This is a genomic window from Microcoleus sp. PH2017_35_SFW_U_B (genome assembly GCF_020737865.1).
GTDB lineage: Bacteria > Cyanobacteriota > Cyanobacteriia > Cyanobacteriales > Microcoleaceae > Microcoleus.
In genome coordinates, this window is the sequence record NZ_JAEQDE010000052.1 from 1 (window position 1) to 57671 (window position 57671).

The window sequence follows — 57671 nt, forward strand, 5'->3', positions numbered from 1 at the left end:
GCCAAAAAGAATGACCACTTTTGAGGTGCCAAGGTTTTCTTTTGTATGCTGAGTCCACGTTTGTCCAATTAATTGGCGATTAGAGGCGTAGCGATCGCAACATCAAAGCGTCAAACCCCAGCCCGATCGTTTTGATAGAAACCTATAGGAGAAAAAAAGAGTGAAACTCGCAGTTTACGGAAAAGGTGGAATTGGCAAATCGACAACAAGCTGCAACATCTCCGTTGCCCTAGCCAAACGCGGCAAGAAAGTTTTGCAAATCGGTTGCGATCCAAAGCACGACAGCACATTTACCCTCACGGGCTTCTTGATCCCCACAATTATTGACACCCTTCAGGAAAAGGACTATCACTACGAAGACGTTTGGCCCGAAGATGTCATCTACAAAGGCTACGGCGGCGTTGACTGCGTAGAAGCAGGCGGCCCGCCCGCAGGAGCTGGTTGCGGCGGCTACGTAGTCGGAGAGACCGTTAAACTGCTCAAAGAACTCAACGCCTTTGAGGAATACGACATCATCCTGTTCGACGTACTCGGCGACGTAGTGTGCGGCGGTTTTGCTGCCCCATTGAACTACGCCGACTACTGCATGATTGTGACCGACAACGGATTCGACGCATTATTTGCAGCCAACCGCATCGCCGCCTCAGTTCGCGAAAAAGCCCGCACTCACCCGTTGCGCCTCGCCGGTCTAATTGGCAACCGCACCTCCAAGCGCGATTTGATCGACAAGTACATCGACACTGTACCCATGCCAGTGCTCGAAGTCCTGCCGCTAATTGAAGACATCCGCGTTTCTCGCGTCAAAGGCAAGACTTTGTTTGAGATGGCCGAGAGCGATCCCTCCCTCAACTACGTCTGCGATTACTACCTCAACATCGCCGACCAAATTTTGGCAATGCCCGAAGGAGTAGTGCCCAACGACACGCCCGATCGCGAATTATTCTCCTTGTTGTCAGATTTTTATCTAAATCCTGTGCAACCAGTGGTCAAGAAGGAGGAAGATGAGCTAGACCTGATGATGGTTTAATAGGTCTAGCGATCAGGATGAGGATAAAGAGGTTATGGCTTTTTTTGATACTTTTTCAGTTGCTCTCAAACAGAAGTGGTTGGACTACTACCAGGCAAATCGGACTTGGCTGCTCCTGCACATGACGGCTGACAACACGGTCGCCACACCCGACGGCGGGAAAAGGCCTGTTTCTTACCTCATCCTGGGAATTGCGGCTGCCCTGGAGCCGGAACTCCAGCAATTAATGCTGCCCTTCTCAAAACTCAAGCCGGATGCAGACAGCCTGATCGAAGTCTTGGGTCTAAATTTTGACCCGGATCTAGCACTGGGTATGCCTTCAAGTACCGTGCCACAGGTAGCCGGTCAACCTCCAACTGCAACTGCTGCACCCGCAGCCGCTCCAACTGCAACTGCTGCACCCGCAGCCACTCCAACTGCAACTGCTGCACCCGCAGCCGCTCCAACTGCAACTGCTGCACCCGCAGCCGCTCCAACTGCAACTGCTGCACCCGCAGCCGCTCCAACTGCTGATGCCAAATCTAATAAATTAGGCGGTGCGGCGTTAACAGCAGCCGGAGTAGTCGCCGGAGTCGCCGGAGTCGCTGGTCTGGCTGCTGCTGTTAACGCACTGAGACCGGATGAGGAAGAAGCAGTCTCTGACTTCGACATGGACGAGGACGAAGCAGAATCTATCTCCGACTTCGACATGGACGAGGACGAGGCAGAATCTATCTCTGACTTCGACATGGACGAGGATGAGGAAGAATCTGTCTCCGACTTCGACATGGACGAGGATGAGGAAGAAGAAGCCTCGGCTTTGGACGGTCTCGCTCTCGGGGACGATGAGGAAGACTCCATATCAGACTTTGATATGAGCGAGGATGAGGAAGACGGCATATCTGGCTTCGATATGGGCGAGGATGAGGAAGACGCCATATCAGACTTCGATATGGGCGATGACGAGGAAGATGAAGCCTCAGCTTTGGGCGGTCTCGACCTCGACGATGAGGAAGATGAAGCCTCAGCTTTGGGCGGTCTCGACCTCGATGATGAGGAAGATGAAGCCTCAGCTTTGGGCGGTCTCGACCTCGACGATGAGGAAGATGAAGGCTCGGCTTTGGGCGGTCTCGACCTCGATGACGAGGAAGATGAAGCCTCAGAATTTGGGACTTTGACCTCTGGGGATCTCGAAGCGGGGATATCCGATCCGTTTGGGGAAGAAGATGCAGAGTTTGTCGCCGAAGCAATACCCGATCCGTTTGGGGCTACGACCTCAGATGACCTAGATATGGATCTGGGCGACTTGGACGAAGATGGTCTTGACGATTTCTCTGTATCTGATGACGATGACCTCGACGAACTCGGACTAGACGATTTGGGGGAAGCAACTACCGGAGATCCTGATGAAGATGATTTAGATGCTCTAGGTCTCGGTGATTTGGATTCTGATGATGAGGATGAAGAGATTTCGGGCTTTTTGTCGGATTTTAAGTAAGGTTGTTGCGATCGCCAAAGTCTATCCTAGTCGGGAGTTTTCCCGCCTATTTGTGAGTTGTGAGTTGCGAGTTGTTAAATTTTAATTGTTAAATTTTAATTGACTCAAACTCACAACCACCAAAATGGTTTTTAGCTTAGCGAGTTGAAAAACACTAAATCCCTGCTGTGAGGGATTACAAGCCCTCGCGCAGAATTTTTGAGCTGGAATTTTAGATGCTGCTGCTGCGAAAATATTCAGTTTGCTGCATCTATTTTTCACAGGAATTACGCCAAAACCAGGTATTTCTATTATTGTTCTGCGATCGCGCGATCGCCAAATACAGCTATTTCCTCGCTAGCCTAGCCTGGGAAAGTTCAAGACGAAAAACAATTTAAATGGAGAACATTTGAAATATGACTGCAATTACGACTACTGAGCCAGAAGCTTTAAACTTTGAATGCGAAACTGGTAATTATCACACATTTTGTCCGATTAGCTGCGTAGCTTGGCTTTATCAAAAAATTGAAGATAGCTTTTTCCTAGTCATCGGTACCAAGACTTGCGGCTATTTCTTGCAAAACGCCATGGGCGTGATGATTTTTGCCGAACCGCGCTATGCGATGGCTGAGTTGGAAGAAGGCGACATTTCCGCTCAATTAAACGATTTTGATGAGTTGAAGCGGCTGTGCTTGCAAATTAAGCGCGATCGTAACCCCAGCGTAATTGTCTGGATCGGCACTTGCACCACCGAAATCATCAAAATGGACTTAGAAGGCTTGGCGCCGAAGCTGGAAGCCGAAATTGGCATTCCCATCGTCACAGCCCGCGCTAACGGCTTGGATTACGCCTTTACTCAAGGTGAAGATACAGTTTTAGCAGCGATGGCTGCTAAATGCCCTGAGAAAGCGCCAGTGATGGAATCTCAGAAAGTAGAACGCAACGCCATCTCTCAACTGCTGAATTTCGGCAAGAAAAAAGAGGAAGTTGCAGCAGATGAATCGGAATATGTCAAGCACACACCGCTGGTACTTTTCGGTTCTTTGCCCGATCCGGTTGTGACTCAGCTAACCTTAGAATTGAAGAAGCAAGGCATCAAAGTTTCTGGTTGGCTTCCTTCCAAACGCTACACTGAATTGCCAGTTCTGGAAGAAGGTTATTATGTATCTGGCATGAATCCGTTCTTGTCCCGTACCGCTTCGACGTTGATGCGCCGTCGTAAGTGTAAGCTAATTGGTGCTCCATTCCCGATCGGGCCAGACGGAACTCGCGCTTGGATTGAAAAAATTTGCTCCGTACTCAACATAGAACCAAAAGGTTTAGACGAACGGGAAGCACAAATCTGGGCGGGCTTAGAAGATTATCTGCAAATCATTCGCGGCAAATCAGTCTTCTTCATGGGCGACAACTTGCTAGAGATTTCTTTAGCACGTTTCTTGATTCGCTGCGGCATGACTTGCCCAGAAATCGGCATTCCTTACATGGACAAGCGCTATCAAGCCGCCGAATTGGCGCTGTTAGAAAAAACCTGTCACGAGATGGGAGTTCCGACTCCTCGGATTGTCGAGAAACCGGACAATTACAATCAGCTACAGCGGATTTACGCGCAGAATATAGACTTGGTGATTACCGGTATGGCTCACGCTAATCCTTTGGAAGCGCGGGGAATCAATACTAAATGGTCAGTTGAGTTTACTTTTGCTCAGATTCACGGCTTTGGTAATGCGCGGGATATTCTGGAGTTGGTGACTCGTCCGCTGCGCCGGAATAATTCGCTGAAGGATTTGGGTTGGGGTGATTTGGTGAAGAATGAAGCTAAGGTTTAGTTTCTAAATAACACCTGATTCAGCGCGAGGGTGGGCAATGCCCGCCCTTATTTATTAGAATAGTGTAAGCATCCATAAAAATTTATGGGCAAGTTAGGAAAACTGGTAGAACAATTTTTAGCAAATCCACCAGAAGTGCGGTTTGACGATGTGTGCTATATCCTAACTGCTTTTGGCTTTGAAGAAAAGCGATCGAAAGGAAGTCATCATACTTTTGTCAATGCTGATGGATTAAATATTACAGTTCCTAAAAAAGGTGGTAAAAAGGTAAAAGGAGTATACGTAAAGCAAATTGTTGCGCTATTGAAACTGGAGGATTGGAGCAATGAATCAGAAGATAGAATTGAAGAATAAATCTTTAGAATATTACTTGAGCCTGAGATATGCTATAAGTCTTTACCCAGATCCAGAAGGAGGTTATACAGTCCTTATCAAAGACCTTCCAGGTTGTATGTCTGTAGGAGAAACTTTGTCAGAAGCAATGGAGAATATTGAGGAAGCTAGAGAATTGTGGATAGAGACTGCTTATGAGTGCGGGCATGAGATTCCTTTACCTACAACGGAGGTTGAGTATAGCGGAAGTCTATCTTTACAAATTCCTAAATCTCTACATTTAAGTTTAGCAGAAAAAGCGGAAAGGGAAGGAGTTAGTCTTGATCGGTACATTCTGGTTGTATTAAGTAAAGCAGGCTAAAAGTTAACTCTTTTTTTATGAACTGCCGAGGAATTATCGATAGTCGCGGGTTAAAATATCTTGTGTATGCTCTCAACGACTTGCTCAAGAAAATTAACCGCTTCATTAACTAATAGTTCATCAATAGGCCAGCGATTCCCTAACGATAAAGTAGGATCTATATCTGCTTCATGTGCTATCTTATTTCGGCGATCGACAATTAGAATTAGTTTTTGTTTTATATCTTTAGCAGGGCTACCCATGTTAATAGAGACTTCTTCCCACAACTTTTTATCGCAAATCAGCCGGACAGCATCAGCTATAGCATTTGGCTGCTGAAAACTTTTGTAGCTGTGGCGTTGGCGAATTTCATCTTCTAACCAGGAATCAATATTTTGTCCTGCGTTTATACCTGTACGAGCGTTACCCAGTGAAATTTGAAACCCCGAAAATGCTGGCGGTTCAAGACGTTGCCCGCGATGAATCTCTAACATACCTATCCTGACAACTTCATGGATATAGTAGTCCAAAGCGCTCACCGCTAGAACAAGTGCAGCTCTCAGCATATCTGAAAGATCCAGAACATTGCTAGTTTGAGCTTTTAGAGAATTATGCACAGCAATCAGATCCCGAACGCGAGCAATACTGATGCGAAATAGATCAATTGCTGACTGCATGGCACGTTAACCCAATAACTCTGTCCGTCAGTGTTGAAAAAACTTTTTTGAACTCTTCTTGCGCTCCTAAAGTCTTTTCCAAAACTATACCAGGCCGCCCTATTTGCTCTGGCGTGAGAGCAAAAACTGGTGTTTGATGCTCTTGAGACTTAGCAATAAGGCTGTTAAAATCAGAAATTTTTGCAAGGCATAAATCACGGCCAATTGCTTGAGAATTGTACATCTGATTACTTAGTAGCATATGATTTTCTTGCAAAGATGGTACTAATCTAGTAGAAACAGCTTCTTCAATTCCATCTATCCACTTCTGAAAAGCAGCAGCGGGTTCTTGACGTATTATTCGATAGTTTTGAACTACAGTCCCAAGCAAGCGCGGTGTAACTTTGGGAAATGGATAGGCGGCATCTTTCAAAATCATCATTTCTGAAGCTTTCTGAGCCCAAGCATACCATTTTGGCAAGATTTTTGCCAAAGAATCGATCGCCATTACTGAAAAGAAGTCTGGACTTGTGGGAAGTATAAAAAAATCACTGGTCATCAGTAAGTTCTGATTGATTGAGCTTAAACTTGGACTCATATCAATCAAAATATAATCAGCCTCAAATTTATCTGCTGTTTTTTGCAAAAGATATGAAATTGAACCCGGTAAGTTTTGCAGTGTTTGAATTGAACCGCTTAGCTCTTGTGCAATGCCTAATGTTACCTCATATTCAGCAAGTCCAACATGACCTGGTAACAAAAACAAACCATCGCACCCTTCTACTGGCAAACAATCTACAGCTTCAATTAGCTTAGGTCTTGATTCAAATGCAGGTGCTAATCCTGATTTAATATTCTGGTTTTTTTCATATAATCCCTCTAGTTCTTCCTTGGTTGAAAATCCCAAAACCATTCCTGTCAGGTTACATTGCGGATCGGCATCCACTATGATTACTTTTTTTCCCTTGGTGGCTAACATCCATCCTAAATTAAATGTAGTGGTTGTTTTGCTAACGCCACCCTTGTGATTAAATAGAGCTATTTTGTGAACCATGTTTTTTTATACTTTTGGGGAAGTCAGTACCTGAGCTATAGCTAAGGCTATGACTATTATACAGTCAGGGCTGAAAGGGTGCACTTTCCCCCCAACCCCTCCAGAATCCGAGCCCACGCGCCCGCAACACGATCGCCCAAAACGCCGCCTATAATCAAAACTAGCCCCAAAATCTCATCAATTGACGAACCGCCATGAGTCGAGACAGCGAAAAAATCAGCTATTCAGAGAAAACAGAACGTCTCAAAGTCATCACCCAGTTTATCAAAACCGTGACGCCGATGATTTGGACAGTTGTAATTATAGTAGTCATCATTCCCCTACTAGGCAACTTTCTCATCTCCCAGTCGCTAACAAATACGGCAACCACAACCGTTGTAGTCTCACCGCCCCACGACTTCAGCAAAGTCAACCAAGACATTAAAAACGCCATCCAAAAAGCCAATACAACAGCCGAGGCTTTCGCATCAAAAGAATTGGACAAATGGGAAACCGAAGTAATAGCACGAGTAGACAACAGCTTCCTCGATTGGTACTTCGATTACTTCAACCAAAAAAAGATGGAGTTTACAGTACCTTTCAACTTCGTCAAATCCGCCGTACTCAACCGATTTGACATGACAGCAGCATCTCGCGCTGTTTCCGAAAAATTAACAGAAGACTTCCAAAGAGAATTTGCTAACCGCGTGCTGGTTCCCAAAAATGCTCAATTGAAATTTCAATTAATCACTCAAGATACTGCTAACTTGTACATAGCCGAAGTCAGCAAAAATGTCAAAGTAGTTCAAAACAACTATAACATCCCACAAGTACAGTGGGACAAATATCTGAACGACATTGCCACCACAATTAGCGACAAAGGAAACGTCTCAAATTTATCATTAAAAGTATTAGTTGGCGGCAGCGGTTACTTAATTGCTAAACCATTAATATTGGGAGTAGCAACCAAAGTCGGCAGCAAAGTTACAGCAAAAGTTGCCAGCAAAGCCGCCGCCAAAATAGCAACAAAAACAGGCGGTACAGTTGCAAGTCAGCTAGGAGTAGGTTTAATCGACCCGATTGTCGGTGTCGGGATTATCATGTGGGATTTGTGGGATTACAATCATACAGTCACAATAGAAAGACCAATTTTGCGCGAACACCTTGTAAGTTACTTGAAAGATGTCAAAAAATCCCTGTTAACCAATCCTGAAACTGGAATTATGGCAGCGATTTATCAATTAGAAAGTGGCATTTTAAAGTCACTTTCCTAGAAGTTACGCATGGGAGACCAAAAACCAGGTTTATGAACCCCGTGCGTAAGTCACGATCCATTCTCTCCCTCTGCGTCCTCTGTGTTCTCTGCGGTTAAATCATTCCGCTACAATAGCTGAAGATAAACTCGCCCTTTAATTAACTCACGTCCTCAAAAATAGTTTCAACCTCGTAAACACCACCACAATTAACGCTAAAATCGCCGTATATCCCAAACCCCTCAAAAACCCCATAAACGGATCAGTGGAAGTCATCTCAATAATCATCGGTTCCCATTCATTTAACACCAGAATCGGCCAGATAATATTGGCAAATCCCGCATACCCAATCATCGGATTCACCCCGTTATCAATAAACAACTGCAAAAAGCATCTCTTCTGAAACACATCGATAATTATCGTCAACCCAATTAACAGAAAAATCGCCATTCCAGTCGTTACAAAAAAGTAACTCATCGTCGCCGAATCTTTCTTAATTCCGCCTTCATAAGGCTCAAATAGCAAACCCAGAACCAGCCAATAACAACCCCATTTGTAAAGGCGGTTTAATACATTTTCCGTGACATTCCGAGGCTTTCTCAACAAAAGCAAACCGCACAAACACAATACCACCGTCACTAATGAAGCCTGCCACACCAATCTAGCTTGCAGTCCAACTAACAAAACTAAATTGAGAGCCAACATCAAAATCATAATGCTAAAATAGCGCCAACTTTTCCAGCTAGCATAACTCGCCTCTTCCGGCGAACGATACTCTATCCACCTTGCAAGTAAATCTCCAACAATCGTACCAGGAATCACTACAAACAAATACTTTAAATAATCAAATTGAAACAGCCAAGGTGCAGGAGAGTACAGCCAAATAGACTGAATCCAACCGTCAGTATGAGAAGACATCCGCGCTGCCAACAGCAAACCCAAAAATCCTACTCGCATCCACACATTTGAACGAGTAAACAGCCAAATTATCGATCCGAAAACCGCCACATTTGCCAGTACCATCAAGATAATATCGTTGCGTTCAAAAGAAATTCCCCTACCATCGGGATATTTGATATGAGAGATGAAGCTAATCCCGGCACTCCAACCAGCAACTGTCATCCCTCGCCACAGCCAAGTTGACCATTTTTGTGGCCAGCGAACGTACATTAAAAATAATAGAAAAAAACCGCACAAAGCCAGCCACCACTTTTGTGGGCTGGGTTCGTCTGGATTAATTGTAGTCGGGCGAATGTGCTGGAGAAATATCGCAAATGATGCTAACAAAAAGCCTCTTTGCAAAATAGAGAATATTACTTTTTTAAAATCCCCTCCCTTGGCGATGCGGCGCGACAAAGCTAGCGGTATCGCGGCGCCCATTGCAAACAAAAAGAAGGGGAAAACTAAGTCAACCCAGGTTAATCCTGGCAGTTTGTTATTGAAAATATGGTCTGGTGGTGGTAATTGGGCGTGATACATCCACGCTGGTAAGGTTTTGCGGGCTATTGTACCTGATAAAACCATTGCTAATACTGCTAGTCCGCGCAGCGCATCCAGTGCGTCGGCGCGTTGGGAAACGGCAGCAATTGCTAAGGGTTTTTGGTTTTCGATGCTATTTTGTGATTCCGATGTTGCGTGTTCCAATGCACTCACCAATTCTTCATTGAATAACTGTAAAAGCTGTATAGCTTATTTTTTGCCAATTAGTTTGTGTAGCCAGCTTCCTGAAGCTAGGCTGCTGAGTCTTTCTGCGGAGTGTTTTTTGTTGACTGTTAATCTCGAAATCCGGTATTTATTGGGTGGAAAAAACCGCAATTTTAATTTGAGACTGTCGTACAAGTATCCTGATGAGAAGTATTTGACGAGATATTTGTCAACTTCTTTGTTGACTGCGCCAAAGGGGTAGGCTATGTGAGACGCAACTATTTGATTTGGATCTAAGTCTTTGGTGCATTTTCTGAGTCTAATTTGGTCTTGAGATAGTTCTCTGTCTAATGCTGTCATAGAAATTTTTGTAAGATTTTCGTGGTTCAGTCCGTGGGATTGAATATCATAAAAACCTTTTTGCATTCCGTCTCTTAAGTCTTGACAAGTTACCTTTTTTATGAGTGAGTCTTGACGGCCTAAAAAGCCGGAGTTGACAAATACAACTACTTTAGTTTTTCTGCTGTATTTATTTTCGAGTCTTTGTAAAATCGGGAGTAAGTGCGTATAAATGCTTTTGTTGCCATCGTCAAAGGTAATCATAACTTTTTTGCGATCGCGATATTCACTCGGTACCGGCTTTTTGGGATTGGCGATGAAATGCTCGTAAAGCTCTTGGGTTGACAAAAACCAATAGTTCTGCCTAACTAAGTCATCTAAAAAAGGTTCCAAGTTTTGCTCGCTGTAGTCGCCGGGAAAGTCTCGCCGCTGCGGCGGTATTTCCTGGGGATTCCGGAGGTCTACTATATCGTGAAAGCCGAAAATCGGAATTTCTACTGTGATGATTTCTAGGATTGCTTGATAGGTGATGAAAGTTAGGAGGAATGCTAGTAAAAATCTAATAATACGTTTTTTTCGGGGCGTCATACCGGGTTGAAAATACTCGGGCCATTTGTTAACTAAATAATTTATCATTGACAATTACAACCTCATAAGGTATATAGTTCAGGCGGTAGTATGACGGTTTTTCGAGTTCAGATGTTGGGAGTGTCTAGATTGTCGATCGCCCGTGTCGCCCCTAAAGATGAGCTAGGTCAAGCCTACCATGATACAATTTATGGCGATCGTACTTTTTCCGCAGCCCCCTTCAAACTTGACAAGATTTATTGTTGGCTAACTTTTTGACACCTGATGTCCTGTACTTGTGATTTCTTGCCCGAGGTGGTAGCATACTTCTGCGAAAGCGCGATCGAACAACAATGATGAAAATCGCAGTAATTCTGCCTGTTTACAACGAAGCAAATTGCATAGAGCAAACCTTTAACAGAATTTTAGAATTTACTCAAAAAAATTATGCTTACAATTTTATCATTGTTAATGACGGCTCGACCGACAATACACTGGAAATTATAGAAAACAAACTCAAAGCTTTTCCCACACATCACATAAAACTAATTTCTTACAGCAACCGTCAAGGCAAAGGGTATGCCGTCAAAAAAGGATGCGAAGATGCAGACGCCGACTGCATTTGCTTCATGGATGGCGACTTAGCATACTCCCTCGAACATCTCGAACCCTTAGTAGAAAAATTAGAAAAATTTGATGTCGTAATTGGTTGCCGAAATCTCGATCGAGACAACTTCCGAAATCTTACCTTACTCAGAAAAATAGCTGGCAAAATATTTAACTTAATTTCCAGAGCCATCCTGAATCTACCATATAGAGATATGCAAGCCGGACTCAAAGGCTTCAAGAAAATACCAGCCCAAGAAATATTTAAAAGACAAACAATTACCGGGTTTTCCTTTGATGCAGAACTGCTGTTTTTAGCTCACAAAAAAGGATATACAACTGGTGAGATACCCGCCCGAGTTTCACAAGAACATCTCTACAAACTTTCTCAAGTCAACATACTTAAAGATTCCCTAAAAATGCTGATCAGCTTGTTTAAAATTAGATACAACGACCGCGCAGGCTACTATGAATAAATCAATATTGTTGAGTTTTGATCTAGAAGAATTTGACATCCCCGAAGAATACGGTCAACGCCTGGAAGACGAGATTAAATTTGAAATATCTAGCCGAGGATTGTCAAATATTATTGCACTTCTCGACAGATTAGATATTACAGCCACATTTTTTGTCACAGCCAACTTTGCACTCAACAACCGAGATACAATCAGAGAACTATCAAAACACCACGAAATCGCCTCCCACGGCTTTTACCACTCTCAATTTAGCCTCGAAGATTTACAAAAATCAAAGCAAACCTTAGAAGAAATAACGAATACTCAAGTCACTGGATTCAGGATGGCAAGACTTCAGCCAGTTGACGACATAGAAATAGAAAAAGCAGGCTACGAATACAACTCCTCAATGAATCCTACTTACATCCCCGGCAGATACAATAATCTATCTAAATCCAGAACTGCATATTATACGAATAAACTGCTCAACCTTCCCATTTCAGTCACTCCTATGATCCGATTTCCGTTATTTTGGTTGAGCTTTAAAAACTTTCCTCTGTCAATGATACAATTGGCAACCAAGCTAACGCTAGAAACAGACTCGTATCTGAACATCTACTTTCACCCCTGGGAATTCACTGATATTTCCCAGTTTAAATTACCCGGTTATGTCAAAAAAGACTCAGGCAGCAAAATGGTTGATAAACTCGAAAAATACCTTACCAAGCTTAAAACCCAAGGCAAATTTATTTCTATTTCCGAATTTAAGCACAACTTCAGTCAACCAGGGCTTGATCGCTCCGACTAAAGAAACCGGGTTTTTCAACTCTTATTAAGGGTTTGAGCCAAGTATTTTGGCGAAAAACCCGGTTTCTGGCAACTTGTCGATAAGTCCTATCAACCTTAGAAAAAATATCGGTGCAGTAAAAAATATGAAATTCAAACCTCTCGACTCGTGGAACAATCAAACAGGATTTCGTCAAGTTACAATCCTAGCAGCGATTTTTTTTATATTAGTTTTAACTTTCAGCATAATTCGCTACGAAAGCTTCTTAGCATCCTACGATCACGGCCTATTTAACCAAGTATTTTGGAACAGCATACACGGCAGATTCTTTCAAAGTTCCCTGTCATCAGGCGCCTCCAGCGCCTCGCTGATAGACAGACAACTGTCATCTCCATCTTACATCCATTTAGGGCAACACTTCGTTATCAATTTTCTAATTTGGATGCCGATTTATGCCTTGTTTCCATCCCCTGTTACCCTGATAGTTTTGCAAGTAGCTTTAATCGCCGTCGCCGGAATAGTTTTGTATCTTTTAGCAAGACATTATCTATCTGTTCCCCTGTCGGTAATGATAGTAGCCAGTTATTACGGAGCAAATGGTGTAATAGGCCCGACGCTGGGAAATTTTTACGAACACTGCCAACTTCCTCTATTTATATTTAGTTTGCTGTTAGCTTTAGAAAAGCAAAAGTGGGTGTGGTTTTGGATTTTTGCAGCGCTGACGTTAGGAATTCGCGAAGAAACTGGAATTAGTTTGTTCGGAATCGGAGCTTATTTAATAGTAAGCCGCCGCTATCTGCGAGCCGGAATAGCGCTGTGCGTGTTGAGTTTTAGTTATGTTTCGCTGATTACCAATGTTGTGATGCCCATGTTTTCTGATGACAATTCCCGGCTTTACTTAGCTAATTTTTTTAGGAAATTCGTCAAAACAGAAAATCCGTCTACGCTGGAACTGCTGTGGGGGATTGTTACCCAACCTCAAATTATAATTGAGGTATTTTTTAACGATTTAGAAAGGCGGATCAGGTTTATTTTAGGTTTGTGGCTGCCGCTGGCATTTATACCTGTTGTTTCGCTGCCAGCTTGGATTATGTCAAGCTTTCCTTTGCTGGTTCTGCTGGTGCAAGTTTACAATAAATCAGCGACTTCTATCAATACTCGCTATACCTTAAGCGTGATTCCTTTACTGGTTTATGCTGTAATTTTATGGTGGTCGGAACATCCAGAAAGATTTAAACCGAGGCTGCACCGTTTTTGGATTGGATGTATTGGATTGTCGCTATTATTTACCTTGACTTCCAATCCCTATGGGGCTTTGTATTTTCTGTCGCCTTATTCTTTTAATCCTTTGGTTTATCAATCCTTGCCGGAGCAATTAGAACACGCCACAGACCTGCAAACCGTGCTAAAATTGATTCCGCAAGCTGCTAGCGTTTCGACAAGCGGTTACATAGTTTCTCACCTTTCGGGTCGCAGAAACCTCATCCGTTTAGAAATGATGCAGTTTCGAGATGAAGAGGGAAAGGTAGTCGATGTCGATTATGCGCTGTTAGATTTGTGGCAGTTGCAGCAGCATAATTTAAAAGTTCCGCTGGATCGGGGTAGAGTTAGGGGGGCAGTGCGTTTTACAGACGAAGCTCTGCGGAACGGTTCTTACGGAATTGCTGAAGTATTGGACGGAGTTGTTTTGGTTCAAAAAGGGATTACTTCTAAGCCGGAAGTTTTGGCGGCTTGGTCGAAATTGCGGCAGGAAATTCAACCGTTGATGAAATAGTCGGAAGAAATCGATCGCCCACAACGACTAAAATCAAATAAAATTGCCAAAAGGTCGATCGACCCCCGCCACGAGGCTATATTTGGATTCAAGGTTTGCTATACTCCAGAAATAGACACATATTAACCTTTGGAAAATCAATAGGCCGGAGCTATGACATCCTATGCAACCTCTACAGCAAGAGCCGAGATGAGTGAGATCCGGCGCTTGAAAAATATACTGCCCCCAGAACTCCAAAGTTGGGTAACAGTAGAAAAAACAATAGAAGTTAATCCCACCCTAATCCGTAGCGAAGAAATAGGCAAAGACCAGGTAGAAATACAGATAGACCTGATCCGCTGGGAACAGCTAGCAATGGATCAGCGCAACCTCCTATTTTGGCATGAAGTCGCCCGCATCCAAAACGACACCATCCCCAGAGACGGTTGGGAAATGGCGGCTCTGGCGATCGGTTTAGGCGGCGCCGTCGGCGAACTTTGGGTGCAAGACGGCTTGCTGCTGGTACTGGCCCTATCTTTGTGCGGCGTCTCCGGCTGGAGACTTTACCAAAAAAACAACGGAGACAAAAGTTTAAAAGAAGCAGTAGACGCTGACGAAAAAGCTCTCACCCTCGCCACTCGCTTCGGCTACACTCTGCCAAACGCTTATAAAAGCCTCGGTAGTGCCTTAAAAACCTTAATCGAGCAAACCTCCAAAAAAACTCAACGGGCTAAATACGAAGCTCGTCTCCAGGCCCTGAAACGCAACGCAGCCAAAGCCAAAGCCAAAGTCCAACCCATCAGCCGCGAAACCTCCCAGTCAGAAAACGTCTACAATTCTTAACCTAATCCTCTGACTTTTGGTGCGGGGTTTTCAAGTTAACGGTTAACTGTTGACTTTCCTGTTACACAGTTAACCGTTAACTTTTAGCTGTTCGCTGCGGTAACTTTCCCCCTGCAATACAGGATCGAAAATTCTTAACGACAAAATTAATCGCTCTGAATCCACAAAAATCTTGATTCAGATTTGATACCATTTTTCTAAAGATCCGATAGAGATCGAACACGACAAGACATTGTAATTTATACACTTTCCCTGTTTGCCAAAGTCTGTCATAACTTTAAAAAATCCAGCCCGGGGGTGCATCTCAATTTGGCATTCTTAGGATCGCGAATTAAATAATTTACACATATTTGTGGGATGGGCGTCCCGCCTGTCCAGAAAGGACGGGCGGGACGCCCATCCCACAACAACAATAAAAATTGTAAGTTATTTAATTCTCATTCCTTTGTGCAGTCGCCGCTCTGGTGCTATACATAGCACGCGAGCGGGGACTGCACTAAAAAAAATCCTTTTTGCAAAAATGAGATACTTCCAGCCCGGACAGTTGGGTAGCTGATGGGTTCAAAATTTTTCCGCCAAAACTTGGACGGGTTGATGACCGGTAGACTTGAGTCTACCCTGACCTGTGATATGGCGAGGCTCGGCGGCCACATTTTTAGGGTTTTTGTAAAGTTTGTATAAAGCTGGGCTTTAGATCGGAACAATATTTGGTAAACGTGGAGCGGCTAGGACACAATAGGCTAAAGACATCAGCTTGAAATTTGAAACTAGGACTTCATGGTCAGCCAAACCCCAGAGACAGATTTTCGGGTTACATACTTGGACGAGATTCCCTCGGTTCACATACCCGTGCGCTTGAGCGTACTTGAAGCCGTAAACTTCAAGACAACCTGCCAGCAACTTTTCTCTGAAAACACCGTTCCCAGCAAAATTGTCCTAGACTTCAGTCAGACGACATTCATTGACAGTAGCGGGATCGGTGCTTTAGTCAGCAATCTGAAATTTTCCAAACAGCGCGGCAGCGACTTGGTGCTCCGAAGCCTCAAGCCACAGGTGATGGCAGTATTTGCTCTCACCAGCCTAGATCAAGTGCTGACAATCGAGCAGCCTTCTGCAACGTCAACTCCCATAGAGACACACCCCTCCGACAATCAGCTACCGATGACGCATCCCTCGGTGCAGTCGTTGGTGAAACGGGTGATAGATGTCGTTGGGGCGATCGTCGGTTTGATAATTACAGGAATTTTGTTTGTACCCATAGCGGCAGCCATCACGATTAACGATCCGGGCCCGATATTGTTTGCACAAACCCGCTGCGGCTGGATGGGCAGAAGATTTCGGATTTGGAAATTTCGATCGATGTGTACTAATGCCGAAGCCATGAAAGCCGAAATTAAAAACCAAGCTTCTGGCGCATTTTTCAAAAATGACAACGACCCGCGGATTACCAAAGTCGGACGCATCTTGCGGAAAACGAGTCTCGACGAACTGCCACAGTTTTGGAACGTGCTCAAAGGCGAAATGAGTCTAGTCGGCACTAGACCGCCTACTCCAGACGAAGTTGAGCGCTACGAAGTCCCTCAGTGGCAGCGTTTTGATGTCAAACCTGGAATGACAGGCGAATGGCAAGTCAACGGTCGCTCTAAAGTCCGCGATTTTGAAGATGTCATCCGTTTAGATTTAAAATACCAACAAGACTGGAGCCTGATGTATGACCTGAAACTAATTGTTAAAACCATAACTGTGCTGTTTAACAAAAATAGTGGCGCTATGTAGAGCGGTCAACAACCGATTGCTGAAATTTTAGTTGCTGTTGATTTCTCGACAGCCGGAACTCGAACTTGATACTTAGTCAAGTAGGCGATCGATCGCGATACTTACGTTAGTATTAAGTGTTAAAATTCACACAGAAAATGTGCATCTATTTACCAGCTCTGCGATCGGAGCATTAATTAGCAATTGGCGAGTTCGAGGTCGTACTCGAATGACTCCAGCAGGGTTTTCGAGGACGACAAGAACTCAGGTGTGTTGAGAAAAGTACCGACTGCTAACACGGTCGAAGCTGAAATAACTCATCGCAAGCTGCTGAGTCGGGAAATTTTCCGATTTAAACGTCCTACCGAAGCGGGTTACAGTATCGGAAGTCTCTCATTTTCGCGATCGAGTAAATGGTGCGAAAGGAATGCTCACCTTGAGGCAAAACGGGCTTCTTCAATTCAAGCTTGACTAAACTAATATGTTGCCAAGACCTTGCCCTCCTTTTCCTCTCCAACCTGCGCTGGCTACAGCGGTGGTGGGGGGCGACCAGGGAGAAGAAAAATGAAAGACGAGCAACCAATTGCCGAGTTTGACCTTCAGGTTACAACAGACCTGAACGCTCTGACACAAGTTTCGGAATGGTTGGAGAATATTGTTCTGCCGCTGATACCACAGGACTTGTGGTGGCAGTGCAGCCTGATTGTTAATGAAGGGTTTACAAATGCTGTCCGCCATGCTCACCAGAACTTGCCCCCCGAGACGCCGATCGACATTGACGTAAAAGTGTTTGCAGACTACTTAGAAATTAGGATTTGGGACAGAGGTCAACCCTTCAACCTGGAATCAAAGCTGCGCTCGATCCTGCAAGAGCAGCGCGATCCGTTGGATAGAGAAGGAGAAAGGGGACTGGTGTTTATGTACAAGCTCACCGACGAGCTGCACTATATCCGTACCGACGATCGCTCCAACTGCCTGGTAATGCGTAAAAACCTTATCTGAGGGCGCCGGCAGGGCCCGAGCCTGGGCGGCTTCTGGCGATCGTCGGCAGGGCCGGGCGCCGCCCCTGCGATGCTCCCTGACACCCAACCACCTCCTCAGCAATTCACCGGGTGGACGATCGAGTAGAGGAGCGGCAGGACTATTTGCTTCAAACTAAATATATTATGCGTATTCTAATTTATTCCTATAACTACTATCCAGAGCCGATCGGCATTGCCCCCTTGATGACAGAACTAGCCCAAGGCCTAGTCAAGCGAGGGCACCAAGTTCGAGTCGTCACCGGAATGCCCAACTATCCCCAGCGGCGAATTTATCCGCAATATCGGGGCAAATTTTACCTCACCGAAGAACACAACGGCGTCACTATTCAGCGGAGTTACCTGCGCGTCAACGGCCCTCACCCCAGCCTGCTAGACCGACTTTTGCTAGACGGTAGTTTTGTCGTATCCAGCGCCGTCCAAGCATTCAGAGGCTGGCGTCCCGACGTGATTTTCTCAACAATGCCACCTTTACCGATTTGCGTTCCAGTGGCCTTTTACGGCTGGACTCGCAATATCCCGATCGTCCTCAACGTACAGGATATCGTCTCAGAAGCAGCAGTGCGCGTCGGCTTGGTGAAAAAAAACGGACTGCTAATTCAGATTGCGGACGCCTTAGAAAAATTTGCCTACAGCACAGCCAGCCAAGTCAGCGTTATCGACAGCGGTTTTGTCAGCAAATTGCACTCTCAGGGAGTACCCCCGGAAAAAATAGTTTGCCTTCCGAATTGGGTTGATGTCAATTTCATCCGCCCTTTACCAAAAGAAAATAACCCCTTTCGCGAAACCCACAAACTAAATGGCAAGTTTGTGGTTCTTTATGCTGGAAATATTGCCCTTACCCAAGGCTTACAAACAGTGGTCAAAGCAGCGACCCGTTTGAAGCACATACCTGAAATTGCTTTTGTAATTGTGGGGGAATCAACAGCACTGACGCGCTTGCAAAAAGATTGCGAAACTTACAAAGCTACTAATGTAATGTTACTGTCGTTTGAACCGCGAGAAAAATTGCCCGAAATGTTAGCTGCTGCGGATGTTAGTTTAGTCGTACAAAAGCGCCGGGTAACTAACTTTAATATGCCTTCAAAAATTCAAGTGCTGCTGGCGAGCGGTCGGGCAATTTTGGCGTCCGTTCCCGAAACTGGTACGGCGCATAAAGCAGTGCAGCAAAGCGGTGGCGGGGTGGTGGTAGCGCCGGAAGATCCGCAGGCTTTGGCTGATGCTGTGGAGGATTTGTTCTTAAATCGCGATCGGGTGGATGCGTTGGGCGAGCAAGGTAGAAAGTATGCTGTGGAGAATTACGGATTTGAGGAAGCTTTGAATCATTATGAGGCTTTATTTGCGGCGGTGGCGGCAAGTCATGCTGAGAAAATATTGCAACCGCTGCCAAAGTAGACGAGCAATTGCATACATCTGCGATCGATCGCAGATTTAAGGCAGACGCAACAGGGAGCATCTCATTTTTGCAAGAAGCATTTTTTATTGCAGTGCGAGCGTCCCCGCTCGCCTGCTATATCAATCAGCACGCGAGCGGGGACAGCACTACAGATGCAAAACTGAGATGCTCCCGACGCAACACAGATGAACACCGATAATTTTAAGAAAAGCGAGATAATGAATGTAAGATATCTCTTAATTTTGGTTAATTTTTATGAGGTGCCTTAGCCAGTTTCAGTTGAATCAAATTAAATAAAGGAATCAGATATAAATAAAACGCATAGGGTATAAAATCCGAATTGACACCCAAGACAGTTGCTGGAACTAATCCTGCAATATTCCAAGGAATTAAGGGGGAAATCACAACAGCGGTATTTTCTAAGTCTACAGCAAGTTGATAATCATCTAATTTTTGTTGGCGGTACTTTGATTCCACTAATTGATGGGTCAAGATAATTGCGATCGTCTGGGTACAACCAAAGGCTGCTGAAAAAATGCTAATTACTGTTGTGGCAAAAAATAAATCTCCTCTGGTTCGAGCTTTATTGAGAGACACTTCCACAAATTCTAAAATTCTGGTGCCGGCAAAAATGCCAGCAAATGCTGTCGAGACAACTACAACTAATGAAACTTTTGCCATAGACAAAATTCCTCCTCCTGCTACAATATCTTTTAAACTAGAAGTTGATTCTAATTTAAATCCTGCGATCGCGAATTGCAGAATCTCGATCGGCGAATAACCTTGAACGAAAAAGGCGATCGCACTTCCGGTAATAATACTAACAGCCATCGCGATTTTGACTTCGACTCGCAGTACACAAAGTATGAGAATTGTCAAGGCTGGCAGCAAAGTTATCGAATTAAGATTGAAGGCTGTGCCTAGTTCCAAAGCCAAATTGTTGCCCGAAAGTTCGACGGGATTAAAAGCCGATAAAATTAAATACAACAAGCTGGAAACGAGCAGCGGTAATAAGCCCGTCACCGCCATATTTTTGAGATTGGTATAAATTTCGGTTTTGGTAAGGATGGCAATCAAAATAGCGCTCGAAGACATCGGAGAACACCGATCGCCCACATAAGCTCCCGCTACAATCGCCCCGGCGATCGGATTCGGATTTACACCGCTGCCGTTGGCGATTATCATCAAAGCAATGCCGATCGTACTCGCAGCACCAAAAGATGTTCCCAGCAGTACAGAAAAAACGCTGGTTAAGATAAACGCCCAAAAAATGAAATACTGAGGGTCGATCGATTTAATTCCCCAATATACCAGAACCGGAACCGTCCCCGCAGCCATCCACACAGCCATGACTGCGCCGATTAAAAGTAAAATAGCGATGACTGAAAAAGATTTTTGACTGCCAGCAACAGCCATTTTGATTAAGGTTTTTAGCGGAAATCCCCTCCGCAACAAAATGACCGTCAAAATTGCCATCGAAGCTAGAAGCGGAGCAACTATAAAATAACCTTTGATGGCACTGATTAAAAGTAGAATAAATGAGAACGATACAAAAAATAGCAAATCCATTATTGATGGGCTTTCATGTATTCTCGCAGTAACGTGTTAATCTGAGTTTGATAACCTCGACCTTGAGATTTAAACCACTCCAAAACATCACGGTCAATGCGTAAGGTCACTTGAGCTTTCGTCTTAGGGTTGGGTAAGCCTCGCCGAACTAATGCTTTGGCAAACGTTTCAGGCGTAATTTCAGGGCAATCAAAGAAATCAATATCTTCATCAGTCATGGCATCTAGGCGTTGCCAGTCAGTTTGAGATTTGCTCGAAGTAAATTCGTTGTTCATTGATTGTTACTAAATATTAGACTTCTGGCATAATTATTGTGGAACAGGCATCCTGCCTGTTCTTGACTGTCTTTTTGCCAGATGTCTATGGTAACTACAATTTGTCGTTACAGCCACCGACTTTAACAGATTTTTGAAGGGTTTAGGTAGAACCGATCGCCCCCTTCACCCCTCCCCATCCCACAAGCCACCGCACCCCTGTCAGCCCTACACCGCAGTCTATTAAAAGAAAACGCTAAAATAGTAGATCCTACAATTTGGGAGTTAATATTTGACACTTGCACTCGATCGCGAAAAAGTCCTAGCTTGGCTCACACAGCGCGTTCCTGCCGCCCGCATCACACACATCCTCGGAGTCGAACAGACAGCAGGAGACTTGGCTCGCCATTACGGCCTCGACGAAGCAAAAGCCCGATCGGCAGGACTGCTGCACGACTTGGCAAAATACTTCAAACCCCAAATGCTGCTGCAAATGGCTCAGAAGGAAGGTTTAGAGTTAGACTCAGTGTTGGAAGCACACCCGCATTTGCTGCACGCAGACGCGAGCGCGATCGTCGCTAGAGACGAATTCGGGGTGGTCGATCGAGAAATTTTGGACGCAATCGCCAATCATACCCTCGGCAGACCAAACATGAGCCAGCTCAGTTGTACCGTATTTATAGCAGACACTATAGAACCCAGCCGCGGCAACACAGCCGAACTAGAAGCACTGCGCGAGACAAGCGTCCAAAATCTTTATGCAGCCGTGTGGCAAACTAGCGATCATTCTCTCAAATATTTGCTAGAAACTCGCTGCTACATTCACCCGCGCACCGTACTTACGCGGAATTGGGCGCTGCAAACGGCCCGCGCGGAATCGCCCGAAATAGGAAAATCGACGGGAAAGTCGATCGAACAAATCACAAGTTAAACGTAAAATTTACCAGCAATCCTGTACTTACTTTTGGCTTGAATTTAACTCCTATTTCTAGTCTCAAACTGCCAACAACCGAAAGCCAATAGCGCACCAATTCCCCCTTACCGTATCAATTAGGAACTTAAACACTTAATGTCAGATCTAACCCAACTCGAATACTCCCGGGCCCAGTCCACAGTAACCGACGCCACCATCCCAGACGAAGCCCGCGGCCTGATATTGACCGCTGCACAAGCTGCCGATGACCGCAAAGCAGTTGATATTGTATTGCTGGGCGTCGCAGAAGTATGCTATCTCGCTGACTACTTTGCGATCGTCACCGGATTCTCCAACGTCCAGGTACGAGCCATCTCCCAAGCCATCGCCGACCAAGTAGAAGAAGAATGGGGACGCTTGCCGCTGCGTACACAAGGGCTATCAGACGCCAGTTGGGTCGTCATGGACTACGGCGACGTGATTATCCACATCTTGAAACCTCAAGAGCGCGAATTTTACAATTTAGAAGCGTTCTGGGGACACGCCGAACGCATTGAATTTTCCACCGCGCCGAGAGGATCGCTAATGTGAAAGACACTTCTGTTTCTATTTGTCCTGTTCCCCAGGAACAACGCCCGGTTAATGAATATCAAGAACTTACAGAATCCTGGTTTTTTAGCTGGGTAACTCTCGATTTGCCCGCATATCTGGCAAAACTTGCTTGGGTATGGGGTTGGAGTTGCTTGGTATCCGGGCCCTTAGCAGCAGCCAGCTTTGCTCCGCTGAAGTATCCAGTTCAGTTTGCCCTGTGCGCTGCCGCTGGTGCCGGTTTTATTCTAGGATTAGCTTTGCTGCGGCTTTACTTGGGTTGGTTCTACGTGCGATCGCGACTTTCCAATCCCACAGTCGTCTACGAAGAGTCTGGCTGGTACGATTGTCAATCTTGGCCTAAAACTCCCGAAGTTTTAGCTCAAGACCAATTGATAGTCAACTACGAACTAGAACCAATTCTCAGGCGTCTGCGGCAGACATTTTATGGTTTGACAGTATTGCTGGTTGGCGGGGGACTAATTTGGAGTTTTGTGTAATCGTTCATGGTAAAAGGGAAGTTTTGAGTCGTAGGGGCGGCGCAGTTTTCTGCCCGCCCGATAGTTTTGAGTTACAAACAATCACCAAAAGATTAACTTCACAACTGGCAACTCAAGACTTCTTTCACCCCAATCTAAAATCTAAAATCTAAAATCTAAAATTGATATGACAAGGGGAAAACGAACCCAAGCTCCCGAACTCGAAGTCACACTGCTGCGCGAAGGTATTCCGGAATCGAAGCACCGCGCCCAAGCCGCTGTTTGCGACAAACGCGGCCGCGTTCTTTCCGTTGCCGGTAACTCGGAAACGGCGACATTTGTCCGTTCTTCACTCAAACCTTTTCAAGCTTTGGCTGTGACGGCGAGCGGCACTTTGGAACGCTACGAATTGACCGATCGAGATTTAGCGATTATTTGCAGTTCTCATCAAGGTACGATCGAGCAATCGCGACAGGTGTTTAACGTTCTGTGGCGCTGCGACATTGACCCATCTAAACTTCAATGCCCCATTCCTGAAGGCAAAAAGAGCGCCCTGCAATACAACTGTTCTGGCAAACACGCCGGAATGCTGGCTGTCTGTCAGCAACTGCACTGGCCTCTAGAAACTTATTTGCGGCGCAAACATCCCGTCCAGCAGCTTATTTTGGGCAAAGTAGCTGACTTGCTGGCCATGCCTGCCGAAGAGTTTATCAGCGCTCGCGACGACTGCGGCGCTCCTACCTATCTGTTGCAGTTGGGGCAAATGGCGTCTTTGTACGCTAAATTAGCCTCCGGCGACAATGTGGATATGGAGCGGATTGTCCGCGCTATGACTCACCACCCGATGATGGTTGCTGGTGAGGGGAGATTTGACACGGAACTGATGCGCTTGACTCAAGGCGAATTGGTGAGCAAATCCGGTGCTGAAGGGGTTCAGTGTATTGGCCGGGTTGGCGAAGGTATGGGTTTGGCAATTAAGGTAACTGATGGAGGAAAGCGCGCTAAATTTGCTGTGGCGATTCACTTGCTCAAGCAGTTGGGCTGGATTACTGCGACGATCGCCGAAACTCTTTCGGACACTTACCTGACTCTCAGCGATTTTAAACGATTGGAGGTGGTCGGCGAAGTTTCGATGCTTTAAGTTAAGTTGTTCTGCATTTAAATTGTAGATCTAGTTGACCGACCAAAAATCCTCTCCCCCTCTCCCCCTCCCTCTCTCTCCCTCTCCCCCTCTCCCCTCTCTCCCTCTTCGATCGATACTTCTTCGCCAATTTCAGCAACCCCTACCACAACCTCAAAAGTTTTTTTGATTGAGGGGTTGCAATTTCCAGAAAGATGTGTTTATATTAGAGAGTAGACAAAACGACGCGGGATAGAGCAGCCTGGTAGCTCGTCGGGCTCATAACCCGAAGGTCAGTGGTTCAAATCCACTTCCCGCCACCAACTTGAAACAAGCCCTGCAATCTTTGAGGATGCAGGGTTTGATTTTTGAGAATAGCAGAGATATAAAGCGACGCGGGATAGAGCAGCCTGGTAGCTCGTCGGGCTCATAACCCGAAGGTCAGTGGTTCAAATCCACTTCCCGCCACCAAATTAAATCGAAATAAGCCCCGGCACACCTAAAAGTTGCTGGGGCTTGTTTGATAGCGTCTGGAGCCATAACAATAGGGACACAGCAGTGCTGTGTCCCTATCGCATATTTAGATCTTACCCAAAGGTAAAAAATCAACCTCAACCTCAACCTCAACACTCAACCCTATACTTTTATTTAGACGACCGTTTGTTTGACACTCCCCGGCTTGAACGCGCAGGGATTCTTGGTTCAACCAGTCGGCTTGCCCGTTGATGTCACCACCAATGGGTAGAGGTCGGTCTGTTCCCAAGCGTTAATTCCGGTGTGCCCCACCGTATTTAAATTAATTCCTGCACGGGCTTTCAATCCTTTAGCCAAAATATTCAAAGCTGCATTGGGGTCGCGGTCTAACACCGCACCGCACAGGCAAATATGAGTTCTGACCGATAGGGATTTCTGAACGCGATTGCCACAACTTGAGCAATCTTGGGAAGTGTACCCAGGTGCTACAGCAACTACTGTTTTACCGTACACTTTCCCAAAATATTGCAACCATTGGGCAAACTGTGACCACGCTGCATCGCTAATTGATTTGGCAAGCTTATGGTTCTTCACCATATTTTTCACCTGAAGGTCTTCGTAGGCTACGAAATCGTTAGATTTCACTACGCACAACGCCGTCTTGATGGCGAAGTCTTTACGCTGCCTACTGACTTTTAAGTGCTTTCTGCCTAACTTATTTATCGCTTTCTTGCGATTACTCGAACCTTTCTTTTTCCGAGAAACTCGTTTCTGCAACCGCTTTAAAGCTTTTTCACTTTTACGCAAATGCCGAGGATTTGGAACTGTTTCTCCTGTACTATCGGTGTAGAAATGGTTCAATCCCACATCTATGCCAATCGTTTTCCCCGTAGGAACTATTTCTTCTGTTCGCTCTACATTGATACAGAACTGAGCGTAGTAGCCGTCAGCACGACGAATTACTCTGACTCGTTTAATCTCAGTAGGTGCATAGAAGTGCAAGTCTCGACTACCGAGTAACCTAAAGGTACCCGCCGCAAAACCGTCCGTGAATGTTAGACATTTTTTGTCGGTGGAAATCGCCCATCCGGAAGTTTTGTATTCTACGGAGTGAGTGTTTTTTTTGAATTGTGGGTATCCTTTTTTTCCTGGTTTCTTAGCTTGGCAATTAGAAAAGAAACGTTGAATAGCAAAAATGGCACGCTCAGCCGAAGCTTGACGCGCCATTGAGTTAAGTTTTCCGGCCCATTCAAACTCTTTCGCCATGATGGCGCATTGTTTGTATAAATCCGATAGTTTAACTCTGGAATTGTCGATCCAATATCTGAGAGCTTTGTTTCGGACAAACTGAGCTGTGCGGATCATTTCGTCTACGATCCGGTATTGCTGTGGCTTGCCTTTTAACTTGAACTCTAGTACAATCATGGAATTATTCTATGACGCTTATGGGCAATTGTAGCTATAAACTTGATTGGAAAGTAATCTTTAGACTTTGAATTCAAGCCGTCCTATAATGACGGGGTTCTAGACCCAATCTTTTGGTAAGCTTTATTTCTCAAAAATCTGGAATCAGATATCCATATTTTAAAATTCGGAATTTTAAATTATTAAGCCGACTGAGTTTCCAGCCAATCAAAAATCAGGTCTAACTGTTCCAAGGTAACTAACCCGTACTGCCACAGAACCATCGGCAGTTGGCCGGCATCTTGTTCATCGTGTCTCAGAGCAACGGCGATCGCAGAATTCGATATCGCCAACTCTCCCCGCAAATAATCGATTAGTTGAGCCTTTCCCATGACCTTCACCGCCAGTTTTATGCGCTATTGTAAAGATACGTATCTAATTGGGATGCGTCTGATGTTTAATAGCCCCAATTCTAGATTGAGAATAAAGACTCTCCTGTGATACAAGCCGCACAAAACTTGTGATAAAATTCAGAGAAACGAGCGATCGCAGTCACAAGAACTCCCAGCCTCAAAAATCGGGCTGTGCGATCGCTCGTTTGCTTGACATCAATTCATTCAAAATTGCTAAAGTCCTAGCTGAAGCTGAACTCCAGCTCCTGTACCACTGTCGTTGGGTTGGAGAGGAACGGGATTTCCTTGGCGCTGGGCGTCGGAAGGAGTAGTGATAAATTCCAATTCGGGGCCGATTTTGAGGCGAAATGTATCCCCCAAGCTGCGCTGCCGAATAGCAGCATTAGCCGCCGTTTCTCGTTCACCAATCAAGTTTTGGTAGTCCGAGTCTACGGTTCTGTCCTCCACAGTTCTGAGGGAATCCCCTGATAAAGTCGTTTCTGAATTTTGGGGCGCTGGTTGCAGCCTTTGTTGGGCGATAACCGCCGGGGTCAAACCGATCAAAATTGAGCTCAGTCCGAGAGCAGTGCCAAGAGTAGCAATAACTGCGTTCATCATCCATGCCTCCGCTAGTTGCATCCTACTATACTTATTCTACCCAGCCGGAATTAAGTTGCGCTCTATCAAAAGTAGCTTGTTGTGGAGATATCAAGTGAATTTATTGTAAATATTTATAACTTGCGATCGCGCTCCGACTCTCAGAAACCTGCTTGTTTAGTGCATCTGGCGGATGCAATGAAGTAGACGCGAGAAAAAAAACAGTTTCTGATGCTGGGAGTGCGATCGCAAACTACCCAATTTCAAATGTAAAATCTCAAATAGTATCAGCGCCTACATTCATTCCAGGAGTGATAAGTAAATCCACCTAATTAAACATAAAATATGAATCAAGCTCAAGCTTGCTGTGTCTGTCTTCTTCCTTCTTCCTTCTTCCTTCTTCCTTCTTCCTTATACTTACTGCATTAATCTCGATCGCCCTGACCAAGCACGCGATCGCGCTAAGATAACGGTGGCAGTCGTTAAAAATTAAGTTAGTAGCGGCAGATTCCCAGTTTTTAACAGCACTCTGCCACAGAAAACGGTCTCATTCAAAATCTGCGCTCATCAGGTTGTACTTTACCGAAACTTTGTGGGTTCGTAATATTTCTGCTTCAATATGCCAATCAGATATCTGAGCGACCATATTTTAAAAATGTCGCGCCAAGTGCCAATTCGCCTCGTCCTTGTAGTGCCTTTTGCCATCCAGACTTTCGCTGCGGTGGGGCTGACGGGGTGGCTGTCCCTGCGCCACGGGCGCATAGCTGTCAACGATGTTGCCGCGCAACTGCGGGCCGAAGTCACATCGCGCATCCAGCAACACATTTATAGTTATATCGAAAGGCCGCACCAAATCAATCAACTGAATCTCGATGCCATCCGTCTGGGTATTTTGAACGTGCAGGATGAAGCCAGTTTACTCAGCTACTTCTCCAAACAACTCGAAACCTTTAATACAATTAGCTACATTCAATTCGGCTCCGAACAAAAAATTTTTACGGGAGTTGAAAGGCTTGACGATGGCAATTTGCAAATTCGGATTTCTAATAAGTCTAGTGGCTATAATTTGCACAGCTACACGCCGTCTAAGTTCGGCGAAGCAACTAAGCTTTTAAAAACTACTCCTAACTACGACCCTCGCACCCGACCTTGGTATGTAGCTCCGGTGCGGGCTGGCAAGCCGACATGGACTAAAATTTATACTTATTTTGACACTCCCAAACTAGCAATTACTGCTGCTCAACCCGTTTACGGAAAGAATAATAAACTGATTGGAATTCTTGGTTCTGATTTGACACTCTCTGATATTCATCAATTTTTGGAAAAACTGAAGATTGGTAAATCAGGACAAACTTTTATTGTCGAAAGGTCTGGAGAATTGGTTGCAAATTCAACTCCAGAAGCGCCATTTATTGTGAGCAAAGGCGTTCCACAACGGATTGGGGCAGCGAATAGCAAAAATGTTCTAATTCGATCGACAGCCCGCTATTTGACACAACGGTTCGGGCATTTGAGCAAGATTGACAGCTCTCAGCAGTTAGATTTTACCATCGACGGTCAACGGCAATTTCTACAGGTAACGCCCTTCTCAGACAGGAGGGGCCTCGATTGGTTGATTGTAGTGGCGGTTCCCGAAGCCGATTTTATGGAAGCGATTAACGCCAATACTCGCTACACAATTTTGCTCTGTTTCGGTGCTTTGGTGCTGGCGACGGCTCTAGGATGTGTGACTTCGAGGTGGATTGTCATGCCAATTCATCGTCTGAGCAAGGCTGCGGAGGCTTTGTCGCGGGGAGAATGGGACTCAATGGCGGTAGATCCCCGCTTGATGGCGTCTGTAGAGCGGGAGGATGAGGTGGGTGTCCTGGCTCGCTCTTTTAATACGATGGCAGATCAATTGGAAGAGTCGTTTACTACTCTCGAAGAGCGGGTGGAAGCTGCGATTGCTGATAAAACTCAATTAATTCGCTCTCTGAAACTATCTCAGGAAAAACTCGCTTTTCACCTCTATCAAACTCCTTTGGGGGCGATCGAATGGAATCTCAATTTTGAAGTTGCGGACTGGAATTTGTCAGCAGAAAGAATTTTTGGATTCAATCGCTTGGAAGCAATGGGACGCCACGGAGTAGATCTCATAGTTCCTGAAAATGCTAAGGAGTATGTCAGGCAACTATCTATAACTTTGCTCACTAATCAAGGAGGAATTAGTAGCATTAACGAGAACATTAGAAAGGACGGCAAAATTATTCTTTGCGAGTGGTACAATACGACTTTGGTTGATGCTGAGGGCTGTATAATTGGGGTGGCATCGCTGGTTCAAGACGTGACAGAGTTTCACCGTGCTGTGGATCAGTTGCGCGCCAGCGAGGAACGGTTTCGCCAGTTGGCAGAAAATATTCATGAGGTATTTTGGATTAGAGAACCGAATCAAAAGCACATAATTTATGTGAGCCCTGCTTGCGAGAAAATATGGAATTTAAGCTATCGGAGTTTGCTGTCACATCCGGAGGCTTTTTGGGATGCTATTCACCGAGACGATCGCGATCGCGTTAAGGCTGCCTTTGAAAAACAGGTGCAGGGGGATTATGATGAGGAGTATCGGGTAGTGCGATCCGACGGTTCAGTTTGCTGGGTGCGCGATCGGGCTTTTCCAGTCCGCAACGAAACAGGAGAAATTTACCGTATAGTCGGCATTGCCGAAGACATTACCCAACGCAAACTAGCAGAAGAATTCCAACAAGTCGCTCAAACCGCTCAAGCAGCCAGCCAAGCCAAAAGCTCATTCTTAGCCAATATGAGCCACGAATTGCGAACTCCCCTCAACGCCATTATCGGTTACAGCGAGATGCTCAAAGAAGACGCCGAGGATTTGGGCTGCGAAGATTTTATCCCAGACTTGCACAAAATTCAAACTGCCGGCAAACACTTGCTATCTTTAATTAGCGACATTCTCGATATTTCTAAAATTGAAGCGGGGCGGATGGAACTTTATTTAGAAACTTTCAACCCGGTTAATTTAATTGACGAGGTAGTTTCTACTGCCGAACCCTTGGTAGAGAAAAAATTTAATAAATTTGAAGTTAATTGTGCTAATGACTTGGGAGTGATGTATGCTGACATTACCAAAACTCGTCAAATATTGCTCAACCTGCTGAGCAATGCAGCAAAATTTACCGAAGGCGGGACTATTACCCTGTCCATTGAAAGAGTTAAACATGACAGCTTAACAACTCAAGAAATAGCAGAACCTTCCGATTTAATAATTTTCCGCGTAGCTGATACTGGTATTGGGATTCCCCCCGAACAAATGCAGCATTTATTTCAAGCTTTTATGCAGGGTGACGCCTCAACTACGCGCAAGTACGGCGGCACGGGTTTGGGATTGACTATTAGCCGTCACTTTTGTTTGATGATGGGCGGTGATATGCAAGTTCAAAGCCAGTTAGGTGGCGGTTCGGTTTTTACTGTGTGCTTGCCGGCGCAAGTAGAATTATTAGTAAGCAGTTAGTCTTACTTTTCGGGATGCAATTGTAAGGTACGTAGTTGCGCTTCAGCGCTCTTTTCTATAGCAATGAGCGCTGAAGCGCAACAACGTACCTAAGGTCATAATACGATGCAGCATAAGTCTTATCCTAGTTGATTTGCCGTTTCTGCCGCCCCAAAAGTTGAGCTGCTAATACGCCGCCGACAAAGCCAAAGAAATGCGCTTGCCAGGAAACTCCAGGCTGCGAGGGCAAAACTCCCCAAATTAAACCGCCGTAGAAGAAACCGACAATTAAAGATATCGCAATAGACGTAAAACTGCGTTCAAAAAAGCCCCGCAATAGCAAAAATCCGAAGTAACCAAAGATTAATCCGCTGGCACCAATGTGCACGGAATTGGGCGCGCCTGTCAGCCAAACTCCCAATCCGCTGATGAGTACAGTAACGGCACTAACTATAAAAAAGTCGCTTACTTCTTGCAACATTATCAGCCAACCAAATGTCAGAAACGGGAGGGTATTGGCGGCTAAGTGAGCAAAACTGCCGTGCAGAAAAGGCATGAATAGGATGCCTTCAAGTCCGTCGATGCTGCGGGGGCGGACTCCGTAGGAATTCAGCGCGCCTCGAAATATGAATACATCGAGAATCTCAATAATCCAGAGGAGGGAGACGAAGCCGCCGAGAATGGCGACGTGGCTTTGCAATTCGCGGGTGATAGATTTGGTTTCTGGGTTGCTCATGGGTGGTGAGGGCGGTAATGCCGATTATTTATAATTGTAGGAGTTTCTGGCCGATTCACGCTCGGGATAGCTACGATTCACGCACGCAGCGACAGTGGGCGCTGGGTTTCAGGGTTTTTTGCAGCGCCGTGCTTATTTGAAACTATTATAACTTTGATTGAAAATTCCGCATTTTCACGCAGGGAATTATTGACCTCGATGCGTCATTATCGTAGAGGAAGTACAAAAGGAGAGTTAACTGAAGGTTGAAGGTTTAAGGTTTAAGGCAGAGTTTTTACCCCATAGATAAATCCTTGGGCTGGCAATGAGGACACTTTTGCGATCGCACACCGTCTCTCAAAAATAATCAGGAACTACTTTTCTCGGATCAAGTCATTAATTCAAGAAGTTTCATCCGGTAAAGCAAAACGAGCTGCTGTAGGTACTTATTGTAGACAAAATCTCGTACAAGCTCTACAAAGAGTTCTTGGCACCTCGTTGTAAAAGAGGAACAGAGAAATATGAACGTATTTGAGAATACACAGTCCGATCGAATTCTGCCAATTTGGGTATGGCATGGCAAAGAAGAAACCCCTGTTAGTGTCGCTACAAATCCTCAACCTTACGGCCACAAGCCGCGCTTTGACTTGTTGAATCCGCTGAAACAGTGGCTTGACAATAGTGCAATTAAAAGTCAAAAGTTAGCTCGGTTTCTGTGCAAGTTTATTCCCAGCCAGTGTCCGTTTGAGCGGGAAGTCAAAATTTGCGATCGCACTTTATTTTACATTCCGCCGCTGTGCAAGTTAAATCCGCTATACGAGCAAGTGGTGGGGCTGCGCTTTCGTGCTTTGTGTTATTTGGCCGATGAGTGCGGCGAGGATGTGACTCATTATTGTTAATTTTGCAAAAGCCTGAATTTCTAACTCTATTTTATGTGCGCCCTCCCTCTTCCTTGTTGGGGAGGGTTTTTTGGGTTTTGGGGATTAGTTGAAATATGGGCGAGTTGCGATAGACATGGGATGTATACCGCAATACGCCTGGGTTAAAACTGTTTACTCCGAGGAGTTCCCCCTAAATCCCCCTTAAGAAGGGGGACTTTGAGAAGATTCCGGTTCCCCCCTTAAGAAGCTCTGCGTTATAAGGATTTTTCTTAACATTTGAGAGCGAGCGCGAGCGAGGCTATCAAACCCTTATTCCTCGATTGCCAATTCTCAATAAACGCAAGCTGCTTTCAATAAATAAAGTTGTTAAATTGTCAAGGCTTGTGTCACAACTTCTCCTGAAATTTTTGCTGTACAAAGCTTTCAAGATTGTCAAGAAAGATGTTTATAAAGCATAGCTTCTTAAGGCGAGCTAGGGGGGGGGATCTAAGTTTAATACTTAAACAGCAGTCTGTCGATGGGTTTGAACTTAAGTTGCCACCAATGTAACCCACGAGGGAACTCTTTACTTGTCACTTTTGGGATCTTCGGGCCCAGGGGGTACTTCTCCCTTTTGTTGGGCTTCCAATAAAGCCGTTTCCACGAGAAAGGCTATCAGGTTAGCCGTGGATCGGCCTTGTTTGTCAGCCCATCGATCCAAAGCTTCATATACGTAATCAGGAAACGTAACGTGAACGCGCTTGCTCAATGTAAATATTTGTTGGTTTACTAACGCTTTTAATGGTACAAGCTTACGCTCCCGATCGTGTTGTTGCCCTGTTCTTGAAAAGAATTGACACATATTTGGGCTTATTATGTTATAATTCCTCTAATCCAATCAATACACAGTCAAAAGCCAGTCCCCCGCCATGGAAAGCAAGGACTGGCTATGGCTCCAATTAACAAGGAGATACAACTATTATGCCGTATGAGAAACGTCTCAAGCCGTGGATTGTGGTTCGTTTGCTTCCGAACCTGCAAAGGGTCGTTATCGGTCGCTTTCGCAGTTGGTCTGATGCAGAGGGTCATTTGCGTGCGATCAAATAACTGCTTCCGGCTGCGAGATTGACTTTAGTTTTCGATCCGATCGACTAATTTTGGTTGCGAGTTATTGAAGTGCGATCGCTTTTTGTTTGAGAAGGGCGATCGCATATGTTGCACTATTTTCAATAACAGGCAAGATGCCTGTTCCACAAAGAATGAGTTTTGTTGTGGGGTGGGCATCCTGCCCGCCCGCAATTTAGGGCAATGTTAAACTAGATGCAAGATATCAATTGAGTTGGGGAAAAAACCGTGACAGCTATTCTACAAGTAACAGAACAGCCAACAGCACAATGCTACTTCACTCCCGAAGAATATCTCGCCCTGGAAGAAGCAGCAGAGTACAAAAGTGAGTATCGCGATGGAGTAATTATTCCCATGACAGGCGGAACTACAAATCACAATCAAATCGCTGGCAATATTTATATTGCATTAAGTCTTGGGCTCAAAAAACAGGACTATCGAGTTTTCTTCGGTGACGTGCGTTTGTGGCTGCCGAAAAAGCGATTTTATACTTATCCCGATGTGATGGTAATTCCGGGTAAACCTGAGTATTACAATAATCGCCAGGATACGGTGATGAATCCGCAAGTAATTGTGGAAGTTTTATCGAAATCTACGAAAGCTTACGATCGCAGTGATAAATTTAAGTTTTATCAAACGCTGCCGGCATTTCAAGAGTATATTCTGATTGACCAATCTCAGGTTTATGTAGAACAGTATTGTAAGTTGGCTAACAAGCGGTGGTCGTACCATCAGTACGATGAGGAAGATGCGGCGCTAGTTTTTAATTTCTTTCAAGTTGAAGTGCCACTGGCTGATGTCTATGAGAAGGTGGATTTTGCGGCGGAAGATGAGGCGGAGAATCAGCCAGAAGAGAGTGAGGTGGAATAAGGGCGATCGCTTTCTTATTTATTCAAGCACTTTAGTCAAATTGGCTGAGAGTTAACTCTATTTTTGTTTGGGTGTCGCTTGCTGTTGACATTGTTTTGTTACCAAATAGCGATCGACTAATTTTATTGTAGCAATTTACCCTATCATCTATAGAGCAAAAAATCCATTCCATTATTTATTTGCGATTGTATTTTTGTCGATACCTTTCGATCGCTGCTTTCAGCTTAGAGTTAAGTGCTGGTGGATTTTCTATCGCTGAGGTAACAATTTTCCAATTTGGTTCGGAAAGAACGATCGGTTCTGGTTTAAGTGGCATTTCTTGGGCTAGATTTAGAGCAACTTCGAGCAGATATTCGCTCAGACTAATACCCCACAGGGTAGCTGCTTTTTCTAACAGTTCTTTTTGTTCCTGATTGATAGTTATCTCAAGGGTGCTTGTTTGGGGAGTTTGTGTAGGGGTTGACATATTTTTTCACTGAGAGCAAGGTTGGCTCATTTGATATTATAGCAATTTTTCAGATGGGCGATCGCACTTGCTTTGAAAAGGGCGATCGCTCCTCCCTCGTGTTAAACTGAATAAGGGCGATCGTGTTAACTCAGGAAAAAATAGCCGTGACACAAATGAGTAGCTTAGTGAATAATTAGCAGGCAAGAGAGAAGTTTGTTATGAGCGCGATCGAACGAATTAAAGAAAAGTTGGCACAACTCCGAGAGCACGACACCAAGTTATGGGTGATGCAGGTCGAACACCACAAGTATCAGCTTTCCCCTCCCTTGTCGGAAGAATTTATCGCCAACTGGGAAGCTCGTGCCCAGGTAAAGCTCCCAGAAGAATACCGATTATTTCTCCGCGAGCTTGGAGAAGGCCCAGCAGGCCCTGGTTTGGGGATGCGGAAGCTCACCGAGACAAATTTAACGTCGGATCTAAAAGAGCCCTTTCCCCTCGTTGAACCATTTTTAGGTTTAGGATCGATTGACACTTCAAAGCTCGATTCAGAGCAGGAATGGGAAGCTTACAAGAAGTTTCTCGCCGAATGGAAAAAAATTCCTGACGGTGGTAGCCTGTTGCTAACACATTACGGTTGCGATATTTATGGGGAGCTTGTTCTCAACGGTAAGTATTGCGGAGAAATTTGGATTTGGGAAAGCAATTCTCCATCATATTGTCCCTTTGGCTATGCCGTTCACCTTCACGATCCCGAGCAAGAGCCTCGTGCTGATATCCCAAAGCACTTTACCTTTTTTCAGTGGTACGAACACTGGCTTGATGCAGCATTGAAAGAATTTACGAGCATCACAGAAAACCACACCTAACTAATTTGATATATTCTTCCTTTGGTCACAGGTATCTATTTCCCTACATCTAAACAATTTCTAAACATTCCCGCTTCTCTCCGTCAGATTCGGGGCGATCGATTCTACGCTGCAATAACGCATCTATCGCTGGATTTATAGTTTCCCGAACTTCTCCATTTTCATCATAAATTACCACCTCAAGCCATCGAGCTTTTGCCAAACCAACGGCATATTTAAAAGCTGCTTCCTGAGTAGCAAACACCTTCTCACTTGACTCTAGATTTTCCTCAGTCACCGCCCACCCATTTGGATGAGGTAATACGTGCAGTTTCCGATTTAATTCCTTCAATACCCGCTGCCGCAACCCAATTAAAGTAATGCCGACAATTGTTTCACTATCCTCATTATAGCGGGCGATAACTCCATCGCTAATGTCCACAGCTACAGCCTCTCGCGGTTCTCCCAGCGAGAGATAGAGAACATCCGCTTCCTTATCGTAAAAACCTGTAATATTTGTGGAGTCTTCGAGAATTTTTACTGTTGTGTCCATATTATTCGCTTATTTGATGATGGCTGTCTTCTGAGGTAAGCTGTTGTGATAAATCCATCAGAATCATTTATTTCTAGATACACCACTACCACAAATTTTCTACTTTCGGGAATCAATGGATAGAAGCGTAGGGCTAGTAATCCGCCTGTAACGTCATCTATTTGAATCAGATCGGGATTTTCTAAAGTTTCTAAAACTCGCTCATATTGAGCTTGCATTTCAGGGTGTTCTTTCAAGATATGTTGCCATCGCTCTTTGGTGAGGCGTATTGGAACATTATTGAATGAACGGCTCGTCCAAAGTAGATTGCTATCTTCCGTCATTTTATCTGAAATTTCATAAATAAGCAAGGGCATCTACAAGAGATGCCCCGTACTGCGTAACTACGCGCCGACAGCTTCCTTGGCCGCGTACAACACCTCAGCATTAATTAGAGCAATACCGCGCTCGCGAGCAAACTTCTCAGTATTCCGCTTGACTTTCCCGCGCACAAAACCGGGGATTTTGTTCAATTCTGCCTGTCCGTCCTTCGTCCAATTCATATCAGAATCAGCCGAAATTCCCTTGGTAATAACTTCCTTAGTATCGTGGCCGCCGAAGATTTCTAGCAAGTGGTCTTCCATGCCCAAAGTAAAGGAATTGTAGACCAAATCTACGCACTGATTTGTGCCTTCATAGCCCAAAAATGGCTTGTAGCCGATCGGGAAATTTTGCACGTGAATCGGCGCAGCAATCACACCGCACGGAATATCAAGCCTTTTACCCACGTGGCGTTCCATCTGCGTGCCGAAAATCGCCGAAGGTTCTGCTTTGGCGATCGCATCCCCAATTTGCCCATGATCCTCCGTGATCAGCACTTCATCACAATACCCTTTTACCTCTTCCCGGAACCAATCAGCATCGTGTTTGCAGTAGGTTCCTGCCCACACAACGTGGATACCCATCTCGCGAGCCAAAATCTTCGTCATCGCCGCAGCGTGCGTATTATCGCCAAATACGACGGCTTTTTTGCCGGTTAAGTTTTGGCAGTCGATCGACCTTGAGAACCAAGCAGCCTGAGACACAAACCGCGTTTGTTGGTCAATAAACTCTTCATAATTAACATCCGCACCTTGAGCATTCAGAACTTCCTGAATCTTCCGAATGCAGCGCGCAGTTTCCACCACACCCATCGGCGTAATATCCACCATCGGCGTGCCGAATTCTTTTTGCAAATACTCCCCGGCTGCCATCCCCAATTCCCGATAAGGAACAAGGTTAAACCAAGCGCGCGGCAGTCTTTTTAAGTTGTGAACCGAAGCACCTTCGGGAATAACTTCGTTGACTTCGATTCCCAAATCTGCCATCAAACGCTTCAACTCGGTGCAGTCGTGCTGGTTGTGGAAACCCAGCGTAGACATACCGATAATATTCACCGATGGTTTTTCGCTTTTACCTTCCAAATCGCCTTTTTTGCGAGCTTTGTTAATGTAAAGTTGGACGATTTGATCCAAAGTCCGATCGGCAGCTTGGAGTTCGTTAAACCGATAATGGTTAACATCCGCCAGCATCACATCGCCTTTGGCATCCAATTGAGCTCGGTTAACAAAGTTTTCCAAGTCTTCTTGCAGAATGCTGGAGGTGCAAGTCGGGGTAAGTACAATTAAATCGGGGTGCTCTTCTCTGTCTTTGCGGGTGATATTGTCCACCACCCGTTCCTGCGAGCCCCGCGCCAGTACGTGTCTGTCAACCACGCTGGTAGTTACCGGAGTGAAGTCCCGTTCCCTCTCCAGCATCGATCGCATCACGTTAAAATAGTCGTCTCCAATCGGTGCGTGCATGATCGCGTGGACGTTTTTGAAGGAAGTCGCAACGCGCAGAGTGCCGATGTGGGCTGGGCCTGCGTACATCCAATAAGCCAATTTCATAGGTATTTTCCCTTATGCTGGTTGAGATTTGCCCGATCGGGCGATTACTGCTAAATTTTAAGGTTGTTTGAGATTTTCTCACCAGATGAATCCTTTAGAAATAGTAACTTTCTGAAGATTTACAGATGGGAAAAATCCTCAAACGCTTTTGCTGGTTGGGCTTTGACTCGCCATTGCCACAACTTTACCTTTGTTTTATGGCAATAATTCTTAATTTATTGTCAAGTTTCGTTAAGAAGCTGACACATCTTATCAAAGTAGGGTGCTTATGGCGAACCTTGCTCAATACAGCTCTTGCATAAGTCTGCGATCGACACACAAACCGCAGATTTCAGGCAGATAAATACATATAAACGCAGATAATTTTAGGGTAGGAAAGCTTAGGAGTGGAAGAGGTCTAATTTCCTTAAGCAACAGACAAATCATACCAAATTAGGATGCTAAATGCACACTTTACACATAAAAGATACGTTAATTGACTTTTTAGGCAATACAGGCTAAACTATTAATTAATCCACTATTTCCTCGACACAGAAACTTGCAAAGATCGGGAAATATTGACGTAAAACAAATCCTTGTTGACAAAACCCATGAAACTATCCAAAATAGACTTGAGCAATGTCTTAGCAGTCGGTCACTCTAACGGCCAGCTAGGACTGTTGATCGATCGCGGGGAATGCCTCGAATTTATCGAAATTGCCGCACCCGAAGCTGCAATGCACGGCCTGCACATGGTTGATTTCATCGCCAATACAGATTCTACCGAACTCAGTGGCGGTATTGAATTAACAGAAATTGCCCCAGCCGACGAACCCATTGCTATGATGCCGGTTGATTCGGCAATGGCTAGCGCGATCGGATACAATGAAGAGGCTCAAGTTTTGCAAATAGAATTTAGCAGCGGGTCAGTCTATCAATACAGCGACGTAGAACCGGAAATTTGGGAATATCTGCAAGAAGCTGATTCTACAGGCCGATTTTTTAACTCCGAGATTAAAGGTTATTATTCCAGCCGGCGCGTAGATGACCCAATAGATAGGACGCACGGTTGAAACCGCGTCTACAAAAACTTTCGTCCGCGCAACACGAGACTGAAGAAAACAACCTAATTTTAAACGCCCATTCTTCAACCCGCTCTCTAGTGGGTTTTGTCTGTGTAGACGCGGTTTCAACCGCTCGGTATCTAAAAGCTGAGATTGTTTTTTTGTCAGCCGTGCGATCGATCGCCACACCAAATCATTGCACAAATCCTGTATCTGTGCTTTTGTTTACCTAACTGCTGAGGTGAAAAAGCCCCAGGCCCATGCAAGTCAGCAACAGCTCTTTGCTGGATACGGCGTGTCTTCCCACACATCCCAAAACATAGCTCTTGAGTGATAATGAAGAATAACATAGGATTTACGGAAAAAACCCGGTTCATAGGAAAAAATCTTGAGATTGTCAGCAACTACCAACAAAGAAACCGGGTTTCTAGCCCGCCGCGCGTAAGTCCTGTAATATTGACCAACAAGCACACCTAATTTGAGAGAACCAACTATGATGGCAATTCCCGGCGTTGCAGTTCTCGCTCTCATTTATGAAAGCAGCACTTCCCTGGTTTACCGCGGCCGCAACGAGCAAGACAACCAACCTGTTATTATCAAAATTCTCAAAGAAGACTATCCGACTCCCGAAGAACTGAATAGATACAAACGGGAATATGACATCACTGCCAACTTAAACCAGCTCGACGGAGTTGTTAAAATGCACAGGTTGCAGCAGGTTAGAAATAGTCTGGCAATGATTTTAGAAGATTTTGGTGGCGAATCTTTAAAAATATTTATGGCTACCCAAAAATTTACCTCTTTGGGATTTTTGACCACAGCCATCAAAGTTGCTGAAACTTTGGGAGAGATTCACGCAAAAAATGTAATTCATAAAGATATAAACCCCTCTAATATAGTTTTTAATCCCGCGACTGGACAAGTTAAAGTCATAGATTTTAGCATCTCAAGTGACTCAAATCAGGAAAACGTTGCCAATAAAAATCCCAACTTTTTAGAAGGGACTTTAGCCTATATGTCGCCGGAACAAACCGGCAGAATGAACCGGGTAATCGATTACCGCACGGACTTTTATTCCCTTGGCGTCACCTTCTATGAAGTCCTGGCAGGACAGCTCCCTTTTACCACTACCGATCCCATGGAGTTAGTTCACTGTCACATCGCCAAACAGCCAGTACCTCTCGCTGAACTTTCACCAGAAATTCCTCAAGCTATTTCAGACATTGTGATGAAATTGCTAGCAAAAGCGGCTGAGGATCGCTATCAAAGTGCTTGGGGACTGAAAGCGGATTTGGAATCCTGTCTGTTTCAGTTGCAAACATCTGGGGTTATTTCTGAGTTTGCTCTCGGCAGCCAAGATATTTCTGACAAATTTCAAATCCCTCAAAAACTTTACGGCAGACAGCGAGAAGTTGAAACTCTTTTAGCGGCATTTGAACGGGTAGCAGCAACAAATAATCGAGCCTCCCGCATCGAACAGTCCCAAATTTCTGTCATCAAGAAAGAGAGCAAATCGCGCAAAGAAAGTTCCCTGTCAGTGCTCGCGAGAGGACAGCATAAATCCCGCAGCGAGATGATGCTGATTGCTGGTTATTCCGGCATTGGCAAATCTGCAATGGTGAAGATTTTAGACAAACCTATTACCCGCAGGCGCGGCTATTTTATTTGGGGAAAATTTGACCAGTACAAGCGGACTATTCCTTACTCAGCAGTTGTTAGCGCCTTTTCGGAATTGGTGCGACAACTCTTAACTGAAAGCGAAGCTCAATTGGCAGTTTGGCGCGAAAAACTCCGTACTGCTTTCGGGCAAAACGGGCAAATTATTATTGATGTAATTCCCGAAGTAGAACTAATTGTCGGAGCTCAGTCTCCTGTAGCTGAATTGGGGCCGACGGAATCTCTCAACCGCTTTAATTTAGTCTTTCAAAATTTCATTCGCGTATTTTGCCAGCCCGAACATCCGCTGGTAATTTTTCTCGACGATTTGCAGTGGGCTGATTCTGCCACACTCAAATTGATTGAGTTGATGATGACAGATGAAGCTACTCAATATCTGTTTTTAATTGGCGCTTATCGGGATAATGAAGTCAGTCCCACTCATCCTTTAATGATGACTGTGGAGACGCTGCGAAATCAGGAAGCCATCATTAATGAGATTGCTCTGTCGCCGCTGGGGGTGGACAACATCACTCATTTGATTGCCGAGACTTTGCACAGCGATCGCAAATCGGTCAAACCCTTAGCTGAACTGGTTGTCAGTAAAACAGACGGCAATCCTTTTTTTGTTAATCAATTCCTACAAACATTGTATCAAGAAAATCTGCTAGTTTTTCATCCGCCACAGTTGGGGAGCAAGGGCGGCTGGCATTGGGATATGACTCAAATTGAGCAGTGCGCTATCACTGACAATGTAGTAGATTTGATGGTGCAGAAGTTGAGAAAACTGCCAAGTTCAACGCAGCAGGTTTTGCGTTTAGTGGCTTGTTTGGGCAACGAATTTGACTTAAATACTCTTTCTTTAATTAATGAGAAAGAAGCGTCGGAAACTTTTTCTCACCTGTTGCCGGCGATTAAGTCGGGGCTGATTCTGCCGACTTCGGAATTGGAAAGCAAGTCATTAGATTACGTGCTGTTTCCGCTGTTAATTCTCAATTATAAATTTTTGCACGATCGCGTACAACAAGCAGCTTATGCTTTAATTGATGATTCGCAAAAAAAAGATGTTCACCTGAAAATAGGGAGGCAGATCCTCGAAAATACTCCTGCTGAATATCGCGCTGACAGAATCTTTGAGTTAGTCGATCACTTAAATGTAGCGCGATCGCTAATTCGAGACGAGCGAGAACTAATTGAACTGGCAACCCTGAATTTAGACGCCGCCCGCAGAGCCAAAGATGCCACAGCTTACGTTGCTGCGTTGCAGTATTTAACCGCAGGTATGGACGGTTTAACCGCCGATATCTGGGATTCCCACTACGATTTAGCCTTTGCTCTGCACATGGAGCGCGCTAACGTTGAGTATCTGAACGGCTATTTCGAGCATTCAGAAGAATTTATCAACATAACTTTGCAAAAAGCGCGATCGCCTTTAGAAAAAGTAGAAATTTACAACCTCCTGATCGTGCAGTACACCCTGCGAGCCAAATACGAGGAAGCAGTTAAAGCTGGAATCAAAGCCTTGAACTTGCTGGGCATTGACTTGCCGCTAGACGGGCTGCAAAAAGTCATAGCCGAAGAATTTGCAGCAGCCACAAACTTTTTAGCAGGTAGAGAAATAGCTTCCCTGATTGACGCTCCCGAAATGACAGTACCCGACAAAAAAGTCGCAGTCAAATTAATCACCAACTTCTTAACATCAGCTTACCTCAGCAATCCCGACTTGTGGAAAGTCAGCGTTTTAAAAGGAGTCAATCTTTCTCTCACCTACGGTTTAGTACCCGAAGCATCTCTCTGCTACGCAGGCTACGGTATGTTCTTAAACGCTGTTTCGGGAGATTACAAAGCCGCGTATCAATTTGCCATGCTATCGCTGAATTTGAGTGAAAAATCTGGCAATATCGGCTTGAAGTGCAGAGCTTGTTCTTCGCTGGTTAGTATTTTTCATTACTGGTTCAACCATATTAAAGAGGCACACGCAATCAGTAATGAAGGATATCAAGCAGCTTTAGAATCAGGAGATTTAGAATATGCCGGTTATATCCTATCCAACCGCATAGCCAATTACTTTTTTCAAGGCAAAGAAATATCGCAAATTCTGGCAGACACGAGCAGGTATTTGCAGTTCAGCCAAAAAACCAAAAATCAGCTTGTTACCGATACATTATTAGGAGTGGAGCTGATACTGCGTAACTTGAGCCAACTCACTGTTGACAAGTTTGTCTTTGAAAGCGACGATATGAGCGAAGCTGAATACGTACAAAACTGTCAAGCTCATCAAAATTTGTACTCGCTTTGCCTTTACCAGATTCGCAAATGCCAGGTAATGTACTGGTATGGCAACTTCAATGAAGCACTACAACTAGCATTGGAAGTAGAAAAGCAACTATCTTTTATTACCGGAGCGATACCCGCTACCGAGTGGAATTTTTTCTTTTCTCTAGTTTTAGCTGCCGTTTTTCCCAATGTTTCAAAAAGCAAGCAAAAACAATATCTGGAAAAGTTAGAAGCCAATCAAAAACAGATGAAAATCTGGGCTGATAACTGTCGTGAAAACTTTCTGCACAAGTATCTTTTAGTACAAGCAGAAATAGCCAGAATTACTAAGAAAGATTCAGAAGCTGTAGAGCTTTACGATTTCTCGATCAATTTAGCTCAAGACAATGAGTTTGTCCAAAATGAAGCCCTCGCTAACGAACTAGCCGCCAAGTTTTGGTTGAGTAAAGGCAAATATCAATATGCCAAAATCCACTTGCGCGAAGCTCACTCGTGCTACTTGCGCTGGGGTGCAGTCCGCAAAGTTGAAGATTTAGAACAGAAGTATCCCCAGTTGCGGGAAATGACGCCGCTCAACGGCAGTTTTCACAACAATCAAACTACCACAACTATTCATACTTCTACTGGAAGCGATGCGAGAGTGCTGGATTTAGCAACTGTAATGAAAGCATCTCTGGCAATTTCCAGCGAAATTGTCCTAGACAAATTGCTGGCTTCTTTGATGAGGATATCCCTCGAAAACGCAGGCGCACAATCCGGGTTTTTAATTTTGGTGAGAGATGAAAAACTGTTGATTTCTGCCAAAGCGTCAGTAATTGCTGAAGATGTAGCAGTGCTGCAATTTACGCCTGTGGAAGAATGTCAGGATTTGCCTGTTACGGTGATTAATTATGTGGAAAGGACTCGCTCGGACTTGGTGTTGAGCAATGCTGTGGCTGAGGGGCGATTTACTGCCGATCCTTACATCGCCAAACACCAGCTCAAATCTCTTTTGTGTACGCCGATTGTCAATCAAGGCAAACTAATTGGGATTCTTTATTTAGAAAACAATTTAACACTCGGGGCTTTTACGGCGCATAGATTGGAAGTTTTAAGGCTGCTTTCTTCGCAAGTTGCTATTTCTTTGGAAAATGCTCTGCTTTACAATTCTGTGGAGCAGAAAGTGCAAGAGCGGACGTATGAGTTAAATGACAAGAATGAGCGTTTAGAACAAACTTTGCTGGAGCTGAAACTAACTCAAGCTCAATTAATTCAAACTGAAAAAATGTCGAGTTTGGGGCAAATGGTGGCTGGTGTTGCTCACGAAATTAATAACCCTGTAAGTTTTATCTACGGCAATCTCAATCCAGCTAGCGACTACGTGAAAGACTTGCTGAAGTTGATTGAGCTTTACCAGCAGCACTATCCCGAACCTGCTGATGAAATCATTGAGGAAATAGAAACAATTGAACTGGAATTTTTGAGCGAAGATTTGCAAAAGCTGCTGGATTCTATGAAAGTCGGAGCGGAAAGAATCCGGGATATTGTGTTGAGTTTGCGGAATTTCTCGCGCCTGGATGAAGCGCAAATGAAGTCGGTTAATATCGATGAAGGCATAGACAGTACAGTGATGTTGCTGCAACCCCGCCTGAGAAAAGAAGGTGGCCGTTTGGGAATTGAGGTGATTAAAAATTACAGCAAGCTACCGTTAATTACTTGTTATGCGTCGCAGTTGAATCAGGTATTTATGAATATTTTGACAAATGCGATCGATGCGCTGCTGTTGGCAAGAGATTGCCCGGAAAGCTCTCATAAACAGCCTACTATTACAATTTCTACGGAGGTGACCGATCGCAATTCTGCTATTATTAGAATGGCTGATAGTGGGCCAGGGATGAGCAGTGAGGTGCTGCACAAGATATTCGATCCGTTTTTTACAACTAAGCCGGTGGGTTCGGGAACTGGTTTGGGATTATCGATTTCGCACTCGATTGTTGTGAGTTCTCATGGCGGAAAGTTGAGTTGTGTTTCTGCACCTGGAGAGGGGACTGAGTTTATTATTGAAATTCCGATCGCCCCCAAGCAAGTTTTGTAAGGAAGAAAGGGGGAATATCTGGTGAATATTGGGTGAATATTGGGTGAATATTGGGTGAATTTCCGTTGGATACCCGGCGAATGGAATTCGCGGCTACACAAACAATGTCCGCCTCCGCGGACTAAGAAAGAAAGAAAGAAAGAAAGAGAGAAAGGACGAATGGAATTCGTGGCTACACAAACAATGTCCGCGCAACGCGAGACTAAGAAAATTGTATTTGGCGGTACAATTGGTCGATCGCAATTTCGACATCCACTGATTCCAGTCGCAAAGTATCGCCCAAACCATACTCCGACAGCACCCATAGCCCTTGTTCGTTGCGCCGAAACATTTCTACTCTGGGCTGTTCGACTTGCACCAAGACGTACTCTTGCAGCGTTGAAAATTGGCGATATTTAGCAAATTTTGCGCCGCGATCCAAAGCTTCTGTTGAAGGTGACAAAACTTCGACAATCAAGGAAGGAAATTGCACCAATTGCGGATCGTTATCGCGATCGTCGCAAGTTACCACAACATCAGGATAAAAATACTTTTGTCCTGGTTCCACTTGGACTTTGACATCGGCCATGTACATCTCGCAAGGGCGATCGACAAGGGCATCATCTAGAACCTTGGAGAAGTTGAAGGTAATCCGATTGTGATTGCGGGTTCCGCCACTCATAGCGACGACTTCGCCATCCCAATACTCGTAGCGTTCTTCTTGGGTGGGTTCCCAAGTCAGGTATTCTTCTGCGCTCATCAATAGGCGATCGGGTAAAGCAACCATAATGCGATGCCAACTAGATACCAGTTTTTTTCTGATGCCATTGTATCACCTCAGCGCACAATTAATTGACCGAATAAACCGCTTTTTCCCGATCGTTCTTTTTCCAGCAGACACGCTTCTAATTCAAACAAGCGGCGGTAGGTGAGGGAATAATTTGTGACTGGATGCTTCCAGGTTTCTGGTTTGCGGGATTCGTACAAACCGATCAGTTTGCCGTAGCCGGGGGCGATCGATCAAACTCGATCGCCCCGAATGTCGAAATCTGCTTGCACTTCGCACTGCTTGGGGTTGATGGAGGCGATCGCGCTTATGTCAACGATCGCCACTCGGAAGATTTCGATCGAATCTAGGGTTGTCTTTCATTCAAGGTAATCGTGGTAATCTCACTCCGCGGTAACGGCCAAACCAGAAACCACAGGCGCGATCGCATTTAACCTCAAAACAGGATGCTCACCTTCCACCTGACGGCAATTCCAGTCATTCCTAAATAACAAAACCGGCCTTCCCCAACAATCCTTCACCGTCACAGTATTAAACAGCCGTCCCACCTTGGCCAGGGCATCCCAACCGCCATCTACCCAACGAGCTACACTGTAAGGCAACATATCGATCGTAGTTTCGACATTATATTCCGACTGCATTCGGAACTGCACCACTTCAAATTGCAACTGTCCCACAGCCGCCAAAATCGGTTCGCGTTTCGACTCATCAACCGAATACATAATTTGCACAGCGCCCTCTTCCTGCAACTCCGAAACACCTTTGCGGAACTGCTTAAACTTAGAAGGATTCGGATTTCTCAAAAAGGCAAAAAGTTCCGGCGAAAAACAGGGAATCCCTTCATATTCGACTTTTTGACCGGTGAAAATAGTATCGCCGATCGCAAAAACCCCCGGATTGTTCAAACCGATAACATCGCCCGGATACGCAACCTCGATCGATTCCCGATCCTGAGCAAATAACTTTTGAGGTCTTGACAAACGCACCGTTTTACCAGTCCGAGCGTGAGTGACGTTCATGTCCTTTTCAAACTTGCCGGTACAAACGCGAATAAACGCCACGCGATCGCGATGTCTCGGATCCATATTCGCTTGCAACTTAAACACAAACCCGGTAAAATCTTCGTAAGTTGGCGGAAGTTCCCCGGCGCTGCTGTTGCGGGCGATCGGCTTCATGGCGTAATCTAAAAACGCATCCAAAAACAGCTCGACCCCAAAATTGCTCATCGCACTACCAAAGAAAACCGGAGTCATTTTCCCAGCGCGAACGGAGTCTAAATCGAGTTCAGTTCCCAACTCATCCAACAGTTCCAACTCTTCTTTGAGCTGATAGTAAAGGTCTTGTTCCAACAAATCCTCAATGCGCGGATCGCCCAATTCGATCACCGTATCAACAGCAGCGCGAGAACCGTGTTTAGTCCGCTCGAACAAGTGAATTTTGCGCCCTCTGCGATCGAAAACACCTTTAAAGCGATCGCCCGTACCGATCGGCCAATTCACCGGATAAGTCTGCAACCCCAATTCCTTCTCAATTTCGTCCAACAAATCCAAAGGATCTCTGCTAGGGCGATCGAGCTTATTAAAGAAAGTAAAAATAGGCAAACGTCGCAACTTACAAACTTCAAATAACTTGCGAGTTTGCGGTTCCAAACCCTTAGCAGCATCCTCAAGCATCACCGCATTATCAGCAGCCGCCAGAGTACGATAAGTATCTTCACTAAAATCTTGGTGTCCGGGAGTATCGAGCAGATTAATGTGATAATTTTGATATTCAAACTGCAAAACAGTAGAAGTAATCGAAATTCCCCGCTGCTGTTCCATCGCCATCCAGTCAGAAGTAGCGTGTCGCTGAGCCCGCCGTGCTTTCACAGAACCTGCTTCGTGAATTGCACCTCCGTAAAGCAGCAGCTTTTCTGTCAAAGTAGTTTTTCCCGCGTCAGGGTGGGAGATAATAGCAAAGTTGCGCCGGCGCTCAACAGCAGTTAGCAGTTCAGTTTCGAGTTCTGTTGTCATCACAAAATAGGTAGGGGAATCATCACCCGATCGCCATTATAGCCTGTGCTAGAGTTGCTATTAAAGGTAAAATTATCACTAAAGTCAAGGAATCAAAGTAATATGTACGACTCCGACAAGCGGAAGCTGCTATCACTGGTGTGTCACGGGGCGATTTTTTTCAGCACGTTAGTTTTATCGATCGGAGCGCCGATCGCTGTATTGTTAGTATCTGATGACCCCGTTGTCAAAGAAAACGCCACCGAAGCCATCAATTTTCACTTGAATGTATGGGTGTACAGCGCTGTGATTGTGGCGTTAACTGTGGTGACTTTTGGGCTTGCCGGGTTTATCCTAGTGCCGCTAGGTTATCTCCTACATTGGGGACTGACAATCATGGCTATTATCCACGTGTTGCAAACTCCAAACGAAGCTTACCGCTACCCTTTTATTTTCCGAATAGTTTAGACAGCAAATCGCGCTTCATTATCGATTTTAAACAACCCGATTTCTTCAATAGACCTCTTGCAAAAATCCTTTTAACCAAATTTTGGGACGGGCTAGAAGCCCATCCCACAAGAAAAAAGATTTTTGTGGGATGGGCTTCTAGCCATAAGAAACCGGGTTTTTAATTGTTTGATAGCAGAAGGAAGAAGGAAGAAGGAAGAAGGAAGAAGGAAGAGGAAAGAAGGAAGAAGGAATAAACTATCCGCAATTCCCAATTCCCAATTCCCAATTCCCAATTCCCAATTCCCGATTCCCAATATTCATCGCATTTCAGGAACTCTCACAGGATCTGTCGGTGGCATAACCGCCTCTTTAGCATTCAACTTGATATTCAACTCGCGAATCCGGCGCGACAGCAAGCGAATAATATTAACAGCAATTCCCGGCGTTTCATCGATCGCATCATAAAGCTGCATTTGAGTCAGCATCAAACACTCCGATTGTTCCAGAGTCGAAATAGAAGCCGATCGAGGTTCCGCATCAAATAGCGACATTTCCCCGAAACAAGCCCCCGCTTTCAACTGTGCCAAATCCCGATCGCCTATATGCACCCGCACCGTACCCGATACCAAGATATAGAGCGATCGACCTTCTTGTCCTTCCGTAAAAATCCTGTGCTTAGAAGGAAACGAAAGTTCGTCCATTACCGATGCTAGACGGACAAGAAAATCATCCCGCAGTTCCTTAAAAATCGGAACTTCCCTGACAAACAATAGGCGTTCGACGCTAGTTAACATAATGCGATGCAGTGATTAATTTAAACTTTAACAAAGGAAGGGGAATTGGGCATTGGGCATTGGGCATTGGGCATTGGGCATTAGGTATTGGGAATTAGGTATTGAAGATAGTTTCTTTTTGTTCCTTCTTCCTTCTTCCTTCTTCCTTCTTCCTTCTTCCTTCTTCCTTCTTCCTTCTTCCCTCTTCCTTCTTTACCTTTTCCCCCCAGCACCCAACTCTGCCATCATCTCTTCAACTTGAGCTGATACCAAATTATCGGGGTCATTTTGCAGCCTCGGCAACAATTCGAGCAAAGCCCGCGGTGAAGCTATTTTCAAATAGGCTAACACTGCTTCGCGGACAAAACCCGTCGGGTGTTGCAGACAGACAAGAGTTTGTTGGGCGGTAAGGCTCCAACGCGCTTCCCTCGCCAAGTGAAAACAGCAAGCTAAAGTCCAATCCGAAAGGAAATGGCGCAATTCCAGTAAGCGGCGCAAACGATCGCTCGGGGATAGAGGTTTGTACACCATTAATTCCGAGAGATTGCTCAATTTCTCTCTTTCCGAGTGCTGATCCAACAAATTGATCAGCGATCGCTTCTTAGCGATATCCACAGTATTGTCGAGAATTTCCAATCCCCTAGCCACCAAAGAAGGTTGGCCAGAAGCAATGTTGAAAGCAGCAGCTTGTACGGTGTCCAACGGATAAAGAAACTTCATCAGCAAAAAACATCGTTCCTTAGCATCAGCTTCCAACCCCGCCAGAGCGCGCTGCAACAATTGAGCCGTATCGTTCTCGGGTGCACCCCTGCTGGCATCTCGATCGGCAAAATTGCCATAGGTTGTTACACCAGACAAATCCACCATAGCTGCATAAATTTGACCGATAAACATCAACTCCTGTTCGATAAGAGTTTCCAATCCGCTGCGGCCGATGCGGTCTAGAATCCCTTCTATACCCGCTTCCGATGGCATTTTCAACAGGATGCGGAGGATGTTGCGCCTGGTAGTTCCCCAAGCCGTCATCAAATTGCTGACCAAAATGTCGATCGCCTCCACAGTCCCTATTTGACCGAGAGCCGTCCAAGCTTGCAATCTGACCAAATCTGACTTATGGATATCCTCAGCCAAATAGACGAGCAAAGGAATCGCATCATTGTGAAGTTTGACGATCGCCTGCAAAGCCGCTTCCCTAGTCGATTTGTAACCGAGTCCGCGCAGCAGCGAAGGATAATATTCTTCCGAATGAGTAGAAGAAATCACGTCTAACAGAGCGCAGCGCACTCGCAGAGATTCATCTTGCAACAGATTCGGGATATAAAGCCGCAGTCCTTGCAAATAATCAGCCTCTCCCAGAGCCCGCGTCCCCATCACCCGTTCTCGTTCCATCTTGTGGGTAAGCATTTGGCGCAGCGTATTAGTAGCCTCTGCCTTTTGCTGGCGATCGCCCCTTCTCATAATTAAAGCAGCCGCCGTACCCCGTACTACCGGATCGACATTCGGCTGCAAATAAGGCCGCAAGTTGTCAATATTCGGTTCAGCCTCCGTCAGCCAGATGTAGCGCAAAGCCAAGGCCAGCACCTCCGGCGGCAAGGATTGCTGCGATAGAGCCCGTACAGCTTCTAAATATTCCGGGTTTGGGTGTTGCAGCATTGTTTCCAAGCTCTGGCGCTGCAAAGCCGAAGGTAACACTTCCAGGATCGGCGCCAAAACTTCTCCGACATTTTTCGGGTCAATTTGCGTCAGCAGTTCTATACAAGAGCGCTTTTCATCTTCGCCCCCCGGCTTTTCCAGAGTTTCCACCACTGCGCGTTTGAGAGCTTTCAGGTCAACGTCAGTGACGCCCAAGCGCCCCCGTTCAGCACTTTTGACCAACAAACCCACGTATTGAGAGCGGATCAGCCAGACTACAAACAGCCACACCAGGGCCAAAAGTACGATCGCACCTATGAATACCAAGCTTTGATTGTCATGAAATAGTGTGTCTTTTTCGTCTTGGTGGGGAAGTACCTTGTCTGTCACCCACAGCATAATCAGGATGCCAACTCCTGTCACACCGCAGGACAGAGGTTCGCCCACACCGTTGACTAGAGTTTGAATTCCCGATCGAATATTGTCAGGAATCGGTTGGAACAAAACCGGGCTCACCGTTTCCAACAGCGTGTAGTGCAGCAGTTCGTCCAGAAATCTCAGCAATATCAGTCCGATGAACACAGATACTAGCTGGCCCAGGGATGCTCCTATCGTCAGCACGCCCAGAATAGCGATTCCCGCCGGCAAAATCATCGCCGTCACGAATACACCGATTCGTTCTACCAAGCGGCTGGAGGCGAACCACTGAGTCGCCACTTGAAACAAACCTTGTATGCCTTCGTAAATGCCCAAAAAGCTAGCAATCCAGCTAGCTCCACTAGCGCCGTCCGAAGGGTTTTGGTATTCTAGCTGGCTGTAGAATTGAAAATCTACCAACACATAGAGGACTTCTGCAAGGACGAAAAAACTAACTAGAGGTATGGCGTATTTTTGGAGAGGGCCTGTTATTTTTCGGGCGGTAAATTCTTGTTGGTCGTCTTCGTCCTCGTCATCTGTCCAGTGAGCCGTTTCCGGGAAAGCTTGACGGTATTTTTCTGTGAGGTAGTACAGCAACAGCGAGCCTGTCGCCACCATTAACCCCGATACTAGAGTAACGTTTTTGAGTCCGACTACATAGAGCAAAACTGGCAGAGAAAACCCGCTAACTACCCCAGCCACTAGATAACCACTACTGACTAGCGGATAGGTGCGCTTGATTTCTCTAATATTAAACAGTTGGTTGGAAGTAATGGAAGTATTGAGGTCATTGAGGACATAGCAAGCTTCCACCCACAGCCACATCAAAAAAATAGTAATAAAAGCGATGCTGATGCCAGCTATCTTAGTATTTTCGTAGCCGATGCCGAATCTAAACAAAAATAGCGGTACCGACATCATTCCCAGAACCGCTACAACGGTGCGTCTCAGCGGCAGGATTTTTTGCATCCACGAGTAGACAAATCCCAAACCAGAACCAATAAAGGCGCTGGCTATATAGATAAAGGGCATTTTGTCCGCACCGAATTCGTCTAAAAACAGACCTACCGTGCTGAGTTCCAGCCAGATCAGCCCGACGGAGGTTAGAGTGTAGACGAGGAACATCAGTATGGTTCGCTCTACTTCTTCCGATCGCAGGTTGAGCGATCGCAGCACTCCTTTTCCTGCTCCCGCCCAAGCGCTGATTTGAAAATTTTCCATGCTTAAGAGTGCGTAGATATCCCGATTTTAGATTTTAGATTTTAGATTTTAGACTTCGGCTAGCGCGAGCATCGAACGATTTTAGATTTGCTCCACAGATGGAATCTAGGAGCTGGAACTTTGGTCTAAAATTTTTGTTTTGACCCTCGACGACTAGAGTCGGAAACCTATATCCTTTTTGGGGCGTGGCAATTAGTCTACCGTCACCAGTCTATTACTATTGACTGATGACTGATGACTGATGACTAATTGCTCATAACTATTTTTTCGGCGACAGCAGCATCATCATACTGCGGCCTTCTTTTTTCGGCGCTTGCTGCACCTCTGCGATTTCCTGCAAATCTGTGGCCATGCGCTTGAGCAAGTCCTCTGCTAGGTTACTGTGTTGGATTTCCCGACCTCTGAACATGATCGTGGCTTTTACTTTGTCCCCAGATTTGATAAAGCGGTCTGCTAGTTTGAGGCGCACTTGGTAGTCGTGTTCTTCAATTTTATAGCGCATCTTCACTTCCTTCACGTCAGCAGTGTGTTGCTTCCGTTTAGCTTCTCGCGCTTTCTTTTCCTGCTCGAATTTGTACTTCCCGTAGTCCATGACGCGACATACAGGCGGGTCAGCTTTGTCGCTGACAAGTACGAGGTCGAGTTCTTTTTCTTCTGCCAGACGCAGCGCTTCTGCGGGTGTCAATATCCCTAGTTGCGCGCCGTCGGTATCGATCACCCGGATTTTGGGGTATCGAATATTTTCGTTAATCTGGGGTAGGTTGCGATTTTGTCTTCTTTCAATCACAGGCATGAATGGTTTTACAATCAGTAGTTTAATATTGAAGCTTCTTGATAATTACAGGTTCGATCGACCAATCTTTCATTTTGTCCGATCGAGCTATTTTGTAAGGTGTTACCCTTACCGGACGTACTACCGCGCCCTCTCTCCCCTCAGCTAAAGCCTTAGGGAATATTTGGACTATCGTAAATGAATTCTTACAATACCTGTTATTCTACTCAGTCTGGCTAAGTTTCTGCTTAGTTTTATTTTAACTTCACACACGATCGCCCGCCCCCGTGCCAGATTGATGGTAAAAAGGTCGCAAATTCCCGGTAAATCGTTAAAAATCAGCTAAAACGGCTTTTATTAGCTAATCTAGCCAGTCCGCTCCGTTCCCCAAGTCCCCTGATTTGCCTTGTAGAATGGGTATAAGCAAATGTAAATTTATGTTGCGAGCTGAGGCAAAATTGACAAATTATCTGCACTGGCACCAACGGGTAGGAACTCAACGAGACTGGGTGTGGCGCGGTTGGCAAACTCGCTACAGCTATTTGCGGCCGGCTTTGGGGAACAATCAAGGCGCGATCGATCTTCCAGATGCTGCTACCAAACCAATAGCCTCCGCCACATCAAGCACCCCAATTATTTTACTGCACGGGTTTGGAGCTTCGATCGGTCATTGGCGTCAAAATCTCGGCCCCCTCGCCGAAAAACATACAGTTTACGCCTTGGATTTGTTGGGTTTTGGCGCTTCCCAAAAAGCTCCCGTTAACTACTCTGTGTCTTTGTGGGTCGATCAAGTGTATGATTTTTGGCTGACTTTTATCAGAGAGCCGGTAGTATTGGCAGGAAATTCGATCGGTTCCCTGATTTGTCTGGCCGCCGCCGCCGCTCACCCGGAGATGGTGGCCGGCACGGTGATGATTAGCCTCCCAGACCCCTCTGTGCGAGCCGAGGCGGTGCCAGGATGGCTGTTACCCGCGATCGAAGCTGTGGAAAGCTGGTTTGTTTCTCCGCTCATCCTCAGGCCTCTGTTTGCTTTCGTCCGCAAACCTTCAGTTGTCCGCCGCTGGGTCGGCTTTGCCTACGCCAACCCGGAATCTGTTACCGACGAATTAGTGGACATTCTATCAGGGCCTGCGGGCGATCGGGGAGCAGCCCGTACCTTCTGCGCTGTATTTAAAGCTGTAGGCAGTTCACAATTCAGCCCCGGTGTCAAGACTGTACTGCGAAATTCCACAATCCCGATGCTGTTAATTTGGGGCAAACAAGACCGGATGATTCCCCCTCGGTTCGCCCGGCCCCACCAATTTGTCGAATGCAATCCCCAGTATGTAGAGCTAGTTGAATTAGACAATGCCGGCCACTGTCCCCAGGATGAATGCCCGGAACAAGTAAATGAAGCAATTTTGAACTGGATCGATCGAAATTTTGCAGCTAAGGTGAGTTGATTTATTTAATTTTATGGTCGCTTTTTTCAGCAATTTAGAGATTGACAGAATCGCCAAGATACTGTATCTTCTCTAACTGGTAGTATACGTGGGAGTTATGCAGTTAGTCGAAAGGCAGGTCATCAAACCAAATCACAGGTTTTTGCCAGAAGCCGATCGATTGTTTCTGGTGTCGCAAAAACTTGACAACTGCGATAACAATATCTCCGGTCAAAACTTTTCCCCCGTCAAGCAACCAATCCTTTGGCTGTCGATCGTATACGCTCAAAGACTGTTGGTGACAAAGCATTAGGCACCAAACAAAGTGAGACAAAACATTCTCCATTTACAGTTAACAGCATTGACTGGCTATCATCGTTTAAGATTAGCGATGCCGGAAACCTAACTAACAACTAAGTTTCCATTACTACCCAAAATGTCCGACTGTAACAATGCCATAAAAAAAGACGGAAGAGGCGCTATGTAGTTGTATGTCAATGTCAAGCTGTGAGAGACAATGATTTTATAAAAGGATATGCCAGTTGGTCTGGAACTAATATTTAGCTGCATTCAAAAGTCATTTCAATCTGGGAAATCCTGATCATGCTGAAAGTAGGTTGTTAAGTTATCAAGGTAGCCTATGAAAAGTTAGAAGACAATGCAACTGTCAAACGGATTATTACCCTTACTGTAACTATCTCTATCCATTAAAGACCCGTCGTACAGATTCCTTGAAGAGCGTTCAACAGTTGACAGTTGACAGTTGACAGTTGACCGAAGGAGAGCGACCTCTACCTAGAAGGATGAGGATTGGAGTAATGAATAGTCTGATTTTAAATTCTCCCGATCGGGGTTCCGGCTTTCAACCAATTCTTTCTGGTAAAATTCCAACTTCTAACTTCAAGAAATAAGGGTTAATTGCTCCTATAAATAGTAGCAGCACCAGATCGTCCGGATATTATGAATTGCTGAAACCATTGACTTTATTGCTTCTGAGTTCTCTGGCGACGATAGATAATTAAAGTTTTCTAACCGATCGCATTTTAAAAATCCCGATCGCGTGCTCGTTGCCGAACTTCCTTCTTCCTTTTGCTATAAATACCTTCCCTTGTGCCAACAATTTCTCAGTCAGCTTATAACCGATCGCCCCCAAGTATGCAGGAAAGTTCCAAAATGTCATAATTGGGGATTTGGCGGCCAGTTAACGCATAAAAAAGTCATTTAGCCAACAACTGACGGCCCCTGGCCCCCGGTCTGCTGGCGGCGAACTGCTGAAAGCCACTCGGGCAAGCAGCACCCTTCCAGCTTTTAGCAGTAACGCAAACGAGGAAAAAACTGTCGTGAAATTCCACTGGCTACTACCAAGTTTCTTAAGTGTATTTTTGCTCGCCGGAGCCGCCGAAGCAGCTAGACTGCAATCTTGGCGGTTTGATGCTTCAGAGAACCGGCTCTACATTAGAACAGAGGGGGGAGTCCAACCCAAGGCTCAACTGATTTTCAACCCCACGCGATTGGTAATCGACTTACCGGGGACGAGTCTGGGCAGTCCCTCGGTCAACAAACCGCTGTCAGGGGCGATCGAATCTGTGCGAGTAGGACAGTTTGACGACGATACCACCAGAATAGTCGTCGAACTCAAAGACGGGTTTACTCTAGACCCCCAGCAAGTAAAATTTCGGGGCATTTCTGCCAGCGAGTGGACAGTAGATTTGCCCGCACCGGTACGGGGAGGAACTCAAAATTCGATCTCAGAACCCGGGGGAGAAAGATTATCGGTTGAACCTTCAGCAAGGGAAACCCAATCTGCTGAAGCGACTGTAGTTCAGAACGTTCAGGTGACGGCGGACGGTTTTTTGATCCGTACTGCCGGTGGCAACCCCCAAATTAATTTTCAACAAAGTCGGGCCGGGGACATCGCCACCCTCGATATTGAAGGAGCTACTTTAGCTCCGGGCGCGGGCGGCCAACAGCCTCAAACTAACGGCAAGCACGGAGTTGACAAGATTGAAGTCCGGCAATTGCCAACAGATCCGCCCGTTACCCGCGTAACTTTGCGGATGAAGAGTTCTAATACTCAGTGGCGCGCTTCTGTCGGCAATTCTGGCTCGGTTGTGCTATCGCCAGGAGGCACGAGTCCGCCAATCCTGACGCGCTCCCAACCCCTAACTGTTGGGAGACCAGCTCAAGGAAGTTTAGCGAGAGTTCAGTCCATTGATTTAGCGAGTAACGGCACGCAATTCGTGGTGAGAACTGACCGCCAAGTCTCCTATACCAGCGGGTGGGATCAATCATCGAAAGCTTACTGGATTCGGCTTGCTTCTAGTTCTCTGGCGGGGCAAATTCCTCAGCTCGATGGCAACAGTCCTGTATCGTTTACCGCCAGCCAGGAAGACGCGGAGACTGTGGTGATTTGGGTGCAGCCGCGATCGGGGGTACAGGTAGGCAGGGTGACGAGACCTAACCCGCAGATGCTGTCTTTGCAATTGCGATCGAGTGCTAGCGCGCAGTCACCTTTGACTCGCGATCCAAATCCGCAGCCGTTGCCGCCGAGAAGCAGTATAGGAGCGGGTGATTTGCCCCAAGGTTCTAACCGTCGTTTCGTAGTGGCGATCGATCCTGGCCACGGCGGCCGCGATCCGGGTGCCGTCGGGATTGGGGGCATTCAGGAGAAGGAAATTGTTTTAGATATCTCATATCAGGTGGCAAGGCTGCTAGAACAGCAGGGCGTGCAAGCCGTAATGACTCGGACTGACGACAGCGAAATTGACCTAGAACCGAGAGTTTCTTTAGCATCACGGGTGAATGCTACTTTGTTTGTCAGCATTCACGCCAACGCGATTAATATGAGTCGCCCGGATATTAGCGGGATTGAGACTTATTATTTCGATAGCGGGGAAGATTTAGCCCGGGTGATTCACGCCAGTATTTTGGATGGGACGGGGGCGAAAGACCGTCGGGTGCGGCAGGCGAGATTTTATGTTTTGAGGAAGAGTGCTATGCCTTCTGTGTTGCTGGAAGTCGGTTTTGTCACAGGTGCTGAGGATGCTGCTAAACTTTCCGATCCAGCTTACCGGAGTCAAATGGCGGCTTCGATCGCTCGTGGCATTTTATATTATCTTCAACAAAGATAATGGGCATTGGCCAAACAGGGCATTGGCCAAACAGGGAATCGGGCATTGGTAATTGGTAATTGGTAATTGGTAATTGGGAATTGGGAATTGGGAATTGGGAATTGGGAATTGGGCAAACAGGGCATTGGGCATTGGTAATTGGTAAGGGAGCATCTAAGTTTTGCATTTACAGTGCGAGCGTCCCCGCTCGCGTATCGTACAATACGCGAGCGGGGACGCTCGCACTCAAAGAAAAAATGCTTTTTACAAAAATGAGATGCTCCCATTGGTAATTTTCCCTAATGACTAATAACTGATGACTACTGACTAATGACTACTGACTAATGACTAATAACTGA

The 57671-nt window shown here is 45.5% G+C and carries 53 protein-coding genes and 2 tRNA genes; 31 read left to right on the forward strand and 24 right to left on the reverse strand.

Annotated elements, in window-relative coordinates:
- Positions 1–160 precede the first annotated feature (160 nt).
- The 5 genes from bchL to JGK36_RS15110 all read left to right on the forward strand — a co-directional run bounded on the left by bchL (position 161) and on the right by JGK36_RS15110 (position 5003).
- Positions 161–1027, forward strand: a complete 867-nt coding sequence (gene bchL, locus JGK36_RS15090) for a ferredoxin:protochlorophyllide reductase (ATP-dependent) iron-sulfur ATP-binding protein (RefSeq protein ID WP_265237962.1) — start codon at positions 161–163, stop codon at positions 1025–1027.
- A 34-nt stretch (positions 1028–1061) separates the two neighbouring features.
- Positions 1062–2504 (forward strand): DUF5331 domain-containing protein, encoded by a 1443-nt coding sequence (locus JGK36_RS15095; protein ID WP_293183219.1) that lies wholly within the window; start codon positions 1062–1064, stop codon positions 2502–2504.
- 395 nt (positions 2505–2899) lie between these two features.
- Positions 2900–4309: a ferredoxin:protochlorophyllide reductase (ATP-dependent) subunit N gene (locus JGK36_RS15100; protein ID WP_293190521.1), complete on the forward strand. Its 1410-nt coding sequence runs from the start codon at positions 2900–2902 to the stop codon at positions 4307–4309.
- Positions 4310–4393: 84 nt separating this feature from the next.
- Positions 4394–4663, forward strand: coding sequence for a type II toxin-antitoxin system HicA family toxin (locus JGK36_RS15105; protein WP_293190522.1), 270 nt, complete (start codon positions 4394–4396; stop codon positions 4661–4663).
- Positions 4635–5003 (forward strand): type II toxin-antitoxin system HicB family antitoxin, encoded by a 369-nt coding sequence (locus tag JGK36_RS15110; RefSeq protein WP_293190523.1) that lies wholly within the window; start codon positions 4635–4637, stop codon positions 5001–5003. The genes JGK36_RS15105 and JGK36_RS15110 overlap by 29 nt, the downstream gene beginning before the upstream one ends.
- 50 nt (positions 5004–5053) lie before the next feature.
- Here JGK36_RS15110 and JGK36_RS15115 read toward each other — a convergent pair whose 3' ends face one another.
- Together JGK36_RS15115 and JGK36_RS15120 are read right to left on the reverse strand one after the other, a co-directional pair.
- Entirely contained in the window at positions 5054–5659 is a 606-nt protein-coding gene (locus tag JGK36_RS15115) for a HEPN domain-containing protein (RefSeq protein ID WP_293190524.1), read from the reverse strand.
- On the reverse strand, positions 5643–6692 hold the full coding sequence (locus JGK36_RS15120; RefSeq protein ID WP_293190525.1) for a ParA family protein: 1050 nt from the start codon (positions 6690–6692) through the stop codon (positions 5643–5645). Before JGK36_RS15120 ends, JGK36_RS15115 begins: the two co-directional genes overlap by 17 nt.
- A 194-nt stretch (positions 6693–6886) precedes the next feature.
- Here JGK36_RS15120 and JGK36_RS15125 point away from each other — a divergent pair, with 194 nt between their 5' ends.
- Positions 6887–7945, forward strand: a complete 1059-nt coding sequence (locus JGK36_RS15125; RefSeq protein ID WP_293190526.1) for a hypothetical protein — start codon at positions 6887–6889, stop codon at positions 7943–7945.
- Between the two features lie 144 nt (positions 7946–8089).
- Here the strand turns inward: JGK36_RS15125 and JGK36_RS15130 are convergent, their stop codons facing one another.
- Together JGK36_RS15130 and JGK36_RS15135 are read right to left on the reverse strand one after the other, a co-directional pair.
- The gene (locus JGK36_RS15130) at positions 8090–9577 is read right to left on the reverse strand and encodes a DUF5009 domain-containing protein (protein ID WP_293196890.1); all 1488 of its coding nucleotides are present in this window, start codon (positions 9575–9577) and stop codon (positions 8090–8092) included.
- Between the two features lie 36 nt (positions 9578–9613).
- Positions 9614–10495, reverse strand: coding sequence for a polysaccharide deacetylase family protein (locus JGK36_RS15135; protein ID WP_293196891.1), 882 nt, complete (start codon positions 10493–10495; stop codon positions 9614–9616).
- A 90-nt stretch (positions 10496–10585) separates the two neighbouring features.
- On the opposite strand from JGK36_RS15135, the gene JGK36_RS15140 reads away from it, so the two are divergent.
- The 9 genes from JGK36_RS15140 to JGK36_RS15180 all read left to right on the forward strand — a co-directional run bounded on the left by JGK36_RS15140 (position 10586) and on the right by JGK36_RS15180 (position 19108).
- On the forward strand, positions 10586–10753 hold the full coding sequence (locus tag JGK36_RS15140) for a hypothetical protein (RefSeq protein ID WP_293183239.1): 168 nt from the start codon (positions 10586–10588) through the stop codon (positions 10751–10753).
- 74 nt (positions 10754–10827) lie between these two features.
- Positions 10828–11556, forward strand: coding sequence for a glycosyltransferase (locus tag JGK36_RS15145; RefSeq protein ID WP_293183241.1), 729 nt, complete (start codon positions 10828–10830; stop codon positions 11554–11556).
- Entirely contained in the window at positions 11549–12343 is a 795-nt protein-coding gene (locus JGK36_RS15150; protein ID WP_293196892.1) for a polysaccharide deacetylase family protein, read from the forward strand. The genes JGK36_RS15145 and JGK36_RS15150 overlap by 8 nt, the downstream gene beginning before the upstream one ends.
- Positions 12344–12467: 124 nt before the next feature.
- The gene (locus tag JGK36_RS15155) at positions 12468–14096 is read left to right on the forward strand and encodes a DUF2079 domain-containing protein (protein ID WP_293196893.1); all 1629 of its coding nucleotides are present in this window, start codon (positions 12468–12470) and stop codon (positions 14094–14096) included.
- Positions 14097–14249: 153 nt separating this feature from the next.
- On the forward strand, positions 14250–14918 hold the full coding sequence (locus tag JGK36_RS15160; protein ID WP_293183247.1) for a DUF3318 domain-containing protein: 669 nt from the start codon (positions 14250–14252) through the stop codon (positions 14916–14918).
- A gap of 777 nt (positions 14919–15695) precedes the next feature.
- Entirely contained in the window at positions 15696–16694 is a 999-nt protein-coding gene (locus tag JGK36_RS15165) for a sugar transferase (protein ID WP_293183249.1), read from the forward strand.
- A 249-nt stretch (positions 16695–16943) separates the two neighbouring features.
- Positions 16944–17144, forward strand: a complete 201-nt coding sequence (locus tag JGK36_RS15170) for a hypothetical protein (protein ID WP_293183251.1) — start codon at positions 16944–16946, stop codon at positions 17142–17144.
- Positions 17145–17237: 93 nt separating this feature from the next.
- The gene (locus JGK36_RS15175; RefSeq protein WP_293183253.1) at positions 17238–17675 is read left to right on the forward strand and encodes an ATP-binding protein; all 438 of its coding nucleotides are present in this window, start codon (positions 17238–17240) and stop codon (positions 17673–17675) included.
- 164 nt (positions 17676–17839) lie between these two features.
- Positions 17840–19108, forward strand: a complete 1269-nt coding sequence (locus tag JGK36_RS15180; RefSeq protein WP_293183255.1) for a WcaI family glycosyltransferase — start codon at positions 17840–17842, stop codon at positions 19106–19108.
- Between the two features lie 247 nt (positions 19109–19355).
- On the opposite strand, the gene JGK36_RS15185 is transcribed toward JGK36_RS15180, so the two are convergent.
- Complete coding sequence (locus JGK36_RS15185; RefSeq protein ID WP_293196894.1) at positions 19356–20678, reverse strand: Na+/H+ antiporter NhaC family protein; 1323 nt, start codon at positions 20676–20678, stop codon at positions 19356–19358.
- The gene (locus JGK36_RS15190) at positions 20678–20953 is read right to left on the reverse strand and encodes a BrnA antitoxin family protein (RefSeq protein ID WP_293196895.1); all 276 of its coding nucleotides are present in this window, start codon (positions 20951–20953) and stop codon (positions 20678–20680) included. Before JGK36_RS15190 ends, JGK36_RS15185 begins: the two co-directional genes overlap by 1 nt.
- A 271-nt stretch (positions 20954–21224) precedes the next feature.
- Between JGK36_RS15190 and yqeK the strand changes: the two genes are divergently transcribed.
- From yqeK to JGK36_RS15220, 6 genes are all read left to right on the forward strand, one after another.
- Positions 21225–21863 (forward strand): bis(5'-nucleosyl)-tetraphosphatase (symmetrical) YqeK, encoded by a 639-nt coding sequence (gene yqeK / locus JGK36_RS15195; RefSeq protein ID WP_293196896.1) that lies wholly within the window; start codon positions 21225–21227, stop codon positions 21861–21863.
- A 138-nt stretch (positions 21864–22001) separates the two neighbouring features.
- Entirely contained in the window at positions 22002–22436 is a 435-nt protein-coding gene (gene rsfS / locus JGK36_RS15200) for a ribosome silencing factor (protein ID WP_293183263.1), read from the forward strand.
- The gene (locus JGK36_RS15205) at positions 22433–22933 is read left to right on the forward strand and encodes a CGLD27 family protein (protein ID WP_293183265.1); all 501 of its coding nucleotides are present in this window, start codon (positions 22433–22435) and stop codon (positions 22931–22933) included. The genes rsfS and JGK36_RS15205 overlap by 4 nt, the downstream gene beginning before the upstream one ends.
- Before the next feature lie 166 nt (positions 22934–23099).
- Positions 23100–24053, forward strand: coding sequence for an asparaginase (locus JGK36_RS15210; protein WP_293196897.1), 954 nt, complete (start codon positions 23100–23102; stop codon positions 24051–24053).
- Positions 24054–24278: 225 nt separating this feature from the next.
- Positions 24279–24355: transfer RNA gene (locus JGK36_RS15215), tRNA-Met, on the forward strand.
- 71 nt (positions 24356–24426) lie between these two features.
- A tRNA-Met gene (locus JGK36_RS15220) sits at positions 24427–24503 on the forward strand.
- 231 nt (positions 24504–24734) lie between these two features.
- On the opposite strand, the gene JGK36_RS15225 is transcribed toward JGK36_RS15220, so the two are convergent.
- From JGK36_RS15225 to JGK36_RS15235, 3 genes are all read right to left on the reverse strand, one after another.
- On the reverse strand, positions 24735–25931 hold the full coding sequence (locus JGK36_RS15225; protein ID WP_293183269.1) for a transposase: 1197 nt from the start codon (positions 25929–25931) through the stop codon (positions 24735–24737).
- A gap of 182 nt (positions 25932–26113) precedes the next feature.
- Complete coding sequence (locus tag JGK36_RS15230; RefSeq protein ID WP_293183271.1) at positions 26114–26302, reverse strand: DUF2949 domain-containing protein; 189 nt, start codon at positions 26300–26302, stop codon at positions 26114–26116.
- A 234-nt stretch (positions 26303–26536) separates the two neighbouring features.
- On the reverse strand, positions 26537–26920 hold the full coding sequence (locus tag JGK36_RS15235) for a hypothetical protein (protein WP_293183273.1): 384 nt from the start codon (positions 26918–26920) through the stop codon (positions 26537–26539).
- 598 nt (positions 26921–27518) lie between these two features.
- Here JGK36_RS15235 and JGK36_RS15240 point away from each other — a divergent pair.
- A complete protein-coding gene (locus tag JGK36_RS15240; protein WP_293183275.1) occupies positions 27519–30407 on the forward strand; it encodes a PAS domain S-box protein in 2889 nt (962 codons plus the stop codon).
- 124 nt (positions 30408–30531) lie between these two features.
- Here the strand turns inward: JGK36_RS15240 and JGK36_RS15245 are convergent, their stop codons facing one another.
- Complete coding sequence (locus JGK36_RS15245; protein WP_293183277.1) at positions 30532–31122, reverse strand: rhomboid family intramembrane serine protease; 591 nt, start codon at positions 31120–31122, stop codon at positions 30532–30534.
- Between the two features lie 500 nt (positions 31123–31622).
- Between JGK36_RS15245 and JGK36_RS15250 the strand changes: the two genes are divergently transcribed.
- A complete protein-coding gene (locus tag JGK36_RS15250) occupies positions 31623–32000 on the forward strand; it encodes a Mo-dependent nitrogenase C-terminal domain-containing protein (protein WP_293183279.1) in 378 nt (125 codons plus the stop codon).
- A gap of 547 nt (positions 32001–32547) precedes the next feature.
- On the opposite strand, the gene JGK36_RS15255 is transcribed toward JGK36_RS15250, so the two are convergent.
- Together JGK36_RS15255 and JGK36_RS15260 are read right to left on the reverse strand one after the other, a co-directional pair.
- Positions 32548–32730, reverse strand: a complete 183-nt coding sequence (locus JGK36_RS15255; protein WP_293156875.1) for a hypothetical protein — start codon at positions 32728–32730, stop codon at positions 32548–32550.
- 362 nt (positions 32731–33092) lie between these two features.
- Positions 33093–33245, reverse strand: coding sequence for a hypothetical protein (locus tag JGK36_RS15260; protein WP_293183281.1), 153 nt, complete (start codon positions 33243–33245; stop codon positions 33093–33095).
- Between the two features lie 69 nt (positions 33246–33314).
- On the opposite strand from JGK36_RS15260, the gene JGK36_RS15265 reads away from it, so the two are divergent.
- Positions 33315–33956 carry a Uma2 family endonuclease gene (locus JGK36_RS15265; protein WP_293183283.1) on the forward strand — a complete coding sequence of 214 codons (642 nt, stop codon included), beginning with the start codon at positions 33315–33317 and terminating at the stop codon, positions 33954–33956.
- Positions 33957–34131: 175 nt separating this feature from the next.
- Here the strand turns inward: JGK36_RS15265 and JGK36_RS15270 are convergent, their stop codons facing one another.
- On the reverse strand, positions 34132–34422 hold the full coding sequence (locus tag JGK36_RS15270; protein WP_293183285.1) for a DUF1778 domain-containing protein: 291 nt from the start codon (positions 34420–34422) through the stop codon (positions 34132–34134).
- 200 nt (positions 34423–34622) lie between these two features.
- Here JGK36_RS15270 and JGK36_RS15275 point away from each other — a divergent pair, with 200 nt between their 5' ends.
- Positions 34623–35270, forward strand: a complete 648-nt coding sequence (locus JGK36_RS15275) for an SMI1/KNR4 family protein (RefSeq protein WP_293183287.1) — start codon at positions 34623–34625, stop codon at positions 35268–35270.
- 49 nt (positions 35271–35319) lie between these two features.
- On the opposite strand, the gene JGK36_RS15280 is transcribed toward JGK36_RS15275, so the two are convergent.
- From JGK36_RS15280 to bchB, 3 genes are read right to left on the reverse strand one after another with little or no spacing between them, the layout of a single operon-like run.
- Positions 35320–35802: a DUF2188 domain-containing protein gene (locus JGK36_RS15280; RefSeq protein ID WP_293183289.1), complete on the reverse strand. Its 483-nt coding sequence runs from the start codon at positions 35800–35802 to the stop codon at positions 35320–35322.
- Entirely contained in the window at positions 35787–36158 is a 372-nt protein-coding gene (locus JGK36_RS15285; protein ID WP_293190537.1) for a hypothetical protein, read from the reverse strand. Before JGK36_RS15285 ends, JGK36_RS15280 begins: the two co-directional genes overlap by 16 nt.
- A gap of 27 nt (positions 36159–36185) precedes the next feature.
- Positions 36186–37709, reverse strand: coding sequence for a ferredoxin:protochlorophyllide reductase (ATP-dependent) subunit B (bchB, locus tag JGK36_RS15290; protein ID WP_293190538.1), 1524 nt, complete (start codon positions 37707–37709; stop codon positions 36186–36188).
- A gap of 590 nt (positions 37710–38299) precedes the next feature.
- On the opposite strand from bchB, the gene JGK36_RS15295 reads away from it, so the two are divergent.
- Both JGK36_RS15295 and JGK36_RS15300 read left to right on the forward strand, forming a co-directional pair.
- Complete coding sequence (locus JGK36_RS15295; protein ID WP_293196898.1) at positions 38300–38761, forward strand: KTSC domain-containing protein; 462 nt, start codon at positions 38300–38302, stop codon at positions 38759–38761.
- Between the two features lie 484 nt (positions 38762–39245).
- Positions 39246–44759, forward strand: coding sequence for an ATP-binding sensor histidine kinase (locus JGK36_RS15300; protein WP_293183297.1), 5514 nt, complete (start codon positions 39246–39248; stop codon positions 44757–44759).
- Between the two features lie 202 nt (positions 44760–44961).
- On the opposite strand, the gene JGK36_RS15305 is transcribed toward JGK36_RS15300, so the two are convergent.
- The 3 genes from JGK36_RS15305 to prfC form a co-directional block, all read right to left on the reverse strand.
- Positions 44962–45525: a Uma2 family endonuclease gene (locus JGK36_RS15305; RefSeq protein ID WP_293183299.1), complete on the reverse strand. Its 564-nt coding sequence runs from the start codon at positions 45523–45525 to the stop codon at positions 44962–44964.
- A 50-nt stretch (positions 45526–45575) separates the two neighbouring features.
- Positions 45576–45725 (reverse strand): hypothetical protein, encoded by a 150-nt coding sequence (locus tag JGK36_RS15310; RefSeq protein ID WP_293183301.1) that lies wholly within the window; start codon positions 45723–45725, stop codon positions 45576–45578.
- Positions 45726–45908: 183 nt separating this feature from the next.
- On the reverse strand, positions 45909–47537 hold the full coding sequence (gene prfC, locus JGK36_RS15315) for a peptide chain release factor 3 (protein WP_293183303.1): 1629 nt from the start codon (positions 47535–47537) through the stop codon (positions 45909–45911).
- 102 nt (positions 47538–47639) lie between these two features.
- Between prfC and JGK36_RS15320 the strand changes: the two genes are divergently transcribed.
- A complete protein-coding gene (locus JGK36_RS15320; RefSeq protein ID WP_293183305.1) occupies positions 47640–47984 on the forward strand; it encodes a DUF4870 domain-containing protein in 345 nt (114 codons plus the stop codon).
- A gap of 299 nt (positions 47985–48283) precedes the next feature.
- Here JGK36_RS15320 and JGK36_RS15325 read toward each other — a convergent pair whose 3' ends face one another.
- The 4 genes from JGK36_RS15325 to infC form a co-directional block, all read right to left on the reverse strand.
- Positions 48284–48760, reverse strand: a complete 477-nt coding sequence (locus JGK36_RS15325; protein WP_293184648.1) for a Crp/Fnr family transcriptional regulator — start codon at positions 48758–48760, stop codon at positions 48284–48286.
- An 80-nt stretch (positions 48761–48840) separates the two neighbouring features.
- On the reverse strand, positions 48841–48972 hold the full coding sequence (locus JGK36_RS15330) for a hypothetical protein (protein ID WP_293184651.1): 132 nt from the start codon (positions 48970–48972) through the stop codon (positions 48841–48843).
- On the reverse strand, positions 48953–52009 hold the full coding sequence (locus tag JGK36_RS15335; protein ID WP_293196899.1) for a HEAT repeat domain-containing protein: 3057 nt from the start codon (positions 52007–52009) through the stop codon (positions 48953–48955). The genes JGK36_RS15330 and JGK36_RS15335 overlap by 20 nt, the downstream gene beginning before the upstream one ends.
- 259 nt (positions 52010–52268) lie before the next feature.
- Positions 52269–52802: a translation initiation factor IF-3 gene (gene infC / locus JGK36_RS15340; protein WP_265239585.1), complete on the reverse strand. Its 534-nt coding sequence runs from the start codon at positions 52800–52802 to the stop codon at positions 52269–52271.
- 416 nt (positions 52803–53218) lie between these two features.
- Here infC and JGK36_RS15345 point away from each other — a divergent pair, with 416 nt between their 5' ends.
- Both JGK36_RS15345 and JGK36_RS15350 read left to right on the forward strand, forming a co-directional pair.
- Positions 53219–54223 (forward strand): alpha/beta fold hydrolase, encoded by a 1005-nt coding sequence (locus JGK36_RS15345; protein WP_293184656.1) that lies wholly within the window; start codon positions 53219–53221, stop codon positions 54221–54223.
- A gap of 97 nt (positions 54224–54320) precedes the next feature.
- On the forward strand, positions 54321–54515 hold the full coding sequence (locus tag JGK36_RS15350; RefSeq protein WP_293184659.1) for a hypothetical protein: 195 nt from the start codon (positions 54321–54323) through the stop codon (positions 54513–54515).
- Positions 54516–55220: 705 nt separating this feature from the next.
- Here JGK36_RS15350 and JGK36_RS15355 read toward each other — a convergent pair.
- Complete coding sequence (locus JGK36_RS15355; RefSeq protein ID WP_293184661.1) at positions 55221–55382, reverse strand: hypothetical protein; 162 nt, start codon at positions 55380–55382, stop codon at positions 55221–55223.
- A gap of 160 nt (positions 55383–55542) precedes the next feature.
- Here JGK36_RS15355 and JGK36_RS15360 point away from each other — a divergent pair, with 160 nt between their 5' ends.
- Positions 55543–57333: an N-acetylmuramoyl-L-alanine amidase gene (locus JGK36_RS15360; protein ID WP_293184663.1), complete on the forward strand. Its 1791-nt coding sequence runs from the start codon at positions 55543–55545 to the stop codon at positions 57331–57333.
- The last annotated feature ends 338 nt before the right edge of the window (positions 57334–57671 follow it).

Coding starts and splice junctions, on each gene's coding strand:
- JGK36_RS15095 (WP_293183219.1), top strand. CDS start 1,062: ATGGCTTTTTTTGATACTTTTTCAGTTGCTCTCAAACAGAAGTGGTTG.
- JGK36_RS15100 (WP_293190521.1), top strand. CDS start 2,900: ATGACTGCAATTACGACTACTGAGCCAGAAGCTTTAAACTTTGAATGC.
- JGK36_RS15105 (WP_293190522.1), top strand. CDS start 4,394: ATGGGCAAGTTAGGAAAACTGGTAGAACAATTTTTAGCAAATCCACCA.
- JGK36_RS15110 (WP_293190523.1), top strand. CDS start 4,635: ATGAATCAGAAGATAGAATTGAAGAATAAATCTTTAGAATATTACTTG.
- JGK36_RS15115 (WP_293190524.1), bottom strand. CDS start 5,659: ATGCAGTCAGCAATTGATCTATTTCGCATCAGTATTGCTCGCGTTCGG.
- JGK36_RS15120 (WP_293190525.1), bottom strand. CDS start 6,692: ATGGTTCACAAAATAGCTCTATTTAATCACAAGGGTGGCGTTAGCAAA.
- JGK36_RS15125 (WP_293190526.1), top strand. CDS start 6,887: ATGAGTCGAGACAGCGAAAAAATCAGCTATTCAGAGAAAACAGAACGT.
- JGK36_RS15135 (WP_293196891.1), bottom strand. CDS start 10,495: ATGACGCCCCGAAAAAAACGTATTATTAGATTTTTACTAGCATTCCTC.
- JGK36_RS15140 (WP_293183239.1), top strand. CDS start 10,586: ATGACGGTTTTTCGAGTTCAGATGTTGGGAGTGTCTAGATTGTCGATC.
- JGK36_RS15145 (WP_293183241.1), top strand. CDS start 10,828: ATGATGAAAATCGCAGTAATTCTGCCTGTTTACAACGAAGCAAATTGC.
- JGK36_RS15150 (WP_293196892.1), top strand. CDS start 11,549: ATGAATAAATCAATATTGTTGAGTTTTGATCTAGAAGAATTTGACATC.
- JGK36_RS15155 (WP_293196893.1), top strand. CDS start 12,468: ATGAAATTCAAACCTCTCGACTCGTGGAACAATCAAACAGGATTTCGT.
- JGK36_RS15160 (WP_293183247.1), top strand. CDS start 14,250: ATGACATCCTATGCAACCTCTACAGCAAGAGCCGAGATGAGTGAGATC.
- JGK36_RS15165 (WP_293183249.1), top strand. CDS start 15,696: ATGGTCAGCCAAACCCCAGAGACAGATTTTCGGGTTACATACTTGGAC.
- JGK36_RS15175 (WP_293183253.1), top strand. CDS start 17,238: ATGAAAGACGAGCAACCAATTGCCGAGTTTGACCTTCAGGTTACAACA.
- JGK36_RS15180 (WP_293183255.1), top strand. CDS start 17,840: ATGCGTATTCTAATTTATTCCTATAACTACTATCCAGAGCCGATCGGC.
- JGK36_RS15185 (WP_293196894.1), bottom strand. CDS start 20,678: ATGGATTTGCTATTTTTTGTATCGTTCTCATTTATTCTACTTTTAATC.
- JGK36_RS15190 (WP_293196895.1), bottom strand. CDS start 20,953: ATGAACAACGAATTTACTTCGAGCAAATCTCAAACTGACTGGCAACGC.
- rsfS (WP_293183263.1), top strand. CDS start 22,002: ATGTCAGATCTAACCCAACTCGAATACTCCCGGGCCCAGTCCACAGTA.
- JGK36_RS15210 (WP_293196897.1), top strand. CDS start 23,100: ATGACAAGGGGAAAACGAACCCAAGCTCCCGAACTCGAAGTCACACTG.
- JGK36_RS15225 (WP_293183269.1), bottom strand. CDS start 25,931: ATGATTGTACTAGAGTTCAAGTTAAAAGGCAAGCCACAGCAATACCGG.
- JGK36_RS15230 (WP_293183271.1), bottom strand. CDS start 26,302: ATGGGAAAGGCTCAACTAATCGATTATTTGCGGGGAGAGTTGGCGATA.
- JGK36_RS15235 (WP_293183273.1), bottom strand. CDS start 26,920: ATGATGAACGCAGTTATTGCTACTCTTGGCACTGCTCTCGGACTGAGC.
- JGK36_RS15240 (WP_293183275.1), top strand. CDS start 27,519: ATGCCAATCAGATATCTGAGCGACCATATTTTAAAAATGTCGCGCCAA.
- JGK36_RS15245 (WP_293183277.1), bottom strand. CDS start 31,122: ATGAGCAACCCAGAAACCAAATCTATCACCCGCGAATTGCAAAGCCAC.
- JGK36_RS15250 (WP_293183279.1), top strand. CDS start 31,623: ATGAACGTATTTGAGAATACACAGTCCGATCGAATTCTGCCAATTTGG.
- JGK36_RS15260 (WP_293183281.1), bottom strand. CDS start 33,245: ATGCCCACCCCACAACAAAACTCATTCTTTGTGGAACAGGCATCTTGC.
- JGK36_RS15270 (WP_293183285.1), bottom strand. CDS start 34,422: ATGTCAACCCCTACACAAACTCCCCAAACAAGCACCCTTGAGATAACT.
- JGK36_RS15275 (WP_293183287.1), top strand. CDS start 34,623: ATGAGCGCGATCGAACGAATTAAAGAAAAGTTGGCACAACTCCGAGAG.
- JGK36_RS15280 (WP_293183289.1), bottom strand. CDS start 35,802: ATGGACACAACAGTAAAAATTCTCGAAGACTCCACAAATATTACAGGT.
- JGK36_RS15285 (WP_293190537.1), bottom strand. CDS start 36,158: ATGCCCTTGCTTATTTATGAAATTTCAGATAAAATGACGGAAGATAGC.
- bchB (WP_293190538.1), bottom strand. CDS start 37,709: ATGAAATTGGCTTATTGGATGTACGCAGGCCCAGCCCACATCGGCACT.
- JGK36_RS15295 (WP_293196898.1), top strand. CDS start 38,300: ATGAAACTATCCAAAATAGACTTGAGCAATGTCTTAGCAGTCGGTCAC.
- JGK36_RS15300 (WP_293183297.1), top strand. CDS start 39,246: ATGATGGCAATTCCCGGCGTTGCAGTTCTCGCTCTCATTTATGAAAGC.
- JGK36_RS15305 (WP_293183299.1), bottom strand. CDS start 45,525: ATGGTTGCTTTACCCGATCGCCTATTGATGAGCGCAGAAGAATACCTG.
- prfC (WP_293183303.1), bottom strand. CDS start 47,537: ATGACAACAGAACTCGAAACTGAACTGCTAACTGCTGTTGAGCGCCGG.
- JGK36_RS15320 (WP_293183305.1), top strand. CDS start 47,640: ATGTACGACTCCGACAAGCGGAAGCTGCTATCACTGGTGTGTCACGGG.
- JGK36_RS15325 (WP_293184648.1), bottom strand. CDS start 48,760: ATGTTAACTAGCGTCGAACGCCTATTGTTTGTCAGGGAAGTTCCGATT.
- JGK36_RS15335 (WP_293196899.1), bottom strand. CDS start 52,009: ATGGAAAATTTTCAAATCAGCGCTTGGGCGGGAGCAGGAAAAGGAGTG.
- infC (WP_265239585.1), bottom strand. CDS start 52,802: ATGCCTGTGATTGAAAGAAGACAAAATCGCAACCTACCCCAGATTAAC.
- JGK36_RS15345 (WP_293184656.1), top strand. CDS start 53,219: ATGTTGCGAGCTGAGGCAAAATTGACAAATTATCTGCACTGGCACCAA.
- JGK36_RS15350 (WP_293184659.1), top strand. CDS start 54,321: ATGCAGTTAGTCGAAAGGCAGGTCATCAAACCAAATCACAGGTTTTTG.
- JGK36_RS15355 (WP_293184661.1), bottom strand. CDS start 55,382: ATGACATTTTGGAACTTTCCTGCATACTTGGGGGCGATCGGTTATAAG.